The 44,179-nt window shown below is 53.3% G+C and carries 42 protein-coding genes; 12 read left to right on the top strand and 30 right to left on the bottom strand.

The genetic code is table 11. The annotated features are described in order from the left end of the window. Positions 1-45: 45 nt before the first annotated feature. From A7D21_RS27475 to A7D21_RS27465, 3 genes are all read left to right on the top strand, one after another. Positions 46-420 (top strand): histone-like nucleoid-structuring protein, MvaT/MvaU family, encoded by a 375-nt coding sequence (locus tag A7D21_RS27475; protein ID WP_069553170.1) that lies wholly within the window; start codon positions 46-48, stop codon positions 418-420. A gap of 194 nt (positions 421-614) precedes the next feature. Continuing rightward, a complete protein-coding gene (locus tag A7D21_RS27470) occupies positions 615-1,784 on the top strand; it encodes a lysozyme inhibitor LprI family protein (RefSeq protein WP_171902647.1) in 1,170 nt (389 codons plus the stop codon). 199 nt (positions 1,785-1,983) lie between these two features. Continuing rightward, positions 1,984-2,526, top strand: coding sequence for a DUF1523 family protein (locus A7D21_RS27465; protein ID WP_046071058.1), 543 nt, complete (start codon positions 1,984-1,986; stop codon positions 2,524-2,526). A gap of 129 nt (positions 2,527-2,655) precedes the next feature. On the opposite strand, the gene A7D21_RS27460 is transcribed toward A7D21_RS27465, so the two are convergent. The 6 genes from A7D21_RS27460 to A7D21_RS35925 all read right to left on the bottom strand — a co-directional run bounded on the left by A7D21_RS27460 (position 2,656) and on the right by A7D21_RS35925 (position 8,984). After that, a complete protein-coding gene (locus tag A7D21_RS27460) occupies positions 2,656-3,081 on the bottom strand; it encodes a hypothetical protein (protein WP_069553169.1) in 426 nt (141 codons plus the stop codon). A gap of 44 nt (positions 3,082-3,125) precedes the next feature. Then, positions 3,126-3,602, bottom strand: coding sequence for a hypothetical protein (locus A7D21_RS27455; RefSeq protein ID WP_069553168.1), 477 nt, complete (start codon positions 3,600-3,602; stop codon positions 3,126-3,128). An 84-nt stretch (positions 3,603-3,686) separates the two neighbouring features. Beyond that, positions 3,687-4,898 (bottom strand): hypothetical protein, encoded by a 1,212-nt coding sequence (locus A7D21_RS27450; protein ID WP_069553167.1) that lies wholly within the window; start codon positions 4,896-4,898, stop codon positions 3,687-3,689. A gap of 11 nt (positions 4,899-4,909) precedes the next feature. Then, on the bottom strand, positions 4,910-6,835 hold the full coding sequence (locus A7D21_RS27445) for a hypothetical protein (protein WP_069553166.1): 1,926 nt from the start codon (positions 6,833-6,835) through the stop codon (positions 4,910-4,912). 9 nt (positions 6,836-6,844) lie between these two features. Then, positions 6,845-7,702, bottom strand: coding sequence for an SH3 domain-containing protein (locus A7D21_RS27440; RefSeq protein WP_046071053.1), 858 nt, complete (start codon positions 7,700-7,702; stop codon positions 6,845-6,847). A gap of 22 nt (positions 7,703-7,724) precedes the next feature. After that, positions 7,725-8,984, bottom strand: a complete 1,260-nt coding sequence (locus tag A7D21_RS35925; RefSeq protein ID WP_069553165.1) for a hypothetical protein — start codon at positions 8,982-8,984, stop codon at positions 7,725-7,727. Positions 8,985-9,402: 418 nt separating this feature from the next. Between A7D21_RS35925 and A7D21_RS27430 the strand changes: the two genes are divergently transcribed. Next, positions 9,403-10,656: a TerD family protein gene (locus tag A7D21_RS27430; RefSeq protein WP_069553164.1), complete on the top strand. Its 1,254-nt coding sequence runs from the start codon at positions 9,403-9,405 to the stop codon at positions 10,654-10,656. 329 nt (positions 10,657-10,985) lie between these two features. Further along, entirely contained in the window at positions 10,986-12,230 is a 1,245-nt protein-coding gene (locus A7D21_RS27425) for a VWA domain-containing protein (protein ID WP_069553163.1), read from the top strand. Between the two features lie 52 nt (positions 12,231-12,282). On the opposite strand, the gene A7D21_RS27420 is transcribed toward A7D21_RS27425, so the two are convergent. The 18 genes from A7D21_RS27420 to A7D21_RS27335 form a co-directional block, all read right to left on the bottom strand. Continuing rightward, positions 12,283-13,476 (bottom strand): DUF4236 domain-containing protein, encoded by a 1,194-nt coding sequence (locus tag A7D21_RS27420; protein ID WP_083272251.1) that lies wholly within the window; start codon positions 13,474-13,476, stop codon positions 12,283-12,285. Positions 13,477-13,612: 136 nt separating this feature from the next. Beyond that, positions 13,613-14,587: a lysozyme inhibitor LprI family protein gene (locus A7D21_RS27415; protein ID WP_069553162.1), complete on the bottom strand. Its 975-nt coding sequence runs from the start codon at positions 14,585-14,587 to the stop codon at positions 13,613-13,615. An 83-nt stretch (positions 14,588-14,670) separates the two neighbouring features. Then, a complete protein-coding gene (locus tag A7D21_RS27410) occupies positions 14,671-15,672 on the bottom strand; it encodes a hypothetical protein (protein ID WP_069553161.1) in 1,002 nt (333 codons plus the stop codon). 164 nt (positions 15,673-15,836) lie between these two features. Next, entirely contained in the window at positions 15,837-16,415 is a 579-nt protein-coding gene (locus A7D21_RS27405) for a TerD family protein (RefSeq protein WP_069553160.1), read from the bottom strand. 83 nt (positions 16,416-16,498) lie between these two features. Beyond that, positions 16,499-17,074 (bottom strand): TerD family protein, encoded by a 576-nt coding sequence (locus tag A7D21_RS27400; RefSeq protein WP_046071045.1) that lies wholly within the window; start codon positions 17,072-17,074, stop codon positions 16,499-16,501. Between the two features lie 27 nt (positions 17,075-17,101). Then, the gene (locus A7D21_RS27395; RefSeq protein ID WP_069553159.1) at positions 17,102-18,136 is read right to left on the bottom strand and encodes a TerC/Alx family metal homeostasis membrane protein; all 1,035 of its coding nucleotides are present in this window, start codon (positions 18,134-18,136) and stop codon (positions 17,102-17,104) included. 11 nt (positions 18,137-18,147) lie between these two features. After that, positions 18,148-18,597, bottom strand: a complete 450-nt coding sequence (locus tag A7D21_RS27390; RefSeq protein WP_069553158.1) for a tellurite resistance TerB family protein — start codon at positions 18,595-18,597, stop codon at positions 18,148-18,150. A gap of 45 nt (positions 18,598-18,642) precedes the next feature. Then, positions 18,643-19,812 carry a TerD family protein gene (locus tag A7D21_RS27385; RefSeq protein ID WP_069553157.1) on the bottom strand — a complete coding sequence of 390 codons (1,170 nt, stop codon included), beginning with the start codon at positions 19,810-19,812 and terminating at the stop codon, positions 18,643-18,645. Continuing rightward, the gene (locus tag A7D21_RS27380; RefSeq protein WP_069553156.1) at positions 19,812-20,399 is read right to left on the bottom strand and encodes a TerD family protein; all 588 of its coding nucleotides are present in this window, start codon (positions 20,397-20,399) and stop codon (positions 19,812-19,814) included. Before A7D21_RS27380 ends, A7D21_RS27385 begins: the two co-directional genes overlap by 1 nt. A gap of 82 nt (positions 20,400-20,481) precedes the next feature. Next, positions 20,482-21,159 carry an HAD-IB family hydrolase gene (locus A7D21_RS27375; RefSeq protein WP_069553155.1) on the bottom strand — a complete coding sequence of 226 codons (678 nt, stop codon included), beginning with the start codon at positions 21,157-21,159 and terminating at the stop codon, positions 20,482-20,484. Then, entirely contained in the window at positions 21,156-22,106 is a 951-nt protein-coding gene (locus tag A7D21_RS27370; RefSeq protein ID WP_069553154.1) for an HpcH/HpaI aldolase/citrate lyase family protein, read from the bottom strand. Before A7D21_RS27370 ends, A7D21_RS27375 begins: the two co-directional genes overlap by 4 nt. Then, positions 22,106-23,200 (bottom strand): cysteine protease StiP domain-containing protein, encoded by a 1,095-nt coding sequence (locus A7D21_RS27365; protein WP_069553153.1) that lies wholly within the window; start codon positions 23,198-23,200, stop codon positions 22,106-22,108. Before A7D21_RS27365 ends, A7D21_RS27370 begins: the two co-directional genes overlap by 1 nt. Beyond that, positions 23,193-23,951: a trehalose phosphatase gene (locus tag A7D21_RS27360; RefSeq protein ID WP_069553152.1), complete on the bottom strand. Its 759-nt coding sequence runs from the start codon at positions 23,949-23,951 to the stop codon at positions 23,193-23,195. The genes A7D21_RS27365 and A7D21_RS27360 overlap by 8 nt, the downstream gene beginning before the upstream one ends. Then, a complete protein-coding gene (locus A7D21_RS27355; protein WP_069553151.1) occupies positions 23,941-25,068 on the bottom strand; it encodes a phosphoribosyltransferase domain-containing protein in 1,128 nt (375 codons plus the stop codon). Before A7D21_RS27355 ends, A7D21_RS27360 begins: the two co-directional genes overlap by 11 nt. A gap of 73 nt (positions 25,069-25,141) precedes the next feature. Then, positions 25,142-26,281, bottom strand: coding sequence for a trypsin-like peptidase domain-containing protein (locus A7D21_RS27350; RefSeq protein ID WP_069553150.1), 1,140 nt, complete (start codon positions 26,279-26,281; stop codon positions 25,142-25,144). 90 nt (positions 26,282-26,371) lie between these two features. Beyond that, positions 26,372-27,370 (bottom strand): ATP-grasp domain-containing protein, encoded by a 999-nt coding sequence (locus A7D21_RS27345; protein WP_069553149.1) that lies wholly within the window; start codon positions 27,368-27,370, stop codon positions 26,372-26,374. Between the two features lie 482 nt (positions 27,371-27,852). Further along, on the bottom strand, positions 27,853-28,548 hold the full coding sequence (locus A7D21_RS27340; RefSeq protein WP_141718277.1) for a hypothetical protein: 696 nt from the start codon (positions 28,546-28,548) through the stop codon (positions 27,853-27,855). A 9-nt stretch (positions 28,549-28,557) separates the two neighbouring features. After that, positions 28,558-29,838 (bottom strand): site-specific DNA-methyltransferase, encoded by a 1,281-nt coding sequence (locus tag A7D21_RS27335; RefSeq protein ID WP_069553147.1) that lies wholly within the window; start codon positions 29,836-29,838, stop codon positions 28,558-28,560. A gap of 122 nt (positions 29,839-29,960) precedes the next feature. Between A7D21_RS27335 and A7D21_RS27330 the strand changes: the two genes are divergently transcribed. Continuing rightward, positions 29,961-30,362, top strand: coding sequence for a hypothetical protein (locus tag A7D21_RS27330; RefSeq protein ID WP_069553146.1), 402 nt, complete (start codon positions 29,961-29,963; stop codon positions 30,360-30,362). 864 nt (positions 30,363-31,226) lie between these two features. On the opposite strand, the gene A7D21_RS34755 is transcribed toward A7D21_RS27330, so the two are convergent. Continuing rightward, a complete protein-coding gene (locus A7D21_RS34755) occupies positions 31,227-31,751 on the bottom strand; it encodes a hypothetical protein (RefSeq protein WP_177343810.1) in 525 nt (174 codons plus the stop codon). Positions 31,752-32,558: 807 nt separating this feature from the next. Here A7D21_RS34755 and A7D21_RS36340 point away from each other — a divergent pair. Beyond that, positions 32,559-32,690 (top strand): hypothetical protein, encoded by a 132-nt coding sequence (locus tag A7D21_RS36340; protein ID WP_256556517.1) that lies wholly within the window; start codon positions 32,559-32,561, stop codon positions 32,688-32,690. Positions 32,691-32,860: 170 nt separating this feature from the next. Here A7D21_RS36340 and A7D21_RS27320 read toward each other — a convergent pair whose 3' ends face one another. The 5 genes from A7D21_RS27320 to A7D21_RS27300 form a co-directional block, all read right to left on the bottom strand. Next, complete coding sequence (locus A7D21_RS27320; protein ID WP_069553144.1) at positions 32,861-34,108, bottom strand: ParB/RepB/Spo0J family partition protein; 1,248 nt, start codon at positions 34,106-34,108, stop codon at positions 32,861-32,863. Beyond that, on the bottom strand, positions 34,108-34,959 hold the full coding sequence (locus A7D21_RS27315) for a ParA family protein (RefSeq protein WP_069553143.1): 852 nt from the start codon (positions 34,957-34,959) through the stop codon (positions 34,108-34,110). Before A7D21_RS27315 ends, A7D21_RS27320 begins: the two co-directional genes overlap by 1 nt. A 148-nt stretch (positions 34,960-35,107) precedes the next feature. Continuing rightward, the gene (locus A7D21_RS27310) at positions 35,108-36,730 is read right to left on the bottom strand and encodes a hypothetical protein (RefSeq protein ID WP_069553142.1); all 1,623 of its coding nucleotides are present in this window, start codon (positions 36,728-36,730) and stop codon (positions 35,108-35,110) included. 161 nt (positions 36,731-36,891) lie between these two features. Beyond that, on the bottom strand, positions 36,892-37,689 hold the full coding sequence (locus tag A7D21_RS27305) for a ParB/RepB/Spo0J family partition protein (RefSeq protein ID WP_083272249.1): 798 nt from the start codon (positions 37,687-37,689) through the stop codon (positions 36,892-36,894). Positions 37,690-37,917: 228 nt separating this feature from the next. Continuing rightward, positions 37,918-38,598 carry a hypothetical protein gene (locus A7D21_RS27300; protein WP_069553140.1) on the bottom strand — a complete coding sequence of 227 codons (681 nt, stop codon included), beginning with the start codon at positions 38,596-38,598 and terminating at the stop codon, positions 37,918-37,920. Positions 38,599-38,717: 119 nt separating this feature from the next. On the opposite strand from A7D21_RS27300, the gene A7D21_RS27295 reads away from it, so the two are divergent. From A7D21_RS27295 to A7D21_RS27275, 5 genes are read left to right on the top strand one after another with little or no spacing between them, the layout of a single operon-like run. Beyond that, entirely contained in the window at positions 38,718-39,098 is a 381-nt protein-coding gene (locus A7D21_RS27295; RefSeq protein WP_069553139.1) for a response regulator, read from the top strand. Then, a complete protein-coding gene (locus A7D21_RS27290; protein ID WP_171902646.1) occupies positions 39,091-39,576 on the top strand; it encodes a chemotaxis protein CheW in 486 nt (161 codons plus the stop codon). Before A7D21_RS27295 ends, A7D21_RS27290 begins: the two co-directional genes overlap by 8 nt. 21 nt (positions 39,577-39,597) lie before the next feature. Further along, positions 39,598-41,589 (top strand): methyl-accepting chemotaxis protein, encoded by a 1,992-nt coding sequence (locus A7D21_RS27285; protein ID WP_069553138.1) that lies wholly within the window; start codon positions 39,598-39,600, stop codon positions 41,587-41,589. Positions 41,590-41,591: 2 nt separating this feature from the next. Further along, on the top strand, positions 41,592-42,383 hold the full coding sequence (locus A7D21_RS36705; RefSeq protein WP_069553137.1) for a protein-glutamate O-methyltransferase CheR: 792 nt from the start codon (positions 41,592-41,594) through the stop codon (positions 42,381-42,383). Continuing rightward, positions 42,376-44,178, top strand: coding sequence for a hypothetical protein (locus A7D21_RS27275; protein ID WP_069553136.1), 1,803 nt, complete (start codon positions 42,376-42,378; stop codon positions 44,176-44,178). The genes A7D21_RS36705 and A7D21_RS27275 overlap by 8 nt, the downstream gene beginning before the upstream one ends. Position 44,179: the final 1 nt, after the last annotated feature.

Below are 44,179 nucleotides of genomic sequence, written 5' to 3'. Positions count from 1 at the left end.
CACATCATGCCAGTGTTAGGCAATTATGATCATACGGAGCACCACATGAGCCTCATCAACGAATTCCGGTCCATTCAAGAATCTATCCGCGAACTGGAGGCCCGCCGTTCAGCCCTCAAGGATGACCCGAAGCTGCAGACAGAACTCGAATTCGAAACGAAGCTGAAAGACCTGCTGGCCAGCTACTCAAAAAGTCTGCGAGACGTGATCGCAATCCTCGATCCGCAAGCTTCTCCTTCGAAGGCTGTCAAAGCCGTAACGGTTAAGCAAGGCCATCGAGCACCGCGCCAGGTCAAGGTCTACAAGAACCCTCACACCGGTGAAATCGTAGAAAGTAAAGGCGGCAACAACAAGAGCCTGAAAGAGTGGAAAGCTAAGTGGGGCGTTGACGTAGTTGAAGGCTGGTTTACAGTTAAGTAAGTATTTCCCGCAGCCCACAAGCCAGGGAGATCTCCCTGGCTTCTTCATGACTTTCCACATCTAGTCATTTTCATCACCGATTCTAGCGTCTTAATGACGCATCACTAGGAGTATTCAGGTTTCTCCTCACGTATTTTCATTCCCCGCCGATAATGGCTATGCCCAGCTGCTGGCACTGAATAACGGAATTAGGGATGAACCGGATGATGATTCGCAAAGCTCTCGCACTTACGCTGGCATTGGTTACTAGTAGCTCAATGGCAGCGAGCTTTAATTGTTCAAAGGCTGCAAATTTCGCGGAGTCCAGCATCTGCAAAGACGGCTATCTGAGTGGCGTCGACAACATTCTCGGTCGAGCCTATCAAAAAGCCCTCGATGAAACAGAGCACCCGGATGATCTTCGCCAGTCACAACGCGAATGGCTGTCCGTGCGAGATCAGTGCACCACCCAGAAGTGTCTCGATCAAACCATGGGAGCTCGTGTCACCTTTCTGGATAATTACTCACGCGTTGAAAAAAGTAAGGCATACGCTGCAGAAGAGAAGCTGCGCAAGGATGAGTATGAAGCTCAGCGCCAGGCAGAGGAACTTGCCAGCTCCCAAAGAGATGAGCAGTACCGGATCGCTCAGGAACAATCCCGTCAACAAAGACAGCAATCTCCTCAGCAGCATCAGGTGGCTCAGACACCGCCTCAAAGTGTGCAACCGGCGCCCTCCTCTCAGAACCCAGCCTATGTGGTTCCGGCACAGCAAGTGCGCCCTGCTCAGCCTGTAGCTGAGAAACCAGCAGTGCTGCGCATGTGGCAGGCCTTCTGGGCAGGTCCGGCATGGAAATACACGCTCTTGATAGGTTCTTTGATCACCTGCCTGGCGATCTGGAGACACCACACAGAGGCTGCCACGATCTACACCGACTACACCGATGCTGCGATCACGAATGCGCTGCCCGCGATCGGTGCCGTTTCGGCTCTGATCCTTCGCTGGCTTGAAATGCCTGGCTTGGTCTCAGGGATAGCGTTGGGTACCGGGATTATCTTGGCCATTGCATACGCCGTATTCGCGACCTTCCGGACAAACCAGGGAGCTCTGAGTATCACCCTAGTTATTGTTGCCAAGCTCACTCTCATCACAGTGTTCTATGCGGTGATTGGAATGCTGATCGCGTCTCTCTTTTCGAACAGTGCTCGACGCAAAGGTGAATCTCAAGCGCGTGCTGCTGCGAGAAACAGTCGAGAGAAGACGCAAACAATGGCTCTGATCACAGGCTTGTCGGTGGCTTACACCGCTTTTACTGCCTGGGTCTGCCGGCGACCTGAGTTCACCTCACTTTCCGAATGCCTGGAATTTGATACAGCACCTGCATAAGCCAGGGCGATCGGAACGCGATCGCATGCTTCAGCAAACAAGTAGCCCGGGAGATTTCCTGGGCTTTTTTTGAGCCGTCGTTACTATCATTGCAGCACCTACACATTTGCTAACCAAGTTTAGTAGCACCCCAGCGGTCAAAGGTGAAAACCCAAGATCGAATTGGGGCAGAATTCGACGATCAAAATGGAGCACATAAATGAAGTGGATTAAAGGGGTGGTTATCGGCGCAATCTTGCTCGTGATCACTGGTGCGGGACTGGGTCTGTTTTATGTTTTGCCGCAGTACGACGTGGTGGCCATCACCGGCGTTGAGGTAAAACGTGTGGACGATGACGGCGTCATCAATGCTGAAAACCCAGCGGACGGCCCTACCCGGGATGTGTATTTCATTAACACTGAACACCCAACATCGAAAAAGGTAATGGTCTATCGCAATGAAGATACCGGGTGGAGTTTTCCGTGGTACTTCAAGTTTGACTCGGCCGACGTTCAGGCAAAGGCCCAGGGTTACTCACGAGATGCCCAGCAGCTGGCTCTAATTCGTTATTACGGCTGGCGCATTCAAATCTTGTCCGTGTTCCCAAACATCACAGACATCGAAGCCACGAACAGTCGCGAAGAGCCGTTTCCTTGGTTCAACACGATTTTCCTCACCGTAGGCACGCTGCTGATTTTGTTTGTGGTGTTTTTCCTGCGCCGGCGATTCAAGCGCAAGACCAGGGGCGAAGTACTGGGTTGAGCGGTTGAACCACTCGCCTTTTCAGCTTGGAAGATTCGTTAACCGCAGAATGAAAAATGCCAGTCAGTTACCTGACTAGCATTTTTTGTAGGTGAGATTCCTTCATCCGGCCTGGCTAAAGCAAGCCAGTCAGCGCTTTACCATTTCACACTGACGTCGCAAGTCATCGTTTTTGATGCTCCCGCAACTGCCATTGCCAGTCTTGGCGTAGCACAAGTATCGCTGATCGTCTTCACGGATACTCGCGCAACTCCCATTGCCTGTTTCGACGTAGCAGGCGTTACGCAAGTCGTCATTGTTGATGCTTGCACAGCTTCCGTTGCCCTCTTTCACGTAGCAGTATTTGCGTTTGTCATCATCCCGGATACTCGCACAACTGCCATTGTCGGCCTCCACATAGCAGGTAGCGCGCAGATCGTCGTCCTTAATGCTCGCGCAACTCCCATTCCCCTCTTTGACGTAGCAGTAGGCGCGTTGATCGTCGTTGTTGATGCTGCCGCAACCGGCGTGAGCGAAGCCGCTGAGCACCAGCAGCATTACCAAAATAAGCCTCATCCCACCCTCCATGAATTGCCGAACGCTACCTGGAACATGACGGATCAGCCGCGGGCTTCCTTTCGGAGGTCGTCCAGTTCGTCGACAATCTCCTCATCGCGATCCTCGAACGCCTTGGCCATATCACGCTGCAGATCCACCTGAACGTCCATGGATTTTTTTGCCAACTTCATGCCGTCCTTAGAGCCCATAATCATTTTCATCGCCTGATCAGGATGCTTGTTGGCCTCGATCATCAGTTCGAGCTCGTCGGCATCAAAGTGATCTGCGTATACCTGGACCAAGGTATCTTTCAGTAGGTCCTGGGAAATGTTGTCCTCGATCACGGCCTTGATTTTTTCTGGCGCGACTTCGCGATATTTGGATGCATAACCCGACGTGGCGACTTGCACTAGCATCTTGTATTGGACGTCCATGCCCATCAACTTGACCAGTTCTTCAGCTTTGTCCTGGCTTGAACCGCAACCGGCCAGCAGCACCGAGCAGAACGCCGTGATTGCCCATTTGGAAACGTTCGTCATGAAATGCCTGCCTTTGTCTTGAGATTTTTTTTGGTGACCGTGGAGTACGGCGGTCCGCACTCCAGGTTCTAGGAAATGTGGTGATCAGTTCGTCTCAAGCGTGAAGCTTTTGCTCACGAACAGGCCGGAAAATAACGACTTGTCTTCCTTGAAAATGTAGGACTCTTCAAACTTGGCATCGGTGGCCAGCTTTTGAGCGATCGCGCACTCCGAATCGCTGTGATCCTTGCCCTTGACTCCAAAGTCACTCTGATAAACTGATAGGCCTGTTTCATTGCAAAACCCGGTGAACTCCTCACTCTTGGTAGCGGCCTTGAATTCGTCGAACGACTCCTTTAACTGGTCGAAGCCCTTGTAAGTCAGCGAGTAGCTGGCCACCTTGGTCTTACGAGCAAAGTCACCTGCGGCTTCCGCAATTACGGCCTGGCCCATGGACGTACTGTAAGCCCCCATGATGAAGCCACTTAGCGCGCTCTTGAGTTGCGCCTGGACATCGTCAAGCTCTGGGATGGACGCAAATTTAGCCTCGCGCACAATCCGGCCAACTTCACTGCCGTCATTACGATGCACCACTACAAACTCGACCGAGCCTTCGCCGTCGCTAGAGCGCGTGAGCTTGAAGTCCAAGTCAACTTTGGTGCCGAACTCCCCTGTAGCGGCGGTGATAAATGCACCAGTGAACGGCAGACGTTGGACGATATTGCTACCCCACGAGTAGGGCGACTTGACCACGCCTCCGTACTGATCAATCTCCGCGCGCGGCTGGATCTCATCCGCTACTTCCGAGGGCAGGACCACATCTGTGCCTTTGTGCGACAGGTAAGGAGTACTCATGTCCATGCCCAACAATTGGACATGAATCTCGCCCTTCTTGTTATCACCTTCGCGGCTAACCTTGAGGGCGTCGGCCTTCAAGTACACGCCACCGGCACGACCGCCACCAGTACTGGACGAAAGCAGATACCGTGACCATTCGACCAGGGCAGACTCTTTTGCCCCGGAGTCCATTCCACCGAGCAGCCCCATAATCCCTTTCAGGAATTTATTTGCGCCGTTGGTCTCTGCTGCAACCAGGCGGATTTCTGGTGTTTCAACGGTGACGTTTCCCGACCAGAAGGAATAGGAAATATCTCCCTCGCTCAGGACGTTTTCTAGGAAGTACTGTTCCTTCATCTCATCGTACTGACGCAGCGCTTGCTTCTTGCCGGAGCTCGATAACCCCACACCAGCTGCAAGAATCGCAATACCGGCGACCGCAGCGGCGATGAGGATGTGCTTCTTGTTCATCGTTTTCATAGTCGGTTGCCTTACTGAATTTGAGCGGATGCTTGCTGCCAATCAATCACGTGCTGCTGAGAGACTGCAGGCGTCCAGTTGAAGTCGATCCCGGCGCCAGGAAATTCCTTGGCCAGTACGGCACCAAATGACACTCTGTCAGCACAGTGGTCTTGCTTGCAGGCCTCAGCCGCGCCAGCGGTATACACGCGATACGTAGGAACGGCGCGACCGTCTTCGAGCGGCAGGAAGGGTGTCATGTTTGCCGCCGGCAGCACGTACCACTGACTCTCCAGTTCAGCATCAGTCTGTACACGCCCCTTACGTGGGAAATCGACCTCGTAGTAGTCGCCGCTCTTTCCAGTGACGTGAATCATCATCGGCACAGCTGACTTTGAAGAGTTCGGGTCCTGCATTGCGATCGGCGATGGGAAGGTGACTTTGATGCCGGCCATCTGCGCCAGCGCCTCAGCCTCCCGACCTTCGAATTCCTTCATCCCGGATTTGAGTTGTTCGTAACGCGCCAAGACGCGTGTGTGCAGCTCAGCCATTTGCTGCTGCAGACGACGTACTTCTCTCAGGCGGATCTCCTCGCGACGCAGGGCGAAGTTATTGCCTTGGCGAGCATCGAAGTAAAACTCACCACGGTTCTCGCCCATACGCGTTTTGAGAATGCTGTCTTTGGTTTCCGACGCGTATCCTTCGGGGTAAAGCGCTTCGAAGTTCTTGGCGAAGAAGAGGTTCGACAGGCCGACGGTCGTTGGCGACGTTGCCTTCACCAATTGGTAGACCTCAACCACAGCGCGCTTCAACTCAACCGCATCAAGAGCAAATGCCTCATCTGCAGTGATCACTACATAATACGGATCACTGGCGAACGGCGACAGGACACGGTAGTTGGGGCGCTCAAAGGCCAAATACACCTTCATGTTACGCGCAGGCAGTTCACCCACCTGAAAGAGTGCTTGGTCTGCCCGGCTATTCAGGAAAGAAAGCGCCTTGCCTTTCACCGCTGGGACCAGTGCCTGGTTGAACATCAGACCGCTCGGGTGCACGGTTGTTTTTGACCAGGTATCACCGCGATAGGTGTTGGGTACCGCCCAACGCAATTTGTCATAGGCCCCCTCGGCATAGCCTGATGCAGAGCAAGGCATGGCGGGTGTCGACTGAAAGGACAGACTTGGATCGGACTCATCAGTTACCGACTTGCTGATAACCCATTTGCATCCGCTTCCGTCGGTAATCCCCATCAGGTTCTGGTTGGCCAGCACCAATGAGCGGCCGAAGTCACCGGTAGGAACTGCGGCAACAGCGGCCGGCGCTTCAGCTGGCGCGGCAGGGTTAGGGGTGGCGGCTGGAGCTGCCTCCACAGGTACTGTGGCCACCGGCACCGGTTGCACTGGCGCGGGTGAAGCCTCTGGTGCTGGTTGTGGTATCACAGGTGCCGTTACAGGCGCTGGGGCCGGTGCAGCAGCCACAGGCGCTGCGACGGCAGGCTCAGTAGGCGCAGCGGCGGCTGGTAGTACAGACGCAGCCGCCACAGCTGCTGGTGGTGTAGGAGGAGAAGCCACGGGGGCTACCGAAACAGCGGGCGCGGCAGCGGCCGGAGCGGCAGGCGGTGAAGTCAGCGTGGCCAGGCCCAGATTGGTCGCATAGCCCGCGCCGGTGGCGTAAACCGCCCCCTTTGCGTCGACTGCTTTCCAGGTGACCTTGGCCGTCGGGCATTCCTGGCCGAGAATATACGGGAGCTTCGATAGAAGCGTGTTCAGCGGTTTCTGGTCATCCCAGGTTGGGCGTTGCATGGTGATGGCCACTTCAGGTTTGCACCAGGTGGTCGCCTCACCATCAACGTTCACTTGGATCTGTTCTGTCTTCGAGTAGGCGAGCTGGTGAGCCCAGGCTTGCGGCGCGATGCCGCAAGCACCCACTACAACGAGAGCGAGTGCGCGGTTTTTCATGAAGATCCCTTAGATGAGTTCCCAGGTGCCGTTGGCTTGTTTGCAGAAGGTGTTCTTCTCCTGCACAGTGTTTCCGTCGGCCGCTTTGAGGCTCACGGTCACCGGCCGGCAAGACGTTTCAGCAGCGACCTGCTGAGTTGGCAACGTCGGGATCGAATCCAGATCGAAGGCCCTTGTTTCCTTGTCGGCAGCGACGTTCATCTCGTCCAGGTTGGCCGCGGACTTCACACGCTTCGCAACGGCTACTGATTTTGGTTCAACCAAATCTTTGTGGACGTAGCCGACAGTTACACCCTTGCGGCCGACAAGAATCCAGTCGCCTGTCGAACCAACGGCAGTGAACTCGGTGCCAGGTTTCAAACCACCCACTTTGTCTGCGCCTTTTTCAGGCGCGGCGCGCACATTCGAACTACTTTTGGTGACGTACTGTTCGTTGATGAGCTTCATCGAAGGGACGGCGACGATCTTCGGAGCACGTTTCACTTCAACCGTTTTAGTTTGGGTGAACTCTTTGCCCTGAACGATCTCCGCCGACGCGCCAGAATGGGCCGATGTCCAGGACACGGGCAGACTGGACCCGCTCGGCGAGGCGTTCAATGCATCTTGCGTGCGTTGTGCTAGAGCCTGCTGATCCTGCTCATCGAGTTTTGCACCGATTTTGTTACCGATGTAACCGCCCAGTGCACCGCCGACCAGGGTTGCCACGATCCGTCCGTTGCCTTTCCCGATGAACTGCCCGATGACAGCGCCAGCGACGACACCCACTGCGGTACCAGCCTGTTGCTTGTTGATACCCAACTCAGCGCAGCCAGAGGTTGATGCTGCGATGGTCAATGCCAGTACTGAAACGAGAAACTTTTTACGCACGGTGACTCTCCCTTTGTGTAGGTCACTCTGCTTTCAGCAGAGGCCTTGTAATGTTGTAAAGCATTGCTTCTGAGGACATGGCCCAATGGAAAACGGTGGCAAGCACAACTGGCTGTTTGCCCAAGCTCCTGAACGCATCTCTATAACCGGGGCTATCGACAATTGCGTTGCCAACAACGAGAGGCAGCATAACGATCGAAATCACGGCGACCGGTCGAACGAAGCGAATTCGCCCGGGGAGGCTTCGAAGCGCCTCAACACCCGAGATGATCAAGACCACAAGACTGATGCCGCCGAAGAACAACCCGCTAAGAAGGGAGAAGGGGATAAACCACATATTCTTGAGGACGTTCAAACCTTCAGCGCCGTGGATGTCGGTGTGAGCGACGTCATAGGCCATGTTGTCGGCAATGCCAGGCAGATAAGCCTGGTACTGCTCTCGCGTAGCCAGAAGGTTCATGCCCTTCACATAGAGAGGACCGAGCTTGGTCTTCGCCATGTGGCGAACCTCGGTAGTGTTGGCCAGAGCATCCCGTGTCCGCACACCGGGATTGATTGACCGGGCGTACTCATCAATGGTCGGCTGGTATCCCAGATCGTCCCCTGCATTCGGCCATTTGATCGGTCGCCACTCACTCCCCGAGATGCCCCCCGCACGAAAACCTTCAAGCTGTGCATACGCCCTGCTGATGTCACTGATGGAGGGCACGACAGTTTCTTGCAAGCGCTCGTATAACGCGTCTCCATTACGGACGGTGTAGCCACGAAAAACTGCAGCTGAAAAGCCTTGGAAGTTCCTGTCGATGCGCTCGACGTAGGAGCCTTGAACACTCATCAGAACGCCGAGGTTTGCTATAAAAGCCTTCCCCTCTCCCTGATCCTTGTAGGCCTTATAGGGGATCTGCGGAATAGTCAGGGAGTCATAGAGCAACCCCTTTTTGGTGACGTATGCGTAGAGGCTACTGACCCGTAGCGAGCCGGGGAACTGCTCTGCGACCCAATCCGGTGCCGCACCCTGAAACCACCACGTCAACGGCGTAACGACAAGTGTCGATGCTCCGAGCCAAACCCACAGCACCCTCCCCTTGCCTTGGTATCGTCGATAACAGATTCGCCATACCAGCAAGCACATACTCGTCGCCGCCAGGATCTGGCTATAGGTCTCAAGGACTTCGAGTTTTCGGAGGGGGATATCAGCGCCAGCCATGTTGAGCAGCTCGGCGTTGAACAGCAGACTGCAGATCAAATAAAGGGCGTTCAAAACCACAAGTGCGATTAGCATCCAACGGGTCCTTGTCAGAAATTAAACGCCAGACCCTGGATGATGAGGGGGAGCGCAAATAGATGTAGCATATTGCCATCTAGCAGGAGACCGCACCACTCAAAATGCCTTGTCGAATTCCGGTGCAGAACGCCGGGCAGATGTTTTGGTTTCCTACGATCAGAACTTAACGGGACTGAGAGGACTTTCAATGTCGCGCACAACATTCCCTCTCGTACGTTCCAATCTTGGGTTTCAGACGGTGTGTAAATGGAGAATGGATGTCTCGGCGGTCGCCGGCGGCCAAGCCGTTAAACTGCATCAATGCGATCAGTACCAATGAGGGGATGTTTCCCATTGGCCGGCCTTCGCGCTCAAACAACAAAAGCGCAGCGCATGAACAATGCGTCACGAAAACCCATGGAATAGGCGGCATGAATTGAATCAGTCACTCAAACCCGGCGAGAACACAACGATCTCTTCCTCCCAAGGGCGGGTGGAAGTTACCCATGCGGCAGGTAACAACCTGGACGTAAACCTTACTGCGTTTTTGGTCACCGATACTGGCAAGGTAGTGGATGACAGCGGCATGGTTTTCTTCAATGCACCCGAGCACTCTTCAGGCGCGGCGACATTCGCGCCCCCGATCGCTCGTGGCGACACTGTCAGTCACAGCATCAGCTTCGACTCGTCTCGACTCCCGTCCAACATAACTAAGATCGCAATTACTTTGACGCAAGACGGCAGCGCCGGCGGCTTCGAAGCAGTCAAAGACCTTCGCGCTATCGTCATTGCCGGGGACCAAACCCTGGAACTGGCACCTGAGCCCTTCTCACAAGAGACGGGCATCATCGTGCTTGAATTGTACGTCCGGAACGGCCAGCTCAAAGCGCGATCTGTATGGCAAGGTTTCGCCTCAGGTCTTGCCGGACTTTGCGGGTTTTATGGCATCGAAGTTGAAGACGATGCATCCTCCGGGCAGGCGGTAACACCTGCACCGCCTCCGAAGCCCGTCAACATCGCCAAGACCGTGGTAAAACTGGACAAGCCTGGCAGCAGCCACAAGGTGTCACTCGAAAAAGGGCCGTCAGCTCCAAAGGTAATTCGCGTCAGCGCTACGTGGGTTGATAACGGCGACGGATCTGACAACGACGACCTCGATCTGCGAATCGGCATCCTTCGTCCTGATGGGCGAATGTCCATCATCCAGGCACCTGACAAGCGTGGGGCTTTTGACGTCGATCCCTTCGTTTTCCATACCGGTGACGTGGTCAGCGCCAGCGCCTCCGCTCCTGGTATTGAAACCGTCGAAATTAACCCAGCAATCTCGCAGCTCATGGGCGGCAAGGTAGCGCTGGTCTGCAGCGTTTATTCAGCAGTAGATAACGGTGCGGTTTCGGTGGCATCGCTGAAACCTAAGATGCGGATGGAGTATGGCGACCAGGTCGTGGAATGCGCATTCGAGTTCAAATCCGGGTTTTTTAGCTCAATGGTGTATACCTATGTGATCGGGCAGATCGAAATTTCCCAGGACTTTGTCCTGCTTAGCCCGTCCGGAGTTACCTCCAAAGCCGGCAGCGAAGCCACCCCGTGGCTGACTCGAAAGGGAGACAAAATTGAGCTGACCATGGACGGCCCACACGTATTTAAAGGCCACCCAATCGAAAGGAGCGGCAAAAAACAGTATGTCTAAGCTTTCGTGCTAGCAGGCGCTTTCAGCAGATTCATGCTTGACAAGTACTCCCGCGACGGCACACGGCCGCCGCGGGATTTCTATTTTGGTTGTATGCAAGCATCATCGGCCTCGTCAACCCATGATGAATTGCCCCGTGTGCTCGAGAGAATGAACAGTTCTTCCCATAGGAATTTCCCGCTGCGACCTCATTGGCCGTATAAGACTTGCAGAAACATCGAGCGCCGTTAAGTTTAAGCCTACGGATATACCAGCCACTCCTGTGAAAACGGCTGTATCACCTTGGCCGTTTCATAATCAGGCGCTCTAATCGTCACAAGGAACCATGCATGCAGATCACCCAAGGCCAGCGTATGCCTCTGGCAAATATTCTTCCCGGTCTCTCACTCACTCTCTCGGTCAACATCGAAAGCCCCAGCGCAATCGACTTCGTATGTTTCGGTGTCGACGAACATGGCAAGCTTTCTGATGATCGCTACATGGTCTTCTTCAATCAGCCTTTCACGCCTTGCCGCAGTTTGGTTCTCGCCCCCGGTGGCCAGTTTGAAATTAATCTAGCCACCCTGCCCGCCTCTATCGATCGCTTGGTCTTTACAGCCTCCATCGACGGTGCCGGGGCGATGAATGACATCCAGAATGGCAACTTCAAAGTAATCAGCCCATCTGGTGAGATAGGAGCGACCTGCGCATTCTCAGGGCTCACATTCACAACCGAGAAAGCGGTAATGATCGTTGAGCTTTACCGTAAGAATGGGGAGTGGCGGATGGCCTCAAACCTTCAGGGCTTTGCCGAGGGCTTGGACGCTCTCGTGAGGTATTTTGGCGGCGAAGTTACTGAAGAGGCTGCACCGGCCCCATCTCCCTCCACAATCTCTCTGGAGAAGCGTGTAGCTGCTGTCGCGCCGGAACTGGTCAGTCTGGCCAAGAAGGCACAGGTTAGCCTCGAGAAAGCCTGCCTGGTTGGAATGAAAGCTCGCGTTTTGCTCGTGCTCGACGTCACCGACTCGATGAGAAATCAATACAAAACCGGCCGGGTGCAGGAAGTACTCAATCGACTTGTGCCAATCGCCGTCGCCCTAGATACAGACGCCGAACTTGAGTGCTGGACATTTGCCGAACGGCCATTGCGACTCTCACCTGTGACACTGAACAACTACCAGAACTTTGTCGAATCCGGCAACAGCGGCTGGAAAAAGTGGGACGTCGGTCGGCGCTACAATGATGAGCCGAAGGCGATCCAAAAAGTGATCGAGTCCTTCCAAGCGTCCAAAGACAAAACCCCAATGTTTGTGGTTTTCATCAGCGACGGTGGCGTGTCTGAAAACCGCAAGATCACGCAACTTATGGTGGATGCAGCGAAGCTGGGAATCTTCTGGCAATACATTGGTTTAGCAGGCCGGAATTACGGCATTCTGGAAAAACTGGACACCATGCCCGGGAGAGTCGTGGACAACTGCGGATTCTTTGCCCTGGATGACCTGCACGACATGACGGAAGAGCAGTTGTACGAACGGCTGATGCAGGAATTCCCGATGTGGATCTTGGAGGCAAAGCGCGAAGGAATCATTCGCTAACCCTCTCCTGCCCTGCCCCACACCGCGGCGGCTCTAGCCGCCGCGGTTGTCTTCAGTTCAAGACCGACATATCCATCGGCGTCACCTCAACAAAACGCGCAGAGCGGTCCAGCTTTACCACTGCGCCACACGCGTTCAGGGTCGCTGCAGGATCGATCGCATCCAGACGATTAAAATCAATCGCACCCCACTGATCTCGCGCTACCAAGACCGAGAGCACGTATTGATCATCCACTGTCCCGGTAGCGGGGTTGTCACGCTGGATATAACCCGACACCAGAATCTTCTGGATCGCCGGCAGTAGAGCGAACACCTCACCTACAACTCGAAACAGAGATCCATAGCACAGCGCGACAAAGTCTCTACGTACCTGGGCATCCGAACGATTTTTGAAGGTTAGTTTGCCGTTGCCACGGGCTTCAGCGCTACGCTGCGGGATATCGCCCTCATCAGGTAAATCAACATCAAGCGCGACTCCGGTAACGTCTTGTGAGAACTCATAGTCCACCTGGGTTTCTTTTGGCCAGGCAATGCCGCTCAACACATAGTCCAGGGCACGTTCCATCTGAGCACTGAAGCCCTTTGCCGCCAGCCGGAATGCTTTCTCGATTTCGGTGCGTTCAAATTCATGGGCGTCCCGGGTTGCCTGCCAGTTCGCGAGGTCTTGTCGATACTGCTCTTCCGCCGACTCGGCCTCACGCTCAATCTTCGCGCTGCGCAGTAGCATTCGATCCATTAAGCCTGGCGTTTGCTGGGTAGGCCTCGTGGGCTCTTCAATGGCGAAAGGAGCTGGGATTACCGGCATGGCCCCCGGCCGAGGTGTCAGTAGGTGCACACCTAGGCATGATTCGAGATCCTGATTGACCTTATCAGCTGCTTTCGTCAGCAAGTCCTGAATGGAATCGGCCATCTCGGATTTGACGCGTTTGATGACAGCAGCCGGCAACTCGATGTCATCCATATCCGTAATCAACAACGTGCCATCGTCGTTTACTTTCACCTTTACCTGGCCAGAGTATTCGCTTCCGGCAGGGCCTGGTTGGGAGCTACTTGATCTGCTGGGCCGGTCGATCCTTTCACGATATGAAAGACCAGTACCGGGTAAGCCCGCATTGAGATAGGTCCCATTGCGGCCCATCGTCATACTAAGACCACGAGGCCCAATCGAAGTACTTACCCCTTTGCCACTAATGTTAAGGCGTACGCCAGGCACAATCGTGATTCGCTTGCTGAAACGAAATCCCATGACTACTCCTTGATCCTTCTTCCTGGATTCTTTGTTGTTTGAAATGCCGGCTTCGGTCGGGCCCCTTAGACTGGCCCGACGTTCATTTACATCGGTGGCCGCGCATGTGGCAATAGCGCGACCTCCGATATGTCACTTATGCCCGTCCGGCTATGTAATCGTCGATCGAACTGAATTGCCGATTACGACACATCCAGCCTGAGAGGAATACGAATACGGTCGTGGCAAGAACTGCCCAGCCGCGCCGCCGCCGGGCCTCACTTTTGGTTCGCGCACCGCCGCACAGCAGGAGGGCCATCATCAGGAGGTAGAAGGTCAGCAGAATGACCTTTGCGAAGAGGGATAAAAGGAAAAACCAGATGCTGTTGCTTCTGTACGTTTGGATAAGCACCTGCAATGACATAAGACCTCCAAGGACACAGGCAGCAATGATGGCGTAGTTGCGTGGTACCTCGAGCCAGGCGCTCGCGACGAAATACGCACCAATCCCCAAGATCGGAGTCAAGGTTGTCCAAAGCGCGTCGGTGTAGTCCTGATAGATCGTAATGGTCCCCCGACGGTGCAGGTAAATGCAGACCAGCAGCAACATTGCCATCACGAACAGGCAAATTTTCAAGTTCAGGATCGCTTGATGATCATCCGTGGCATTTCTCGGGGCTGCCGGCTTCACCACGGCGGGGACCATTGGAGAAGTAGCGGCCTTTGAAATCACATTTGTTTCAGATTGATCAACCCGGGAAGCGGCAACGGAGGTTGGCGCTTTAGATGGCTGATCCACCTTGGTGCGTAATAGAACACTGAGCCGATCAGTCATCGAAGCGGTTAAGCAACTGGCGGTCAGGCAGTTGCCGCGCAGACGCAACCAGTCTCGTTGATCTTGACGGACCTGCGCCTTGTTAGGCGCCGCGTCTAAAGCGCGGACATATTCGGAGTTCATCTGCTCATCCAGACGACTGAGTGCAGAATCTGTGCAAATCGATTTCTCAGCAAAGGTTGCAGCTTTGGTGCAATCAAAGCTGGTTGCATTGGAGTGGGCTGATACCAGCGTGAGCAACATGACGAAAAGGCAAGAGCCGATGTTGAATCGCGACATATTCGATTTTTCCTTCATTTTGTTTGCTCCAGCGTTTCGCCAGAGCCCTGCCTAACCGCGCTCGTATGCACACGGCTAGGTGCCTGAAGCCTGGCTCTTACTTACGACGTTGGGGCTTGAAGAAATGTCGTGCCGTCCCACTTGTAGTTTTCGGTGCTCTGAACACTCGGGCAGCAATCCGCATCATCGGGACCGATGGAGAGAACCGTCAGTCTTACGGTTTGGGGATCAACTACCTGAATGTCCTGGACACCATTGCCGACTACAGCTTTTCCACGGAAGTCCCAACCTGCCGAGTTGCCAATGAACGCGGCAAGGGTTTGGAAGTAGCCATTACCGCCACCTTGACCTTCGATCGTGTAAAGCACCACGGCATCCTTGATGCCGTCGTTATTCAGGTCAGCAAAAATAACCTGACGGCCCTCCTTGTATTCATCCCCGCCATCCTGGGCGATTTCACTCGCGATCATCCGATCTGCAGATGCAGCAAGGTCGGATGGCACTAATGCCTGAACAGTCGATTCGACGGCCTGAGCTGCTGGTTCCGCCGGCCGGGCAGTCGGGGTGACCTGAGCCTGAGTCGGTGCTTGAGGTACCTTGCCTAACAAGATTGCCTCAGTCTCAGTCATTGGTTCATTAGGCTTAGCAGATGCTTTGCTCGCTTGAACACCGGCGCTGATCTTTTGAAGCACTGCAGCACGCAGTTCTTGCATGTCTGAAATGTCAAAAAGTTGGTTGCGGGTATTGCCGAACGGTTGACCTTCACCTAGGAACCATCGCGCAAAAAAACCTGGACGCTTGTTTTCCTGTTGATCGACCAAGTGGTCAATTAGCTCATTGGCAGTTTTTGAGAAACGATCAAATCCATCTTTGCCGACGACTTGCACGATCGAGTCCTTCTCCCGCTCGATGTTGCTTCGTGCGAGCTCGAGCATGACAATGTTCGTGTCGACCAGTTTGCTTTCGCACTCATTCGTATAATTTCCAAGGCATGCCTGCCTGTATTCTTGAACTGCATTGTTTGCCTGGAAGTCGTTGTAGGCTCCGCAGCCTGACATAGACACCAAAACACCTGCAGCTACAACCCCACGAAACATGCCCATCCAAATATCCTTTTAAACCCGAGAACCGGTGGACTGCCGTGGTGATCGCCAGCAGTCGCTCCTAGTGATGAAGTAGTCGAAACCGCCTACAGGACCAACTCCGTGGTCTTTCTGTAGGCAAGAAAAAGCCCCCATTTCAAGGGGGCTTTCTCAACCCTTGCGGGTTAGCCGATGTTCACGCCCATCGACTTAGCCAGAGGCGCCAGGCCACCAGCAAAACCTTGGCCAATCGCCTTGAACTTGAACTCGTCGCCATTGCGGTACAGCTCGCCGAAGATCATAGCGGTTTCAGTCGAAGCGTCTTCGCTCAGGTCGTAGCGCGCCAGTTCTTTGCCGTCAGCCTTGTTCACTACACGGATGTATGCATTGGCAACCTGGCCGAAGCTCTGCTTGCGCGCTTCTGCGTCGTGAATGGTCACTGCGAAAACCAACTTCTTCACAGCGGCAGCCAGACCGTTCAACTTGACGTTGGCTTGCTCGTCATCACCTTCGCCTTCGCCGGACTGGTTGTCGCCAAGGTGTTCAACCGAACCATCAACCGATTTTTTGTTGTTATAGAAAATGAAGCTGGCGTCGTCGAGAACTTGGCCACTTTCACCCAAGATAAAGATCGACGCGTCGAGGTCGAATTTGGAGCCGTCGGTTACTCGTGCGTCCCAGCCCAGACCTACAGTTACTTCGGTCAGGCCAGGGGCCTCTTTGGACAAACTTACGTTCCCGCCTTTCTGCAGAGATACGGCCATTTTTGATTCCTTTAAGTGAGGTAAACAAGGCCTTGAAATCAAGGCCAAGTAAACAAAAGATAATTAAATTAACGACTTAGGCGTTAAAAATTCATGCCATAGTTATTGGCCAGAGCTTTCAGGCCGCCGGCATAACCCTGGCCAACAGCGCGGAATTTCCACTCGCCGCCGTTGCGGTACAACTCAGCAAACACCATCGCAGTTTCAGTCGACGCGTCTTCAGCCAAGTCGTAACGAACAACTTCCGCATTGGTCGTATCGTTAACGATGCGAATGAAGGAGCCGCCTACCTGACCGAAGCTTTGCTTGCGTACTTCTGCATCGTGGATGGTAACGATGAAGACCACTTTGTCCACGTCGGCCGGGATGCGGCTCAGGTCTACCTTGATTACTTCGTCGTCGCCGTCGCCCGCACCAGTGCGGTTGTCGCCAGTGTGCTCAACCGAACCGTCAACGCTTTTCAGCTGGTTATAGAAAATGAAGTCGGCCTCGCCGCGTACTTTGCCATTTGCGCCCAGCAGTAGCGCACTGGCGTCCAGGTCGAACTCAGCACCATCAGTAGCACGCGGGTCCCAGCCCAGGCCTACCAATATTTTGGTCAGGCTCGGGTCGGTTTTGGTCAACGAAAGATTGCCACCTTTCTGTAGGGTCAACGCCATGGGTATTACTCCTTGTGGTATGGGCTATTACTCAGCGGTTTCAGGTTGAGCTTCTTCCTTGCCTGGGAAGACAAGGCTTGCAACCACACCAATCGCCAGTACAACCATAACGATCAGCAGGCTGGTGTTTGCATCGATTGTGTAGCCATGGTGGAACATGTGGTCGGTTGCGTTCAGGCCTAGTTTACTGGCGATGAAGAACAGCAGCGCGACTACAGATTTTTCCAGGTGGACCAGGTAGCGTTTCAGCGCTTCGAGCACGAAGTACATGGTACGCAGACCCAGGATCGCAAACAGCATGGCTGAGTAGACGATCAGAGGTTCACGGCTAACCGCGATTACCGCCGGCACAGAGTCGAATGCGAACAGGACGTCAGACACTTCTGCCACAACGAGGCAAAGGAACAGCGGTGTCGCAAAAATCGTTCCTTTTGCTGCCAGAGTCATGCCTTTGTTTTCAGGCTTCTGCAACTCAACCTGAAGCTGTTTACGGCTGACGAAGAAGTTATGGCCATAGAGTTTCGGCCACACAGGGAACAGCTTCTGTGCGAAGCGGTAAGCCATGTGCTTGGAGTAGTCCTCTTCCTCGTCATCATCACCGCCGGCGCGCAGCATCATAACTGCGGTCCAAGCCACGATCACTGCGAAGACGATTTCGACCCACGGACCGAAAGCCAACAGTCCGGTACCAATGGCAACGAAGATTCCGCGGAACACGATGGCGCCGATTATGCCCCAATACAGGACTCGGTGACGCATGCCATCCGGCACTTTGAACCAGGCGAAAATCGCCATGAACACGAACAGGTTGTCGACGCTCAGAACCTTTTCCAATGCGTAGCCAGTTACAAACAGGCTGGCGACTTCCGGGCCATGCTGTACGTAGAGGAATCCGGCGAACGCTAACGAGATAGCGATCCAGAAGATCGACCAAATCGAAGCCTTAGCCAGGGAAATTGGCTTGTCACCGCGGTGAGTGACCATGTCGAGGAGAAGCGCGCCGAGCGCGATCCCGACGAATACCGCTAAGGTAAGCGGAGGGAAACCGATGTGAGTGTCCAAAGTACCGTTCCTTAAAGTTCAAAGTCAGCTGGGTTAAGGCCCAGCTCAAGGCAGACCAAGCGGCATGCTGCTTTTTCTTTGTCATCGAAGTCGCCGTCAGACGCACCAATGGCGCAGCCGACGCGAACCAAGAGCCGGGCAGCGCCAGCATCGTTCTTGATCTTGCCGATAACCTTCAGTGCTTCGGCCTGGCCAAGCTGAAAGTCGAATTCGAACTTTTCGCAGTGTGCGTTGAACGCCTTGATCACATCGCCCATGTCGAACACTTTCAACTCAGGCGAGTTTTGAATGAAGCCGGTCATCTTCTGTTTTTCTTCAGAAGATATACCACCTGACGCCGCCGAGATGAGCGCGCAATTCGCAGTCATCGCATCAAGAAATTTCTGGTTCTTGAACTTTGAAACTTCAGTAGTCAGTGCTTCACGCGCTGCAACTACGTTTTGTTTAAGCCATGCAAACATGTTGTTTTCCTCCAAGGGCGGGGTCGACAGACCCCGCCAGATTTTCTATTTGGAGCCTGCGCGCCAGTTCATGCCCCAGCCGTAAGCTTTGTCCATAACTGCGTGACCTCGATGGAAGTCCACACGCCGAGAGACCTTAACGGCGCCGTTCACATTTTCAAGCATCGCAATGGCGCACATTGCGTCACGCCCCCCTTCTTCATTGAGACGCACCTCAATTTCAGGTTGGCCTGGTATGAAAATGGTCACAACACCATCGGTTTCTCTCCAGTTCGGAGCACCCTCGTAGATGAAGGCGAAGACCAAGATCCGGCGGATTTCACTCCACTTGGTCCCGTTGATGTGCATCCACTCACCACCCGCGACAGAGCCAGTACGGTCGTCACCCATCAACTGAATGAAAGGTTCCTGCGTGAGACTGCCGAACGATCTTCCGAGGGCTTGCACAACACCCTTCTCGCCGTCCTGGAGTTCATAAAGGCAACCAACATCCAAGTCGACGGATTGGCTTCGCTTGAAGAAGCCGCCCGAACTGCCTTTGTTCCAGTTCAAGTTCACCTTGATTTCGCCGAAACCGGCTGCCGTCTTTTCAAGACTGATAGACGATCGTGTTTTATCGAGGGTGACCTTGCTCAGACTGATCGCAGATTTAGGTGCAGCGGCCGGAGCAGGCGGCGGCGTTTGTACCACGGGAGCGGGGGCCGGTGCTGGTGTGGCGACCTCTACACCAAAGTGCTTGGCCAACGGTTCAAGGCCGCCATTAAATCCCTGGGCTACACAGCGGAATTTCCAGTCACCATTTCGCCGATAAAATTCGCCGAGGATGAGTGCTGTTTCCTTCATTCCGCCGGTAGGGATTTGAGCTTCAATGCCACCCGTCACCACAACCGAAAGATGAGACACGCGCTCAAAGCTCGCCTTGTTCTCGTAGATAGTGGCCGTAAAGGCCACTTTCTCAACTGCAGACTCAAGACGACTCGTATCGAGGGAGAAGACTGCGCGTCCGGCCGAGGATTCGGTCAGCTGAACAGCGCCACCCAGAATTTGAGGCTGGCCATAGAAGCACATATCGCCATCGCCACGGACTTTTGCTGAGGTGCCCAGTGCGAAGGCCGAAACGTCAATATCGGCCCCCTGGACTGGCGAGTAATTGATATCAATGCGAATCTGGCCGCTGGCAACCGGCGCATTACCACCAGGTACGAGATTCGCCATTAGCGCAGCGCCTGAACGGCCATAGTGATCAGGTCGTCGGCAGTTCGGCCATTCGTGGTGGTACCGATTGCCTTGAATTCCCAGTCGCCATTTTCGCGGGTCAGGCTCGCCATGACGATTCCGGTGTGCCCACCTTTTTCCGAAAGGTTGAAGCGTGCGAGCTCAGTGTTGTTGCTGCCATTCACGATACGGCAGTAGGCCTTGTCGACTTTCTCAAATGACTGGCCGGTGAAGGAATTTACAGTAAAAATGAGGTATTTAACGGTTGAAGGCAGACGCTGCAGGTCAACATAGATCGTCTCGTCATCCCCATCGCCTTCGCCTGTACGGTTGTCACCGGAGTGTTTGATCGAGCCGTCCTGGGACTTCAATTGACGGAACCAGACCAGGTCGATTTTCTGAAAGTCGCTGTTGAGCAAAATGCAGGAAGCGTCGAGGTCGATCTCGGTACTGCCACCAAACATCTTGCCAAGGAAGCCAGCCGCCTTGACCGGGTCCCAACCCAATCCTAGGCTAATGCTGGTAAGCGAACTGCCGGCCGTTTTAGCCAGGGAGATGGATTGCTTTTTTTGCAGGGTGAGTGCCATGGTTACGCTCCTTGTTGGTCGTCTGTGTTCGTGTGCCGGTCAGCGTTGACCGTCACTTGCAGGTTGGCGTGCGCGACATTGCTCACGCCCCATTCCCGCTTCTATCTGCCCGCAGGCGAAGTCGACACCATGCGGGATGAAAGTTTCGCCAGTATGCTTCTTGCGCCGCAGCCAACAACTCGAAATCGCCGCGGGTGTCGCCCCATGCTTTAAGCCGGTACTGGCCAAGTGACCCATACACAGCCTCAAGCCTGAGCACTTTGTTCTCGCATCTACAGTTGTTGCCAGTCATACGCTCGGTCAACAGACCGTCTTCCAATTCAAGCTCGGTACCGATCACCTTGATGCCAAGGCGATCTGCAAAAGGCTGGAGAATCAACGCTGGCGATGCAGAGCCGAGAGTAACGACAACACCAGCCTCTTCCTCAACGGCGACAGATTTTAAACCTGAAGGCCGCATGAGCTGAACCCAAAACAACCCGCAGAATTTCTCGCATCGATCTTGCAACCACTTCACATCAACGCCAGTAAGAAACGTGCAGATCAGCTGTGCTTTCAACTCATCACGATTAAAACGCCGAGCAAGGAATCGAACGCTTGGCAGTGCAAACCGCAAAATACTTCGACTGAATTCCCGAGTTCCGAAGGCAAACTTCAGGAATGGAACGAAGCTATCGTACCGGGTCAGCGTGCCGTCGAAGTCAAAAACCGACAGCACATGACGCCTTTGCGCGCCAGCATCGTCCAATTCCATTGTCATCCCTTGGCCTCGGCCAAACGGATAGGGGCCTCAATGGGTCCTACATCTGGTTGCCGAACCCCGTGCCACTCCGCTCGTTCAAGGATTTTGACCGCCCACTTGTAATGGGTCGCGGGCTCGCACATGGCATCGTTGTGCTTGAACACAGCCGGAGCAACGTCACTGACAATCATCTTCGCGCAGTTGAGGTCTTCGAGGCTTACGCGCAACGTGTCCTGGATCGTGCTGATCTGCGATGGATGAATCGCCGTCTTCCCTACCAAGCCATGGGCGATGTCGAGTTCCAACTCCTCCATCAGCAAATGCGGTGTCGCGAGTTGCTCGAACACCGGTGCCGTCAGTGCGAAACCTTGGGACCCCATGACGCCTGCCAACATTGGGATCACGTAGCCCATAGGGGTGCTATAGAGCGTTGTTGCGGGATTCCTTCGAAGTCCAAGACTTCCCATCAGGTCGTTCCCACCGATACGTAGGGCGATAATCCGCTGATTCAGGTTCGCCTTCAACGCCTGGCCCAACTCGACCATTGCCCCAGGGTTGAACACGTCTGTAGTTTCCAGCGTCGGCATGAGGTACAGCGCCGGGTTCGTAACGGCCTGTTCCCATTCCCCGAGGTTGCGCAGGGTCAATTTCGGCACAACGAACCCATCAATGTGGGCCATCAACGGCCAATCATTCAGCACAGCAGCCATCACCGAGTCTCGGGGACGAACAAACAGCAGCGGACCATCGGGCGGACGCCCACCGCGCTCGTTGATCGCGGTCAGCAGGCCATTCAGGTTTCTCAAAGCCGTGTCAACGTCAATTTCCGCGACCGCATCCTCCAGACACACGACCAAAGAACGTAGTTCTGGAAGTTTTGTGCGGAAAACCACATCAAGCAGATCCGCACGTGTGGCCGGCATGTAGAGCGTTGCCCCCAGTGCGTAAGGAGAAAGGACTTTCATCAGCTCACACTCCGAATGATGGTTACCGCCCGGTAAGGGCCTAATGCAGCACCCACTTCTTCCACCGCGACCCCAGCGCCCTCAGTCAGGTGCATGAGCAACTGAACATCCCTGTCGCTACGGCAGCGGACCAAGACGTGATCCGGTACGCGACGCAGTACCGCGCGGGTTGCTTCGGCAATACCAGGCTTTACTCGATTGAGATTGGTAATGCCGAACTGGGAGGCCAGCGACTGGACTACGTGCGTAGCTGCACCCTGCAATTCAAAACGCTGGGTATCGGTCCATGGCGAGGCTTGAGGAACCGAACCCAGTGCCTTCCGCTTCTCCTCGATCTGCCCGATGAACTCGCGGGTTACATCGTGCTCACGCAGATGGTCGTAAACCACACAACCATGCAGACCTCCATCTGCGGGCCAAATGGAGCGCGAAACCAGACCAGACACCGTCGCACCAAGGATGCCGGAGGGGATAACCCAGTCTTCAGCCGACGCGGACAACCACGCCCGGCCGCAGGGATCTGCCAGCACTACAAGCCGGGGTTCCTCAGGGAAGCGCGAGTCGCCATTGAGGCTGCGCTGAATCTCGCCAGAGATTGCGCCCTTCCCTGTCCAGCCATCGACGAAGACGATGTTCTCGGAACCATGTGCCTGAATGATGGCCTCGAGGGCGACTTTGTCGATCCCCCGATCTCGGACAATGCTGATTCCGTAGTGATGCGCATCTCGACCCATGTCTAGCAGGGCCCGACGCAACAACACGCCGAGCGGCAAGCCAGCACGAACGAACGACACAAGCACAATAGACGGGCCCGTGCATGCCCCGTTCAGCGCCAGCGCCAGGGACTGAACGTCCATGGCCATGCGAGTACCGTTTTGTTCGAGTGCGCGCTCGTAAAGGGCTTTGTGCACGTCAGTCGGGGCACTCTCAAGGCTGATCATTTCGGAGTAGTGCTTCTGCTTCGACTGAATCAGACGCTCCTTCTCCAAGACATCAGTGGTCTCCATCTGAACGGCCTGCAGCAGGAACTGAACATCCTCTGCTGCATAGCTGCCGCTCCCCACGGTAACCAGACCTGCAATGGCCTTAGTCATGGACTTTCCCTCCAACCAGCTTGGCCAATTGGCTACGCGCTGGGGTTGCCCACATATGGCACTCCTGCATGAAACCGAGGTCAGTGATGCTGTCTCCAAAGCCCAGCACCGGACGCTCACCATTGGCCTTACGATCACGGCGCAACAATTCTTGAACAGCCACTTCCTTCGACAAGCCCTGCGGCAAGAACGCGAGGTTGTTGGAATTGCCGTGGATGTGCATGCCTTCCAATAAACCGCGGGCCTGTACTTCAGCGAGAACCGTTTGCAGGACTTCATCATTGGATTCGTTGTGCTTGGTCACCACGTAGTGGCGCAGGCCTTCTTCCTCGACAACCCATCCGCGCAAGGAAATGCCAAGCTCCTTGCCAATGGCGAGGGTTGCTTCACTGAGGCCTGGCAAGCGAGTCTGATAGTCAGCAAGAACATCGCTCATGCGAGCTTGCCATTCCTCGTCAAGCTTTCCATCAGCACCAAGGATCACGCCGCCATGGGAGCAGACGGCACCGTGCATAAAAGGCAGTTTCACACGACTGAATGCTTCAACGCTGCGCGCTGTAACTGGGACCACGTCGGTCGTGGACAGGAGCCACTGGGCGAGGGAGTGTTGGACCGTACTCATGTAGCCATTGGGCTGACCCTCGATATCGAGAGTCGCAGTAATCCGCTGAGAACCTTCTGGCATTTTGCGAGCAGTCTGGAACAGGGTGTCGTCGAGATCGACCAGGGAGAGGGGGCGCTTATTGACCATCGACAATCACCTCCGCGCTCAGGGATTCAATCAGCGCGGCGGACACAGCCTGCTCAGGTGTTTCCGAGCAAATAAGGACACGATCAAACTGCCCTGGGCTGACATTGTAGAGGAAGTTGGGGATACCGAGACCGTAGTTGTCCGCGAACGACAACGCGTGACCGATGGCATGGCCCAGTGCGATTGGTGAGCGACTGGTCGAACTGAAATGCACATCAGCACCAGCACGCTCCAAGCGCTCGGCGAGCAAAAACGGACGCCAGACAAATTCACTGGTACCAACCACGAGTACGCGCTCACCCGCTTTGACTTTCAGATCGAGAGCCAAAGTGTCTTCTACACAGCGAATACCATGGCGCCCCCAATCGCTTTCCGCCGACAACGGCCACTCTCCGGGCTCGATGCTACCCACGGCCGGCATTTCCGGCAGCGGCGCATCAGCGTCCTCGTGGAAGGTATACGACCCCTGCAACAGCGAAACCTGATGAGCAGAGTCACCGATGGTTTTGCGCACCGCATCGCCGGACCAATCCGTCAGTACGCACGTCACCACGCGCTCGACCTGAGTCAGGCCGGCATCGACCAGCGCACGGTGAAGATTGATGAAGGTTTTGCCCGTCGAGGCTTCATCGTCGACCAGCACTAGCGAACGGGCATTCAACATCACTTCCCGAACATCGGCATCGATCGGCAAATGAATGAGGTGTGCACTGGCGTGGCTATGTTCTTCTTCAAAACGGGCGAACAGGTCATTGCCAGTAGGGTGGCGTGTGCTGACCATGTAAACCGTGTCCGGGCGCGTCGCGCTGTATGCGCGATGCACACCAGCACCCAGGCCAACTGCTGTTTCAGCCATGCCGATAACGAGTACGGGGCCAGGCAGGTCATCAGGAATTTGTGCAGCGAGGCTATTGAAGCTTGAATTCATGATCGAAGGCCGCACAGGTATATGGCGACCAAGTACTTTGGACACGAAAAGAAACGCACGCTTTGGATTACGGCGCTCGGCAAAACCGAACAAGGAGTCCGGGTCGATATGTGTGGCATCGACGGTGACATCGAGACGCCCGCGCATCATTTGTGCGCTTAGAGCTTGTTTAACTGCGTTACATTCCATGAAACAAATTCCTAGGGTAGCGTGAGGTCGATAACCTAACGTCTCTTCCGCAGCTTTCAAGTCAAAACAGGGGCTAAAAATTCTTGGCTTCGACGCGCCACATAGATGCTTGGGCCGAACGTGCTAATTCAGCAGTTGTGAACGTCTTGCTGCTGGATGTTTGAACTGCATCAACGCGGCACGCATCCAGAAAGGAGAGGAGCAAAGACGCTTTAACGGCAAAGTTCATATTTTGAGCATCAGGCATTGTCGAAGTTACCAAACCGATAACAGCGCCTGTCGAATCAAATAAGGGAGATCCGCTAGAGCCAGGTTGAATAGCCGCTGTAAATTGTAGAAGGCTAGAATCGTTATGCAGGCCAAACAACGCCGACACGCCGCCCTGGGTCACGTGGACACCACCGCCGGCGAAACCCGACATAGGGAAACCCAGCGCGACTACAGATTCGCCCAAGTCGCAGCCGGAGCCTTCCTTAAAAGAGACAGATCTGAGGATAGGGGACTCCATCACCCTGAGAAGAGCGATGTCATTACGCTGATCAACGACGACCGGCTCTGCACGATAACGACCTTCAAAGGAGGAAATGAATATCTCACTCATGCCCTCGATTACATGAGCACAGGTGAGCACATGGTGCTGGGAAACAGCGAAACCAGTGCCGGTTGCGCCCGTTCGTGCGCGGTCAGCCTCCGCAGAGCTACTGCGCCCTTTTGGATGAGCGTCATTAATATCGATCCCGATGCGGCGGCCTAGAGCGGCTAAACCATAAGCCGAACCCTCAGCCAGTGCGCGAAACTTCCATTGCTGATTGCGGATGTAGAATTCGCCGATAATGATCGCCGCTTCACCGTTATCACGAAGGTCCAACCTATATTCAATCTGTTCGTCAACAAGTAGGTGCAACGAACGAAGCTCGCTTACCGGTCCTGCTGCTGAAAAAGTGTATGCGATGAGTAGTAGCCGATCGCTACCGGACGGGAGGGCTGACAAGTTCAACTTACAACCAACCTTTGCTTGGTCGCCGCTCCACTCCATCCAAGACTGTGACGTCTGAAATAGCGCAGCCTCACCAGTGGGTTGGCGTTTGTCATTTACCGGCAGTATGGCAATCGCAGCGTACTCCCCGAAAGCCGAGGAGTTCCCGCATTCCAGAGTCCATTCACTCCGTGCACTTGATACCGCGGTGTTTGCGCCTGGCGCTAGCACCATCATTCCTTTATTACTCCTTGAGTGCTAAATCCACCGCGCCACCGGAAGCGCTCCAATGGTACCAAACTTCAGGATTCTCGATGATTCAGGATGTCATTTTGGCACTACAGCTGCAACGGAGACCCCTTTCACACGTACGCCTGCCCGCCAAACGGTAGGTGGCTCAGGAAGGTTAAGGCGGCGCGTAGCAAAGATCCCCGCCAAGTTGACGCCAGCCTCCCGGGTGTAACCGACTCCACCAGAGTAGCGAGGATTGATTTCCAACAAATGCGGTTTACCCTGTTCATCATCCTTTGTTTGAACGTTCACGATGCCATCACACTGGAAATGAGCAGCCGCTTTTAGTGCAAGCTCGACCGCCGCACCGTCCTTTTCAAATAATTGATACACGCCGGTCTTCCTCCGGCCTACAAACGCAACCGCTCGGCCAGTCTCACAGACCATATCCACCGAACACTCGCTTCCAGCCATGTAGGGCATTACAAGCATCGACGGAGGATTTTCCACCTCGCTGTATGCACGCATATAGGTCGCGAAATTCGCAACGCGGGCATCGGGATCAGCAAAGCTACGAAATGGGTCAGCACCCTCCTTGAAGCGCCAAAAGCCTTGACCATAAATGCCAACGGCAGGCTTTACGCAAACCTCTCCCGACGCAGACAGAGTCCCGTACGCTGCTAACATTTCATCGGCATTAGTTGCGGTTATTGCCGGAACGCAATCCAAGCCCGCAAGCTCCGCCTCAGCGGTAAACCTGCTTTTGTCATCAACAAGATCGAATGTGCGCATCGATGAACCACCAGTTACCAGCACCAGGCCAGCTTCCTCGAAACGATCCCGGGCGCTTTCAAATACCGCCCCCAACCGACCCGCCAGGATTACTTTGATTCCATAGGTGCGTGCAGTAGTAATCACCCACGAAACCCGCTCTTCAGCACCACGGGGCTCGCAGAAGCTAATATCTGCTCCAGCCATAATTTCGGGGCGATTGTCGCGATGCGAGGCGAATATCTTCACCTCAGGTGGCAGCGCGTCACGCGCACCTTCAATAATGTCACGCTGGCTTGACTGCCCTTCGAGAAACCAAATCATACTTTAACCTCACTTGTAGATGTGCACTGACAGTCAAACCCGAGGAAGGGGACTGACAGCATTCGATTGTTCAACCGGAACATAACGAGTCCAGCTGTAGCTTCAAGGCAATGCAGGGGGGCGCCCAAAATAGAGGCGCCATTTCGACAAAAAGCCCCCCTCTACAATTTCGTTTTGCGGGTTTCAAATTGGTCGGCCTTGCTTGCGGTACCTGCGCTAGCAAAATATTTCTCGACGGTGGGTGTGGGGCAAAACAAGGTAAGGTAGACCGGTGAAATATAAACAACATCTACATTATAAGTTTCGGCACGGCCAAGACTGATTAACAATCTCAACAATCTCCCTCTCATTATGCAGCGACACCAAGTTAGTCGTCCACAGACAATCTATTTCAGCATATGAAGGATCACGATACCCCAGCTAAAAATGATTCGGTGTAAAGTGGGCCAACGCAGAACGGAGGATCGATATCAAGTCTATCACTAGATGTCCGGATTCACCGTTTCGAATTGGTTGCCCTTGTCCGTTTGCAAGCAGCGATCGGCCCAGGTGAAGAGAGCCATTTCAACATCGGCGATGCGCCATCCCGTCGCTGATGCAGCGGAGGGTAGATTGCACTCCGGACGGCATATGCCCTTAGACTCGAGCTCGAAAACCAAACTCTCGCAGAGCGTTTGGAATTTCACGTAGCCTTCGATCATCGAGCTTGTATAGCTATCGTGAATTTTGGGAAGTAGCTCAGCCTTCAACAGTGCAACCCTGATCCGGCGATCCAAGCTCCCATGCCGGCCAGGGTCAAAAAAACGGAGAAGCTTGGAAGCATACGTCAGACCAAATCCCGGAATTTTCAGAGCAGCGTCAATAGCAGCACGCGGCTGTTCAATATTAGCCACTACTTGCTGGAGGATTACAATGAGAGCCACGTTGCCCAGCCCGGCCTCAAATTTCATCCCTGGGTCATTTTTCCCCGCGCCCCATGCAAGGATCTCACGAACGTAGTCCGTCGGAGACGCAGTAATGACTCTTTGTGTGATTCTAACTCCTCGGTTTTCTAGCGACAGAAGCCACGGGAAATCAGGAAAAGTGTCCCCTGGGTATCCCCGAGAAGCATGATTCAGGTTGGACCAACTGTAGGCACGAAGAAAAGCAGGAAACTCAGCGACGTTGATGACTGACAAATTGGGTCCTTAGCGCTGGCCTGCGCCTGCGAATGCTTGTTCAAGTTGTGGGTTGAGATGAAAGCCTGGGCGACTACGGAAGAGCTCTGCTGCACCACGAACGTACTGTAGAGCCCGTTCGCCAGTGATCCAAGTCCGATTTAGCATTTCCGCTGCCAGACCAGTCATTGAACGGCCACCCCAAGGGTCGACCACAAGATCACCCTCCTCCGTGAGATATTTGATTAGGAATTCCGCAACACTGAATGGCTGGCCCGCACCATGACTGGGTAGGCCGAGCGCTTCTGCTGAAGCACGAAACTGAGAACCATATGGGCAGCGTATGCCCCGCTCCAACACGTTCTTTGGGATACGCCCCTCCGTTTGATTACTGTAACTGCCCACCCGAAGGCGGTAGGCCCCGTCTCCGTAGCAAGTAGTCCTCTTTTCTCCGCCGGAGTTGATTAATGCAAGATGCCTTTCAGAATGAGGTTCAAGAACGCGCCTATTATCTCCTTTGAACAACTTTGGGTTTTTGGCGAAAATTAAAATAGGTTCATAGCTGGTATTCAATAACTGCCTTGTCTTAGATGCCCAATGCACCGGCCCTGGTGGCTTATTAGATTTCCACACCATTCTCTCGATTAGTCCAAGTTTCATATCCTCTAGCGCTATCGTCAATCGCTCCACGTAAGTTGAGCGCGCCGGGGAATTAGGTAGAAATATATCGTTGCTGACATTGATAGCCAAAGAGCCGGTATCTGCCAGCCTTTCAATAATCGGCTCAAGAATCCCTATAATGTACTTAACGATTTCTGACTGAGATGGATTAGAATAAGCCCGGCTTTTGCAAAGAGGGTATGGAGGACTGCAAATAATAGATATTGGCTGCACATCTAAGTCCTTAAATATATACTCGCTACCCCCGAATATAGCCACTCCAAGATCTGTTCTAAACCCTAGAACTTTGACGCCTGGCTTTGCCATGTTTAGATCGCGCTTAGCATCCTCAGTAAGCCGCCAGATTCCTCGCTCACCCGGCACACGCTCGATGACCCCTGCCCTGCGTAGATCTTGTTGTGTCCATCGAATGGCGCGCCTCTCAAGGCTATGTCGCTGCCCTGATCGGCCTACAGGCACGCGTTCGTTCAATGCCGAAGCGGAAAGACCGCTGCGCATGGCAACAAGGCCATACAAGGTGGCATTATCGATTGGTGCGTCTGGCTGGGATTTGTAGATGGCCGCAATTTGATCTGCTCCGAAAAGCTCACCTTGAGATGCTGGTACTGATTTGGCCTTGAAGGATTTCATTGCTAGTAACTCGCCTCATATTGATACCCTACCTTCACACCGGCCAAGCTGTGCCAGAAGCCTGCGGGTGGTGAAGATGTTGTGTCGCCGTTAAAGTCATGACTCCACAAAGGAGATCAACCGTGACCCGCGATGAACTGGCTCTACTTTTTGACCCGCTCCAGCACGCAGACGTCGAATGCGATGGGTTCTCTCGAGTCGTCTACTCCATTTTGACGGAGAGAGGTCATCGACCAATCATAAAAGCCGGCGAACTGACCATCCGCGGAGCTAACGTGCGCCCACACCTTTGGGTCGAGGTTTACGGCTGGACGATCGACTACCAGGCTAGGCGGTGGTTAGGACATGAGCCTTGGGTTCCCCACGGCGTATTTAGAGCCCCTGAAACAGAAGCTATTTATGAAGGGGCCGCAATAGAGGCAAAAGTGATCCCAGAACCGGTTAGGAGGTTAATGATGATGTCCTATGCAGACTTCGTGTCAGAAAGCCAGAACCGCCTGATCGTGACCGAGGTGCCTGGCTAACTAGAGGCCTCCATCAGCTTTAGCTGCTATTTCAATTGCAGCAGCGCAGACACCAACGCTGATGGTAACTCTGCCTTCTGGGGCGAATGGGGATTCAGGTTGCGACTCTCAACCTCTTACCGCCGCATATCAGCTATCCCAAAAGCCTCATCGATATCTACACCTGGCAGGTCAGTCAGGCCTCATCTAATAACTTAGTGCATCAATTACGTCGCTCATCAACGAAGAGCCCCGGCAGTAACCCGCCCAGCACGCTCGCTGTCCGAACAGTGTCCAAACTCCGGTTGGGAAACCAAACGCACTTCAACCTCGCCCTGGTGATTGCCACGTGCGCTAGACGCAATGCCTCGCCATGGTAGACCGTATCACCCGGTGCAGAGTCTCCACCAGAGCTGAAACCCGCTAACTTGAAGAGCTGATTTCGGTACCAGGACGAAATACCAGCCGATGGGTCTCCGACCATTACAACTATGTCCGCTTCAAGAGCCTTCGCCTTGTGGAATGAACGAACACGAATAGTCCGACCGCCGGAGGCCCGGTCCTCTCTAATCCGGTCCCCAACCGCGTAGTCGACCCAAGCCTTGTCCGCGTCGCTATCGATGAGTATCAAGACCTTGTAGCCATCTGCTGCTGCAGACTGGCATATGCTTTGAAGTTGCTCCTGATCATCACCAATGATCCTGACAGACTGATCTTGCGCCTTGGGTATGCATATCGACCTGGGGCCGCGGTTCATTCCTGATGAGAGGTTCTGTACCAAATTGTAGCCCGCCTCAATGATGGCTTGAGGAGACCGGAACGACTCACTCAAGGTTACTTTCGTTGCCGGCACCGGACTAATGAACATCTCATCGAAATCAGTGATCAATTTTGGAGTCGCCCCAAAACTGCCGTATACCCACTGATTGGGATCACCCGCCACTGTGAGGCTTGAAAACAATCCTTGACAATCTGTCTCATCGAGGCCGCCTTGATTGCGTTTTCTTCAGCAGTTGAACGAGGACGCTGACGCTGAGGAGCCGGAGCTTCCTTAGCCTTATACGCCTCAATACCGCCACCAAATGCCCGTTTAATCTCCTGGCAGACATCGACAAAATTACTGCCAACACCAGCTTGAATCAGAAGATCAAACTGACTCCATCCGTCTTGGTTGCAAGAGCAAATGGCCCTGCCTTCATGGTCCGACTTTTCGGAGAACCTGAAGGAGTCACGACCGCCGCCTTCCCGATGACGCTCTGGGAAAGGACAATCTACGCCGTGACCATGATGTCGAACTGCAGGCGCGAGAATAGGGGCTACACGTTCGATAACGTTTAACCAACCACCAGCGCGCTCAACAATATCGGCAACCTCGTCCTTCAAAGGAGGACGTTTTTTACTATCTGACATGACTGTATCTCCTAGAAAAAAGAGGCAGCCATGTCCCAAAGGGCATTAGGCGTGCCCTTGAGGGTGTGTTACGTGAATACGGATTTTTAAAGAGCCCTGGCGCAGCAAATAGCTGTACGAGGAACCTTCGACAGAATTCGATGCGAAATTGCGCATGCGAAAAACTGGCAAAAAGATCACCTATGACGCTAAAGCCGTCGGAGCTTTGATTCAAGGACACGATGTACCAGAAACGCAAAAAGCCCTGACGCGAACGCCAGGGCCTGTTTGGATTGCTTGTGCCTGAGTACCGCTCCTACAGCCTTGAGAAAAGCTGTACGAGGGGTACCCAGACAAAGTCATGGGTGCGATGAAAAAGCTCCAAAACCTACATCACGAAGCACTGAGGTCGAGGTATACAACTATGAACTGCGCATCAAGAGCTGATAATCAGCAAAGAGCAGCGGCGAACATGGAGGCATACAACGAAGTTTTCAGTAACGACACGTGAGGAAATGGTCGATACACACCGCTCTGTGGAGGTTTGATACTCCAGCAGAGTGTCTAAGGTTTAAAGATCGGGACGGCGCACTGCGACAAGATAATGAGGGATGGTGAGTGCGAAAGGACACACACACAAACGTCAAAATCCAAGCAGACCGACCACATGCAAAAGAAAGCAGAGATGGGCGAGTGAGCGAGGTGACGGATGGATGTGTAAACACCAAACGACAAGTCGCAGGAAGCAATCCTGAGAGAAAACTAAAGACAATGACTTTTTAAAGAACAAATCAGCAAAGCCGTAAGACCATAAGTCAAAGGCAAGCTATGCAGCTGAAGCAAGTGCAAAAAGCAAAAGCAAAAGCAAAAGCAAAAGCAAAAGCAAAAACGATGAGTCAGGTCGGAGGAGAAGTAGCACCCCCAGACAGACCACCTAAACAAACCGACGAAATAACGTAGGTCGGAGAAGGTCGTGATCAGCGCTTGAGAAATACTCAAGGCACAGGGAGATCACTAATAACACCTTCAGACTACGTATCCGCTCTTTGGGAATCAAGGACGGCATGTCCTAAATTCGCACACAAAAAAAAGGGCCGAAGCCCTTCAAATGTTTTCGCATGCGGAAACTTTTAGTCACCTGAGGCTAGCTGAGCAAGAGTGATGATTTCGATCTGATCCAAGTCAAACAGCCCTCTTTGCTGCTTGCTTCCATCGAGATATGAAACCATGCCCTTGTTCGGGTTACCGCAAATTACATTCAGGAGTAGCTCGCCGGTGAACTGCTTCTTGTCGGTGGAGACTCTTACCTGCATAACCATCTGCTCAGGTGGAATCTCGAGTACATCGGTTTTCCCAAGCTTCTTTGGTTGCTGCCTTGTCGTTGGTGTCGGGGTCGTCGATTCAGCATGGCCAGCACCGGATACTGATCCAGAATTATCTGCATGCAGAATCGGTTGAGGGCTCGCTACACCGTTTGTATCGGTTGCAAGGTCTTCTTCACACGCGCCTTTCTGGTCCGGCCCGGATTTTTGTGTACCGCCCTGCCCTGCTCCGCCAGGATCAACATTAGAGCCATTTTGCACAGTCGTAGACGGAAGACCCTGACCCTGACCCTGAGGCTGAGGCTGAGGCTGAGGCTGAGGCGTTACTGTAGGCGTAATCGGCTGGCTCTTTGGCGCGGAGCCGCCTCTGGCTGCTTTGAGGTGATCGCGAGCCTCAGAGCGGCTGAGACCGCCCTCAGACCGGGCTTGATCGATCAGTTGCAAATAGAGATCAGGTTTAAGCTCACAGATTTTGGCAAGCGACTGAATCAATTCCGAATCAGAGGTAATTTCATCATCAATCAGAGCTGCAAGCTCATCAGGCAGATCCGCCAGTGCCAGGTGCTTAGAGACCCACGACTCAGGTTTGTTGCAATAGTCTGCCAACTCACGGCCGGTGCCTTTCTTACCCTCTTCTTTCATCTGCTCCCGTAAATCCACCAGCGCGATTGCGACTTCGATCGGAGTGAGCGGCTCACGCTGAATATTTTCGGCCAACTGACTGGCTGTGGATTTGGACTTTGATCGAACAGTCGGGTCGACGATTGCTTTGATCTTGAAACCTTCACCGTTGAGTATCGCGGCACGCAAGCGGCGCTCGCCTTTCTGCAGCAGATAGGTGTTCGTATTTTTGTCGAGTGGGGAAACGATGATCGGAGATTGCTGCTCCTCTTTCATCGATCTTGCCAGTTCCTCGATATTACGAAACTTTTTACGAACCTGTTTCTCAACGCGAATTTGACTTGGGTCCAGCTCGAGTACCGTGCCCTGCTGAGCTCCTTCTGTGAGCGCATTTACGCTGGAAAGGCCTTTCAGACGGGAAAGATCGCGGGCCATTATTTAGCACCTCCTGATTGCTTCGCACCAGCCTTTGGCTGTGGCGGTAGGATCTTGGCACCCACATAACCGCAGATTTCCTGCATCAGAGAAACCATGCTTTTGGCCGTTTCTCGTTGTGCACCAGTTCTTTTGTTCTTCCACACGGGCACGCCATCGCGCAACGCATCATCGACAGCGCCGTTTGTCCCCAAACGAGCAGTCAGAATGTTTACGCCGGCAGCATTAAGTTCGGCTAAGGCCTCAGTGTGAGAATTGACCGGGCGGAGTCGGTTGCAAATCACGCCGGTCACTTGAAGCCTATCAGACACATAGCGTTGAATTTCAGCCAGGGTTTCGAGAACACTCTCAACACCGGTTACAGCAAAAGCAGCCATCTCAACAGGAACGAAAATGTAATTGCTGGTGATGCTCGCAGCCGACATTTTGTTACCGTGGGCTGGAGGTGTATCCATGACGATGTAGTCATAATCATCCAGCATCGGGTCAAGATTTTGGTTGAAGTTAATCAGAGCTTTGTCGAAATCCATACGCTCAACGTTGAAGAGCTCTACGTCGCGGTCAATGGAATAGATCAAATCGACTCCGTCTGGTGTGTCGAGCGGCTGGAGGTCAGGTGCCGTTTCATTGAAGAGATGAACTGAGCGGCAGCCACCGACTCGCTTTGATCGATCGAGGAACCGGCTTGAGAGGTTACCCTGGCCGTCAAGATCGATGGCGAGGGTTCTGTACCCCTGCTCAGCCAGGTAGCAGCTGAGGTGGTAAGCGATGGTGGTTTTACCAACGCCGCCCTTCTGATTCTCGATGACAATTACCTTCGCAGGCTTGTGAGTGCGTTTCTTCGGTGACATGACTGGCTCCTTTGCAGATGCAGATCAATGTAACCGCATCGCGGGCATTTTCAAGGATAAAACCCCGCATGCGCAAATATTTTTTCGATCTGGACGCAATGCGGGATTTTGACCAGTTAAAAAAGATTCTGCATGCGGAATCTTTTTATTAGCGAGGAACCTGTGTTTCGCGAACCTTCACGTTGGATGTGGCCGTCGTTTTGTTGAGGTATGCAACACGAGTCGCTGCTTCATCCTTATCGTAGTAACGACCACAGTAGATGAAAAACTCCCCGGCTTTGTTGTTCCTGGTGGGCTCGAAATCTGTGATCCCATAAGCCTTTAGAAACTGCTGAAATTTAGTCCAGCTGCCCTCGTCCTTGTAGACATAGTAAACATCATAAACCGAGCGCGTTTTGGGCGAGACCACCAAGGGAGAAACAGAAGCTTGCGCGGCCGGAGCGGACACTCGAGGACCGCCGGCGAGAACAGAGCCACCGATCTCATCGTTCGTGACTACTTTTGGCTGTGCATCTACTTTAGGCTCGAACCTACTTATGGTGAGAACCGGAGCGCGCTTAGGCGCAGCTGCAACAGCCTTTGGAAGCGATTGAGGCAACTCAGGCGGGAGCTTAGCCGCTGCTTTGGGTTTCGTACTCCCGTTGTAGACAGCCCTACCGGTAACAACAGGCGCAATGACATCAGCTTTAGCCATTTCAGTGTTAGCGGAAAGCGATGCTAGCTCTGTCCTTGCTCTTGCAGTGATGTCATTTTTATCGCGAGCCGATTGCGACTTCACTTCAGCAATCATTTGAGTTTTGCGGACATCCGAATCAGCTCGAGCGCGACTGAACTCAGAGTTTTTTGCCTGCACATAGTCTGAGCCTGCTGGAGATATCCCGGCTTGAGTGGGTGATGCCGACGTCTTGAGGTCGCTACTGATCTTAGCCAACCTGTCGACTTCCCCCTGGGCGAAGCTCAGCTTAGATTCCTGAGTCCGGATTACTAGCTGATCTTCGCCTTGGATCTTGACCAAGTTGGCTTCGATTACGCCAATCTGTCTCTTAAGCTCTGCAATTTTAGCTTCTTCAGAGCTCACATGCGTGGCAGCTTGGGCTCGTGCTCTATCTAAAGCAGATGACTCTTGATCACGACGATCCTTAGCAAGCCGCTCAGCCTCAGCGTTAGCCAATGCAAGGGTGAAACGTTGATCGTCAAATCGCTTTGACTCTGCAAGCCGTTCAGCGCTATCAATACTGCGCCGGCCCTCGATATCTTGATTGATGCGATCCTCGACCTTGGAAAGTTCCTTGGCGGCATTGATCTCAATATCGGCAATCAGCTTCGCGGCTTTGCTGTCCGCTTCTAGCAGCTCCTTGTCGCGCCTGTTTTCGATCAGGGACTGTTGGATAGCCATACGAGAAGTCGCCTCGGCTACACGTGATTGAGAGGCTCTTGAAGCCTCCTGGTACTCTTGTATACGGCCAGCTTCAGTGTCTGAAACCGGGGCGTCGGCTAAGCCATTCTCGTAAGCCCTAGCGTTGAGTCTTGCATCAAGATCACGGCGCTTCTTTTCAAGATCGTCGATCTGGGCTTGGTAATCGTTGAACCTGCGCTGATAGAGCATCTGGGCTTCTGAGTACTTCTGAGCGCCCAATGCATCTTGAATGCGATCGTCATACTGGCTTTGTGGCTCAAGGGTAGACAACTCTGAAGGCTTGGAGGCTGAAGATCCGCATCCAGCAAGAGTCAGCGCCGCAGCCAACAAGGTCAATTTGAAAAGATTTCGCATGCGGAATGGTCCTGGAGCTGTACCGCTGGGGATCTCCTGCCAGCCCTCGCGCTCAGAACTAGATGAAGCTATGAGGTTAGGGCGAGAAGGCATCTGCGGGGAATCCATATGTATTTATCTAATAGTGGAGGGTAGGTGTCCCAAAAACATGATGTCTGGATTTAGTTTTCCAAATCAGAATCGAAGCGGACACCTAAACGATCTAGAAGGCCAGTGAACGACTCACTTTCCGGCGCGAGAAATCCTAACTGCCAACTACCGCTAGGCGTGCGTTTAACTACGCAATCAAGTCCTGTGACCTCCGAAATATCTCGCTCAAGACGCTTGAGGTCAGGATCCGTATCAGACAGCTTCACAGGGGAAGGCTTACGCTGAGTGAGGGCGTTCACTGCCTGTTGAATCTTCTGGACGTTCCATTCAAACCGAACAGCTTTTTCAGCAATGTTCCGTTGATCAGCTTTGTTTTTGAGAGAGCAGAGCGGCCGGGCATGACCATAGGAAAGCCGGGAGCTAATTAAAGAATCGCGAACTCGAATGTCCAAATCAAGCAAGCGAACATAGTTTGAGATGTGGCTTCGGCTCTTGCCAACCTGAATAGCCAGGTCGCCGTGAGAGAGACTCAAGTCAGTGCATAGATCGTGGTACGAGGTTGCTTCCTCGATGGGGTTGAGGTCAGTACGCTGGAGGTTTTCAATAGCTGAAATGTATGCGGCCTGTTCATAACTATAGGCTCCAACCTCGCATTTTAGGGTTGCAAAACCCAGTCGTTTCCCTGAGCGCCATCTACGCTCGCCAGCAATAATGCTGAAGTCCCCATCAGGTCGAAGGGACACAATCAAGGGCACAACGTTCGTTCCTGTAGTTTTCATCGAGTCCGCAAGGTCATCCAATGATTCTTCATTGAAGGACTTCCGCTTCTGCCAAACCCCGGGGTGAAGGCGCTCTACCTCAATGTTCATGAGGGTTGTAGGTACCTCCTGGATACCCAGGCAGGACAACTTTTTCGGATCTAATTGATACACGTGTATCCACTCTGGTTTTCGTGTAACGGATACACAGGTATACCCGACATGAATTTTATTGCAAGGTCAAGCCATGAATTCCCATGCAATTGCGATTGCTGCTAACGCTACGCAGAGGGCCTCGCCATGAAAACCCAACGCGTAGTAGGTGGCACATTCTGTTGATCATTCATATCCAAACATAGAAGTCCTAGCTCTGAGCATTGTGTCGTCATCGATCAATCCCCACGGCTTAGTAGTGGGCTTAAATCGGATGAGGAGACCGTGGTGTTGACCCCTTTCAGTGAAGGCGAGGGGATGAGCAATAAACTGACCGTTGTCGTCCGGTAGAAAGCCATTTACAACGAATGCATCAAGGATGGGTTTGCACGCCGCAGCTACTGATTCATGGTCTAGAAGTCTGACTTCAGGGGTTATGTAGATCTCTTCAACGATGACTGGGTACTCGGCGTGAGCAAGCCAATCTTTGAAGATGGGCATGCCTTCGACCTTCATCGCCTCAATCCGTTTAACCCACGTCACCTTGAGTGAAGTGCTCTTTGCATCATGCACCCTCAACATCAAGTTGAGTCCTAGGAGGAGGGCACCTGGGAAAAAAGCACTCAGGGATTTAGTCACCGGATCAAACTCAAACCTGTCATTCCGCCCGTCCATATTGGCTTCACGCACCTTGCGCATGCGCGTAGTGGCCTTGCTTTCAGATTTACGAGCGGATGGTTGGGTGCTTCCACCAAGTGGAGGTGAAGCAGCTGTTAGTACGTTTGGGGATACCCCCTGTTTTGCCAGACGCTCTAGAAACTTCGGATCAGAGGCAAATGCAGATCGATGGCTTGTTTTTGACGGCATGGGGATCTCCTAAACCAAAGGAACATAACGCCAGCCAAAAAAAAACCCCCTCAGATCCACTGACACCCCAGATATGGAGCACCTGAACCTCACTATTAGGGCATAGAAGAGGATTCAATATGCCCAAAATCAGATCTGTCTGCATCGTCGATGATGCCGGCGGTATGCGGAAACTAGGTATCACGCTGCTTGAAAAACTCGGGTACGAGGTTCACGTCGCTGAGGATGGGTACAAGGCCCTGGCCGTGATACGTGAAACAAATCCCGATGCATGTTTTATTGACCGCGAAATGCCCCAACTGGACGGCCTCAGGCTCATTGAGCTCCTGCGAGGATGGAAGGATTGGGGTGATAAACCTATTGCAATGCTTTCTGGAGCAACCAGCGTTTTTGACCAGCAATCTGGGCTCATTAGCGGCGCTGATCTGTATCTGACCAAACCTTTCACACGCGCGAAGCTTGAACAAGCTCTAACTGAGATGGATGAACTCCTTGAATAGCCTAAAGCAGAAAGGGGGGATGCACTTTGCCGGCTACCGGATAGGTGAAACCTACTGCCTTAGCCCGTCTACCTCGATCATTGCTGTAGATCAGGTGCCGAAGCTTCTCAATCAAATTCCAGGCACCAAGCCATGGTTAATGGGTGCTGGAAGACTGGGCAGGCAACTCCTTCCATTCGTGAATATTTCCCGTTTTTTGAACATATTCAGAGACCCAGCCCTAGGAGTTGAAGCAGGAGCTGCCCTGTTTGTTAAAGGCGGTGAAGGAGTGGGTAACGTGGCACTTGTCGTTGATGAGATTTGCGAATTCGTGCTTGCGAGCGAGCTTCGGGATTGCGATCAGAGCGACTTCATGATTCCCCCAGGGCTTGGAAAAAGCATGCGGAAAGTTGTAACCGCAAGGGGCCGCACCTGGGCCCTCATTGATCTCCCAGCGCTAATAGCAGACGACAAGCTGCAGAACGTTGACCTCACTTGACCCCACCCGAGATTGGACTGCATGAGCAATAACTCTTCCATCGTTTCACTAGCAACAATTTTGGTCCTCCTGTCGGGTGGCGCAGCCGGGTATACCGGGTATCAATTCCTAAAGAACAACACCCAGCAAGGGTTCTTACTGAAGGCCAGCTATCAAGCTCAAACAAGCGCGATGCAGGCCATCTATCTGGCTGAGCGGGCTGCGACGGATAGCAGCTACAACTCCGATATGGACAATCTGGAAAATACTGTAGAGAAAGCATTTGCTGCTCTGCGGAACGGTGATCCAGTCCGAGGTATCGAACCCGCTCCTCCAGTTGTGCTTGCGAACCTGGAATCACTTCAGAAGGTATGGGCCGAGATTTCTCCTTCCATCTCCAAAATTGTGAGTCAGCGTACAGTCACGGATCAATACAGCAGGACCCTCGCTGACACGCAAAAAACTGCAACTGAGGCCTTGAAAGCTTCGAAGGAGGCTCGTGCAATCCTTGAATCCTCAGGGGCCGTACCGCAGATCAAAGTACAGCTTGCTAAGGCTGTAGCGTCGCTAGAAGAAGGCCAACAAGCCCTGAGCTCTGATGGGCCTATCAATAGCGATACGTTGAGGGCGGCTGCGAGTGCATTCAGCCAGTATGTGGCTACATTGGCCAGGCTCGGGCCGACACTGCCTAAAGATCAAGACTTCATGATCCCCTTGATCAAAAGCTATCGGGAAGCTGAATCGGTAGTACGGCTGGTCCAAAAGACCATTGATAACGCGTCAGGTGTGAGTGAAAACATTCCGCATGCGAAAACTATTTGGAATGTCCGTGACCGTGTTTCTTCGTCGGCTGCCAGCCTCATCGGTTCAGTTGAAGCGCTGCCTGACAGCCGCCCCATGGGCATCACTATCGTCGCAGGCCTGGGCGGTTTGACATTGCTCCTTTCGATCATCTCGATGTTAGTGATGCGATCAATTACCAGCAGCCGGACTGAATCCATTGAAAGTCAGGGCCGTCATCAAGAGGTCTCGATTAGCACCCGATCTAAGCATCTTAAATTGCTGCTTGATGAAATCGAGCTGGTAGGGCAGGGCAAGCTCAATACCAGATTGACTGAAGATAACGAAGCTACCCGCGATATTGCCAAGGGGCTCAACAAGACATTTGGCAATTTCGCCACGATTCTTGACGAAGTCAAAGAGACGATCATTGGCCTTTCTGCAGCGACGGAGCAAACCCTCATTACTGAGCAGAACGTAGCTCAGAATCGTGGCGAGCAGGACAAGGCAATTGAACACATCAGCCAACTGTTTGGCGATCTTTCCCAGTTTATCAACCAGATCGAGGACATGACGTTAGAGACTCAACAGATCTCTGACGACATGGTGCAGAAGGTTGCTTCGGGTGAATCGTCGGTAACACAGGTTCATGACAACATCCTAGAGCTGCAACAGCAGACCCTGTCTATCCAACACCGCTCTAAACACATGATCGAGAGTTTCCAGGTTCTGGAAACGATTGCTCAGGTGGTTGCTGAGGTAGCTTCCAGGGCTGCGATGCTTTCTTTCAACGCAAACCTTATGGCAGATGAGCTCCAGGATAAGGGGCAATCAATCCGTATTGCCAACGCAGCTAAGGCGATGTCCCGACTGAGTGAAGAGACTAAAGACGCGGTTGTGCAGATCAATGTCCAGCTGAAAACAATGAACGATGCCGCGCGCGAAAACCAGTCTGCAGTTGACCGTGCTCAGCGTGAAACAGACAAGCTCCGTGACCGATCGAATGTCGCTCAAGATGCATTGAAAGACATCAAGGACCTCGCTGGCAACCTGACTCAGGGTGCACAGCGTGCAACCGAGGACACAAAGCAGCTCAAGGCTAAGTCGGGCGACGTTGGAGATCTGGTTGATAGCGTTAATCAGTACAGCGCTGACAACAGCGCTGCTAGCGAGCAAACAGCTGTCGCGATCAAAAACGTTAACAGGCAAGCTCAAGACCTGCAGAGCACGATCGCTCAATTCTCCAAGGACTGAAGATGAATAGCCTCGATGTACCGGCTGAACTGGACATATTCGACCGATGGTTGGTGACTATCGAGGCTAGGTTCTCAATACAGATTGATGCTAACCGCCAGGCCGCTTTCAAAAGCGCTCTGAACCGATACATTGAAAGTATAGGCTTGGACTTAGAAAGCCTGGATGAACGGCGAAAGTCGGGGCGTGTGGACGGTGAGACATGGTCAATGCTGTTACACCTAGCTACCAACCATGAAACCCGATTTTTTCGATCGCTTCCAGCCACTCAAAGAATCGTCAAGTTATGCGAAGGCATTACTTCACCACGGATTCTCTCTGTCGGGTGTTCGTCCGGAGAAGAGCCTTTCAGCATCGCTTCGGCACTTCTTGACGCTGGCCACCCGACTTTCAGAGTTCACGGTACCGACGTTTCATCTGTGTGCATAAGCACTGCGCGTGAGGGCTTGTATCCAAGACATCAGGGTGTTGGCTTAGTGGCCGCAGCCCCGACCCGCGGAGACAAGATGCGATTTCACAGGTTCGTCCGTGAAATGGTGACGTTTGAGGAGCACAACATTCTGCAAGACAGACCCGTGCTACTAGCGAACCCGAACATCGTAATTACACAGAACATGCTCATCTACTACCGCACTGATACTAGATACGAAATCCTGGACCGGCTCGCAGCAATGTTGGTCCCTGGCGGCCACCTCATAACAGGCCCCGGGGAGACCCTCAATTGGTCAAACCCATCCATGACTCGTATTCCCAACAGTAACCCCAACGTATTCCAAAGGTCTGTCGATGTCTAACAAACTGCGTATCGCCCAACTGACCTGGCTTCGGGCTCCTATACAGAAGAGCGTCGACACGACCAAGTTGCAGCTTGAAGTCTTTAACAAAAAGTCCAAGGCCTTAGCGTATCCACCACTCGATGCACAGCCTGTGTGGTTTGAAAATCAAAACAAGGATCGCGATGCAGCATTCAAAAATGTCGAGGTCGAGGTCAAGGACATTCATGCCGCGCTAGATGTTGCTGAGTGCATCGGTGGTAGTGCATTAGCACTTGAAGTGAAAATCATCGTTACAAACATTTCAGACAATCGACTACCTCAAGAGAAAATTGAGCAGGCGCTAGTTTCAATCATGGGTAGCCTTCTGACGATACCGAAATTTCTGGGTATGGTTGTAGACGGCGCTCCAGATAGCTCTGGCATCCTTGCCAAACAAATCAACGAATTGAGGGAGCTCCGTGGCGTCCCCCTACTGGAGGAGGACAACCTTCTTCCCCCGGATGTGGAATTCGCGTACGTCGAGCCCCCACATCGAAACCGCGACGCTACGGACGATGAACGCCAGGATGTCTTTGGTCGTTCGCCCAAGCGATTCCAAACCGCTTTCAGCGCGTACATGACCAATCAGAACAGAGCTGCGGTTATCGAACTACGCGACATTTTGCGCGAGCTTCAGGTCGTAACAAGCGACTTGGAAGTCGGATGCTTTTGGTGGGTCGGGGAGTGCCTGACGGAAGCACTTGCTTCAGGTGCAATCCGAGCGGCTGGGGATACCCTTTCAAAGATTCGTATGCTGTCTGTTGCCATCCAGAAAGCCGAGTCAGACGGAGAGGAAGGAGCCAAAGCTACGCTAGGTGTAACTCGGTTTAAATCACTGCTCTCTGTTTTAAGCATGTCTGCGAAACTACCCCAGTCCATTGAAGACGTGCTGGCAGTATTCAACGTCAGAAAGTCTGTCGACGCTACATCCCTCGCGGAGCTTCAAGCTCGTATTGAAACCGCCAGTGCTGACTCGATTAAGGATGTGGTAGTAGAACTCAAACCGCTATTGGAAACCTCTATGGTTTCCCTTGGACGGGCGATCACGAGTAAATCCCCGCAAACATTTGATGCCCAGATTGCTACCTTCAGGACCTCAATCCGTCAGGTTGCCAGCGTCTTCTACATGGTGAACGAGAGCGAGATGGCCGCAGTCGCGGCTCAGTCGCTTGCACGAGTGGAGAAGGTAGCCTCCGTAGACGGGTTCACAACCGAGGTGATTGAGAAGCTCAAGTCGGATTTCATGTTCCTTGATGAACATATCAGGCGGCTTGACTCCAACGAGTCCATTCAATCATTGCGTATTCCAGGGGTAAAGCCTGATGTCATCGCCAGCGTTGTAGAGCAAGCGATCAAAGAGTTGGCACTCACCCGACGCTCAATCACCGATCACTTGGACAGCGGTACAGGTATCGAAGATTTAAAATCAGGCCTAAGCAGATTGGTAGGTGCCAGCGCAGCACTAACCTTCACGGGGCTGACCCGTGCTGGTCTTGTTCTCAATGGGTCATGCCAAGGCTTCCTGAGTCAGATGACTGAGCAGGGGATCAAAGGGTCCCGTGCGATAGATATGTCGGCACGGGCACTTGTAGCCGTTGAGGGTTACCTATCGGCCATTCTGGCCGGCATGGCACCATCTCCTACACTCATGACACGTGCTGAAGAAGCACTTGGCGAGTTGAACATTCAGGTCGAGCACGTTGACGTTGTTTCGCCCTCAGAGTTAATGGAAAAATTTGAGGCAGCCATCGCTACAGATGTAGTTGATGAGTGAA

The organism is Pseudomonas sp. AP19 (assembly GCF_001728855.1).
Lineage (GTDB): Bacteria > Pseudomonadota > Gammaproteobacteria > Pseudomonadales > Pseudomonadaceae > Aquipseudomonas > Aquipseudomonas fluorescens.
This window is presented reverse-complemented; position numbering and strand designations above follow the sequence as displayed.

Excerpts from the sequence above, each read along its gene's own strand:
- A7D21_RS27475 (WP_069553170.1), top strand. The coding sequence starts at position 46 with ATGAGCCTCATCAACGAATTCCGGTCCATTCAAGAATCTATCCGCGAA.
- A7D21_RS27470 (WP_171902647.1), top strand. The coding sequence starts at position 615 with ATGAACCGGATGATGATTCGCAAAGCTCTCGCACTTACGCTGGCATTG.
- A7D21_RS27465 (WP_046071058.1), top strand. The coding sequence starts at position 1,984 with ATGAAGTGGATTAAAGGGGTGGTTATCGGCGCAATCTTGCTCGTGATC.
- A7D21_RS27460 (WP_069553169.1), bottom strand. The coding sequence starts at position 3,081 with ATGAGGCTTATTTTGGTAATGCTGCTGGTGCTCAGCGGCTTCGCTCAC.
- A7D21_RS27455 (WP_069553168.1), bottom strand. The coding sequence starts at position 3,602 with ATGACGAACGTTTCCAAATGGGCAATCACGGCGTTCTGCTCGGTGCTG.
- A7D21_RS27450 (WP_069553167.1), bottom strand. The coding sequence starts at position 4,898 with ATGAAAACGATGAACAAGAAGCACATCCTCATCGCCGCTGCGGTCGCC.
- A7D21_RS27445 (WP_069553166.1), bottom strand. The coding sequence starts at position 6,835 with ATGAAAAACCGCGCACTCGCTCTCGTTGTAGTGGGTGCTTGCGGCATC.
- A7D21_RS35925 (WP_069553165.1), bottom strand. The coding sequence starts at position 8,984 with ATGCTAATCGCACTTGTGGTTTTGAACGCCCTTTATTTGATCTGCAGT.
- A7D21_RS27425 (WP_069553163.1), top strand. The coding sequence starts at position 10,986 with ATGCAGATCACCCAAGGCCAGCGTATGCCTCTGGCAAATATTCTTCCC.
- A7D21_RS27420 (WP_083272251.1), bottom strand. The coding sequence starts at position 13,476 with ATGGGATTTCGTTTCAGCAAGCGAATCACGATTGTGCCTGGCGTACGC.
- A7D21_RS27415 (WP_069553162.1), bottom strand. The coding sequence starts at position 14,587 with ATGAAGGAAAAATCGAATATGTCGCGATTCAACATCGGCTCTTGCCTT.
- A7D21_RS27410 (WP_069553161.1), bottom strand. The coding sequence starts at position 15,672 with ATGGGCATGTTTCGTGGGGTTGTAGCTGCAGGTGTTTTGGTGTCTATG.
- A7D21_RS27405 (WP_069553160.1), bottom strand. The coding sequence starts at position 16,415 with ATGGCCGTATCTCTGCAGAAAGGCGGGAACGTAAGTTTGTCCAAAGAG.
- A7D21_RS27400 (WP_046071045.1), bottom strand. The coding sequence starts at position 17,074 with ATGGCGTTGACCCTACAGAAAGGTGGCAATCTTTCGTTGACCAAAACC.
- A7D21_RS27390 (WP_069553158.1), bottom strand. The coding sequence starts at position 18,597 with ATGTTTGCATGGCTTAAACAAAACGTAGTTGCAGCGCGTGAAGCACTG.
- A7D21_RS27385 (WP_069553157.1), bottom strand. The coding sequence starts at position 19,812 with ATGGCGAATCTCGTACCTGGTGGTAATGCGCCGGTTGCCAGCGGCCAG.
- A7D21_RS27380 (WP_069553156.1), bottom strand. The coding sequence starts at position 20,399 with ATGGCACTCACCCTGCAAAAAAAGCAATCCATCTCCCTGGCTAAAACG.
- A7D21_RS27375 (WP_069553155.1), bottom strand. The coding sequence starts at position 21,159 with ATGACAATGGAATTGGACGATGCTGGCGCGCAAAGGCGTCATGTGCTG.
- A7D21_RS27370 (WP_069553154.1), bottom strand. The coding sequence starts at position 22,106 with ATGAAAGTCCTTTCTCCTTACGCACTGGGGGCAACGCTCTACATGCCG.
- A7D21_RS27365 (WP_069553153.1), bottom strand. The coding sequence starts at position 23,200 with ATGACTAAGGCCATTGCAGGTCTGGTTACCGTGGGGAGCGGCAGCTAT.
- A7D21_RS27360 (WP_069553152.1), bottom strand. The coding sequence starts at position 23,951 with ATGGTCAATAAGCGCCCCCTCTCCCTGGTCGATCTCGACGACACCCTG.
- A7D21_RS27355 (WP_069553151.1), bottom strand. The coding sequence starts at position 25,068 with ATGGAATGTAACGCAGTTAAACAAGCTCTAAGCGCACAAATGATGCGC.
- A7D21_RS27350 (WP_069553150.1), bottom strand. The coding sequence starts at position 26,281 with ATGATGGTGCTAGCGCCAGGCGCAAACACCGCGGTATCAAGTGCACGG.
- A7D21_RS27345 (WP_069553149.1), bottom strand. The coding sequence starts at position 27,370 with ATGATTTGGTTTCTCGAAGGGCAGTCAAGCCAGCGTGACATTATTGAA.
- A7D21_RS27335 (WP_069553147.1), bottom strand. The coding sequence starts at position 29,838 with ATGAAATCCTTCAAGGCCAAATCAGTACCAGCATCTCAAGGTGAGCTT.
- A7D21_RS34755 (WP_177343810.1), bottom strand. The coding sequence starts at position 31,751 with ATGTCAGATAGTAAAAAACGTCCTCCTTTGAAGGACGAGGTTGCCGAT.
- A7D21_RS36340 (WP_256556517.1), top strand. The coding sequence starts at position 32,559 with ATGCAGCTGAAGCAAGTGCAAAAAGCAAAAGCAAAAGCAAAAGCAAAA.
- A7D21_RS27320 (WP_069553144.1), bottom strand. The coding sequence starts at position 34,108 with ATGGCCCGCGATCTTTCCCGTCTGAAAGGCCTTTCCAGCGTAAATGCG.
- A7D21_RS27315 (WP_069553143.1), bottom strand. The coding sequence starts at position 34,959 with ATGTCACCGAAGAAACGCACTCACAAGCCTGCGAAGGTAATTGTCATC.
- A7D21_RS27310 (WP_069553142.1), bottom strand. The coding sequence starts at position 36,730 with ATGCGAAATCTTTTCAAATTGACCTTGTTGGCTGCGGCGCTGACTCTT.
- A7D21_RS27305 (WP_083272249.1), bottom strand. The coding sequence starts at position 37,689 with ATGAACATTGAGGTAGAGCGCCTTCACCCCGGGGTTTGGCAGAAGCGG.
- A7D21_RS27300 (WP_069553140.1), bottom strand. The coding sequence starts at position 38,598 with ATGCCGTCAAAAACAAGCCATCGATCTGCATTTGCCTCTGATCCGAAG.
- A7D21_RS27295 (WP_069553139.1), top strand. The coding sequence starts at position 38,718 with ATGCCCAAAATCAGATCTGTCTGCATCGTCGATGATGCCGGCGGTATG.
- A7D21_RS27285 (WP_069553138.1), top strand. The coding sequence starts at position 39,598 with ATGAGCAATAACTCTTCCATCGTTTCACTAGCAACAATTTTGGTCCTC.
- A7D21_RS36705 (WP_069553137.1), top strand. The coding sequence starts at position 41,592 with ATGAATAGCCTCGATGTACCGGCTGAACTGGACATATTCGACCGATGG.
- A7D21_RS27275 (WP_069553136.1), top strand. The coding sequence starts at position 42,376 with ATGTCTAACAAACTGCGTATCGCCCAACTGACCTGGCTTCGGGCTCCT.